General features: G+C 70.8%; 43 protein-coding genes (2 of these 43 cut by a window edge). 22 read left to right on the top strand and 21 right to left on the bottom strand.

The annotated features are described in order from the left end of the window. The 4 genes from ACILSK_RS06165 to ACILSK_RS06150 all read right to left on the bottom strand — a co-directional run. Positions 1–753 carry the 5' portion of an acetyl/propionyl/methylcrotonyl-CoA carboxylase subunit alpha gene (locus ACILSK_RS06165; protein WP_395726259.1) on the bottom strand. The gene continues 1,038 nt to the left of window position 1, outside the view, so 753 of the gene's 1,791 nt are visible here — the first part of the coding sequence; its start codon is at positions 751–753; the stop codon falls past the left edge of the window. 72 nt (positions 754–825) lie between these two features. Next, positions 826–1,473, bottom strand: a complete 648-nt coding sequence (locus ACILSK_RS06160) for a Maf family protein (protein WP_395726258.1) — start codon at positions 1,471–1,473, stop codon at positions 826–828. After that, positions 1,470–1,697, bottom strand: a complete 228-nt coding sequence (locus tag ACILSK_RS06155) for an acyl-CoA carboxylase epsilon subunit (RefSeq protein ID WP_395726257.1) — start codon at positions 1,695–1,697, stop codon at positions 1,470–1,472. The genes ACILSK_RS06160 and ACILSK_RS06155 overlap by 4 nt, the downstream gene beginning before the upstream one ends. Positions 1,698–1,803: 106 nt before the next feature. Next, positions 1,804–3,372 carry an acyl-CoA carboxylase subunit beta gene (locus ACILSK_RS06150; RefSeq protein ID WP_395726448.1) on the bottom strand — a complete coding sequence of 523 codons (1,569 nt, stop codon included), beginning with the start codon at positions 3,370–3,372 and terminating at the stop codon, positions 1,804–1,806. A gap of 293 nt (positions 3,373–3,665) precedes the next feature. Between ACILSK_RS06150 and ACILSK_RS06145 the strand changes: the two genes are divergently transcribed. From ACILSK_RS06145 to ACILSK_RS06120, 6 genes are all read left to right on the top strand, one after another. Next, positions 3,666–4,874, top strand: a complete 1,209-nt coding sequence (locus ACILSK_RS06145) for an NAD(P)/FAD-dependent oxidoreductase (protein WP_395726256.1) — start codon at positions 3,666–3,668, stop codon at positions 4,872–4,874. 109 nt (positions 4,875–4,983) lie between these two features. Further along, positions 4,984–5,808 (top strand): biotin--[acetyl-CoA-carboxylase] ligase, encoded by an 825-nt coding sequence (locus ACILSK_RS06140; protein WP_395726255.1) that lies wholly within the window; start codon positions 4,984–4,986, stop codon positions 5,806–5,808. A 301-nt stretch (positions 5,809–6,109) separates the two neighbouring features. Beyond that, a complete protein-coding gene (locus ACILSK_RS06135) occupies positions 6,110–6,862 on the top strand; it encodes a YggS family pyridoxal phosphate-dependent enzyme (protein ID WP_395726254.1) in 753 nt (250 codons plus the stop codon). Positions 6,863–7,159: 297 nt separating this feature from the next. Continuing rightward, entirely contained in the window at positions 7,160–8,560 is a 1,401-nt protein-coding gene (locus ACILSK_RS06130; protein WP_395726253.1) for a PH domain-containing protein, read from the top strand. A 189-nt stretch (positions 8,561–8,749) separates the two neighbouring features. Further along, entirely contained in the window at positions 8,750–9,439 is a 690-nt protein-coding gene (locus ACILSK_RS06125; RefSeq protein ID WP_395726252.1) for a response regulator transcription factor, read from the top strand. Positions 9,440–9,497: 58 nt separating this feature from the next. Next, a complete protein-coding gene (locus ACILSK_RS06120; RefSeq protein ID WP_395726251.1) occupies positions 9,498–10,799 on the top strand; it encodes an ATP-binding protein in 1,302 nt (433 codons plus the stop codon). 16 nt (positions 10,800–10,815) lie between these two features. Here the strand turns inward: ACILSK_RS06120 and ACILSK_RS06115 are convergent, their stop codons facing one another. Together ACILSK_RS06115 and ACILSK_RS06110 are read right to left on the bottom strand one after the other, a co-directional pair. Further along, positions 10,816–11,406, bottom strand: coding sequence for a GtrA family protein (locus ACILSK_RS06115; protein WP_395726250.1), 591 nt, complete (start codon positions 11,404–11,406; stop codon positions 10,816–10,818). Positions 11,407–11,633: 227 nt separating this feature from the next. Further along, positions 11,634–19,358 carry a sigma-70 family RNA polymerase sigma factor gene (locus ACILSK_RS06110; protein ID WP_395726249.1) on the bottom strand — a complete coding sequence of 2,575 codons (7,725 nt, stop codon included), beginning with the start codon at positions 19,356–19,358 and terminating at the stop codon, positions 11,634–11,636. Positions 19,359–19,678: 320 nt separating this feature from the next. On the opposite strand from ACILSK_RS06110, the gene ACILSK_RS06105 reads away from it, so the two are divergent. The 3 genes from ACILSK_RS06105 (at position 19,679) to purE (ending at position 22,648) form a co-directional block, all read left to right on the top strand. Further along, positions 19,679–20,434: a hypothetical protein gene (locus ACILSK_RS06105; RefSeq protein WP_395726248.1), complete on the top strand. Its 756-nt coding sequence runs from the start codon at positions 19,679–19,681 to the stop codon at positions 20,432–20,434. Positions 20,435–20,784: 350 nt separating this feature from the next. Then, on the top strand, positions 20,785–22,047 hold the full coding sequence (locus tag ACILSK_RS06100; protein WP_395726247.1) for a 5-(carboxyamino)imidazole ribonucleotide synthase: 1,263 nt from the start codon (positions 20,785–20,787) through the stop codon (positions 22,045–22,047). 61 nt (positions 22,048–22,108) lie between these two features. Further along, a complete protein-coding gene (purE, locus tag ACILSK_RS06095; RefSeq protein ID WP_395726246.1) occupies positions 22,109–22,648 on the top strand; it encodes a 5-(carboxyamino)imidazole ribonucleotide mutase in 540 nt (179 codons plus the stop codon). Positions 22,649–22,724: 76 nt separating this feature from the next. On the opposite strand, the gene ACILSK_RS06090 is transcribed toward purE, so the two are convergent. Further along, positions 22,725–23,015 carry a hypothetical protein gene (locus ACILSK_RS06090; protein WP_395726245.1) on the bottom strand — a complete coding sequence of 97 codons (291 nt, stop codon included), beginning with the start codon at positions 23,013–23,015 and terminating at the stop codon, positions 22,725–22,727. Positions 23,016–23,272: 257 nt separating this feature from the next. On the opposite strand from ACILSK_RS06090, the gene ACILSK_RS06085 reads away from it, so the two are divergent. Beyond that, positions 23,273–24,421, top strand: a complete 1,149-nt coding sequence (locus ACILSK_RS06085) for an acyl-CoA dehydrogenase family protein (protein WP_395726244.1) — start codon at positions 23,273–23,275, stop codon at positions 24,419–24,421. A gap of 28 nt (positions 24,422–24,449) precedes the next feature. Here the strand turns inward: ACILSK_RS06085 and ACILSK_RS06080 are convergent, their stop codons facing one another. Next, positions 24,450–25,214 (bottom strand): TIGR03089 family protein, encoded by a 765-nt coding sequence (locus ACILSK_RS06080; protein WP_395726243.1) that lies wholly within the window; start codon positions 25,212–25,214, stop codon positions 24,450–24,452. Further along, on the bottom strand, positions 25,202–26,722 hold the full coding sequence (locus ACILSK_RS06075; RefSeq protein WP_395726242.1) for an LCP family protein: 1,521 nt from the start codon (positions 26,720–26,722) through the stop codon (positions 25,202–25,204). The genes ACILSK_RS06080 and ACILSK_RS06075 overlap by 13 nt, the downstream gene beginning before the upstream one ends. 734 nt (positions 26,723–27,456) lie before the next feature. Here ACILSK_RS06075 and rfbB point away from each other — a divergent pair. Both rfbB and rfbD read left to right on the top strand, forming a co-directional pair. Next, positions 27,457–28,452 carry a dTDP-glucose 4,6-dehydratase gene (gene rfbB / locus ACILSK_RS06070; RefSeq protein WP_395726241.1) on the top strand — a complete coding sequence of 332 codons (996 nt, stop codon included), beginning with the start codon at positions 27,457–27,459 and terminating at the stop codon, positions 28,450–28,452. A 13-nt stretch (positions 28,453–28,465) separates the two neighbouring features. Continuing rightward, positions 28,466–29,356: a dTDP-4-dehydrorhamnose reductase gene (gene rfbD, locus ACILSK_RS06065; RefSeq protein ID WP_395726240.1), complete on the top strand. Its 891-nt coding sequence runs from the start codon at positions 28,466–28,468 to the stop codon at positions 29,354–29,356. On the opposite strand, the gene ACILSK_RS06060 is transcribed toward rfbD, so the two are convergent. Continuing rightward, on the bottom strand, positions 29,322–30,920 hold the full coding sequence (locus ACILSK_RS06060; protein WP_395726239.1) for a DUF2142 domain-containing protein: 1,599 nt from the start codon (positions 30,918–30,920) through the stop codon (positions 29,322–29,324). The two genes, rfbD and ACILSK_RS06060, sit on opposite strands and share 35 nt — an antisense overlap. Before the next feature lie 206 nt (positions 30,921–31,126). Here ACILSK_RS06060 and ACILSK_RS06055 point away from each other — a divergent pair, with 206 nt between their 5' ends. From ACILSK_RS06055 to ACILSK_RS06045, 3 genes are all read left to right on the top strand, one after another. Next, on the top strand, positions 31,127–32,605 hold the full coding sequence (locus ACILSK_RS06055) for a hypothetical protein (RefSeq protein WP_395726238.1): 1,479 nt from the start codon (positions 31,127–31,129) through the stop codon (positions 32,603–32,605). Between the two features lie 70 nt (positions 32,606–32,675). Beyond that, positions 32,676–33,368 (top strand): glycosyltransferase family 2 protein, encoded by a 693-nt coding sequence (locus ACILSK_RS06050; protein WP_395726237.1) that lies wholly within the window; start codon positions 32,676–32,678, stop codon positions 33,366–33,368. A gap of 61 nt (positions 33,369–33,429) precedes the next feature. Continuing rightward, positions 33,430–33,948 carry a DUF2304 domain-containing protein gene (locus ACILSK_RS06045; protein ID WP_395726236.1) on the top strand — a complete coding sequence of 173 codons (519 nt, stop codon included), beginning with the start codon at positions 33,430–33,432 and terminating at the stop codon, positions 33,946–33,948. Here the strand turns inward: ACILSK_RS06045 and ACILSK_RS06040 are convergent. Continuing rightward, positions 33,850–34,788 carry an NAD-dependent epimerase/dehydratase family protein gene (locus ACILSK_RS06040; RefSeq protein WP_395726235.1) on the bottom strand — a complete coding sequence of 313 codons (939 nt, stop codon included), beginning with the start codon at positions 34,786–34,788 and terminating at the stop codon, positions 33,850–33,852. The genes ACILSK_RS06045 and ACILSK_RS06040 overlap by 99 nt on opposite strands. 124 nt (positions 34,789–34,912) lie before the next feature. Between ACILSK_RS06040 and ACILSK_RS06035 the strand changes: the two genes are divergently transcribed. Then, positions 34,913–36,313 (top strand): glycosyltransferase family 4 protein, encoded by a 1,401-nt coding sequence (locus ACILSK_RS06035; RefSeq protein ID WP_395726234.1) that lies wholly within the window; start codon positions 34,913–34,915, stop codon positions 36,311–36,313. Between the two features lie 9 nt (positions 36,314–36,322). Here ACILSK_RS06035 and ACILSK_RS06030 read toward each other — a convergent pair whose 3' ends face one another. The 8 genes from ACILSK_RS06030 to glf all read right to left on the bottom strand — a co-directional run bounded on the left by ACILSK_RS06030 (position 36,323) and on the right by glf (position 47,272). After that, on the bottom strand, positions 36,323–37,273 hold the full coding sequence (locus ACILSK_RS06030) for a glycosyltransferase family 2 protein (protein ID WP_395726233.1): 951 nt from the start codon (positions 37,271–37,273) through the stop codon (positions 36,323–36,325). A 7-nt stretch (positions 37,274–37,280) separates the two neighbouring features. Next, positions 37,281–39,902 carry a glycosyltransferase gene (locus ACILSK_RS06025; RefSeq protein ID WP_395726232.1) on the bottom strand — a complete coding sequence of 874 codons (2,622 nt, stop codon included), beginning with the start codon at positions 39,900–39,902 and terminating at the stop codon, positions 37,281–37,283. Beyond that, positions 39,899–41,332, bottom strand: coding sequence for a glycosyltransferase (locus ACILSK_RS06020; protein WP_395726231.1), 1,434 nt, complete (start codon positions 41,330–41,332; stop codon positions 39,899–39,901). The genes ACILSK_RS06025 and ACILSK_RS06020 overlap by 4 nt, the downstream gene beginning before the upstream one ends. Continuing rightward, positions 41,329–42,744, bottom strand: coding sequence for an ABC transporter ATP-binding protein (locus ACILSK_RS06015; protein ID WP_395726230.1), 1,416 nt, complete (start codon positions 42,742–42,744; stop codon positions 41,329–41,331). The genes ACILSK_RS06020 and ACILSK_RS06015 overlap by 4 nt, the downstream gene beginning before the upstream one ends. After that, positions 42,741–43,613, bottom strand: a complete 873-nt coding sequence (locus tag ACILSK_RS06010) for an ABC transporter permease (protein ID WP_395726229.1) — start codon at positions 43,611–43,613, stop codon at positions 42,741–42,743. Before ACILSK_RS06010 ends, ACILSK_RS06015 begins: the two co-directional genes overlap by 4 nt. A 131-nt stretch (positions 43,614–43,744) precedes the next feature. Beyond that, positions 43,745–45,091, bottom strand: coding sequence for a hypothetical protein (locus ACILSK_RS06005; protein WP_395726228.1), 1,347 nt, complete (start codon positions 45,089–45,091; stop codon positions 43,745–43,747). 38 nt (positions 45,092–45,129) lie between these two features. Then, on the bottom strand, positions 45,130–46,044 hold the full coding sequence (locus ACILSK_RS06000; RefSeq protein ID WP_395726227.1) for a glycosyltransferase family 2 protein: 915 nt from the start codon (positions 46,042–46,044) through the stop codon (positions 45,130–45,132). 46 nt (positions 46,045–46,090) lie between these two features. Continuing rightward, positions 46,091–47,272, bottom strand: coding sequence for a UDP-galactopyranose mutase (gene glf, locus ACILSK_RS05995; protein WP_395726226.1), 1,182 nt, complete (start codon positions 47,270–47,272; stop codon positions 46,091–46,093). Between the two features lie 24 nt (positions 47,273–47,296). Between glf and ACILSK_RS05990 the strand changes: the two genes are divergently transcribed. The 6 genes from ACILSK_RS05990 (at position 47,297) to ACILSK_RS05965 (ending at position 54,142) form a co-directional block, all read left to right on the top strand. Beyond that, positions 47,297–48,394, top strand: coding sequence for a glycosyltransferase family 4 protein (locus ACILSK_RS05990; RefSeq protein WP_395726225.1), 1,098 nt, complete (start codon positions 47,297–47,299; stop codon positions 48,392–48,394). A 191-nt stretch (positions 48,395–48,585) separates the two neighbouring features. After that, positions 48,586–50,544: a glycosyltransferase gene (locus tag ACILSK_RS05985; protein WP_395726224.1), complete on the top strand. Its 1,959-nt coding sequence runs from the start codon at positions 48,586–48,588 to the stop codon at positions 50,542–50,544. A 59-nt stretch (positions 50,545–50,603) separates the two neighbouring features. Beyond that, positions 50,604–50,930 carry a hypothetical protein gene (locus tag ACILSK_RS05980; RefSeq protein ID WP_395726223.1) on the top strand — a complete coding sequence of 109 codons (327 nt, stop codon included), beginning with the start codon at positions 50,604–50,606 and terminating at the stop codon, positions 50,928–50,930. Further along, positions 50,927–52,072 (top strand): glycosyltransferase family 2 protein, encoded by a 1,146-nt coding sequence (locus ACILSK_RS05975; protein WP_395726222.1) that lies wholly within the window; start codon positions 50,927–50,929, stop codon positions 52,070–52,072. Before ACILSK_RS05980 ends, ACILSK_RS05975 begins: the two co-directional genes overlap by 4 nt. A 60-nt stretch (positions 52,073–52,132) precedes the next feature. Then, on the top strand, positions 52,133–52,972 hold the full coding sequence (locus tag ACILSK_RS05970) for an FkbM family methyltransferase (protein WP_395726221.1): 840 nt from the start codon (positions 52,133–52,135) through the stop codon (positions 52,970–52,972). A 66-nt stretch (positions 52,973–53,038) separates the two neighbouring features. Continuing rightward, positions 53,039–54,142 carry an NAD-dependent epimerase/dehydratase family protein gene (locus ACILSK_RS05965; protein WP_395726220.1) on the top strand — a complete coding sequence of 368 codons (1,104 nt, stop codon included), beginning with the start codon at positions 53,039–53,041 and terminating at the stop codon, positions 54,140–54,142. Positions 54,143–54,155: 13 nt separating this feature from the next. Here ACILSK_RS05965 and ACILSK_RS05960 read toward each other — a convergent pair whose 3' ends face one another. Continuing rightward, positions 54,156–55,766: a M15 family metallopeptidase gene (locus ACILSK_RS05960; protein ID WP_395726219.1), complete on the bottom strand. Its 1,611-nt coding sequence runs from the start codon at positions 55,764–55,766 to the stop codon at positions 54,156–54,158. 142 nt (positions 55,767–55,908) lie between these two features. Then, on the bottom strand, positions 55,909–57,671 hold the 3' portion of the coding sequence (locus tag ACILSK_RS05955; protein WP_395726218.1) for a PQQ-dependent sugar dehydrogenase. The gene runs 310 nt beyond the window's last position; the window shows 1,763 of its 2,073 coding nt (coding positions 311–2,073); its start codon lies beyond the right edge, outside the window; the stop codon is at positions 55,909–55,911.

Raw genomic sequence — 57,671 nt, 5'->3', positions numbered from 1 at the left:
CCGCTGCTCGTCGGACAGGAACGGCGCCGGAGCCTCCTCGACCAGCTTCTGGTAGCGCCGCTGCAGCGAGCAGTCCCGGGTCCCGACGACGATCACGGTGCCGTGGGTATCGGCGAGCACCTGCGCCTCGACGTGCCGCGGCCGATCCAGGTACCGCTCGACGAAACACTCGCCGCGGCCGAACGCGGTCACCGCCTCGCGGACCGCCGATTCGTACAGGTGCGGGATCTCCTCCAGGGTGCGGGCCACCTTCAGGCCGCGGCCGCCGCCGCCGAAGGCCGCCTTGATCGCGACCGGCAGGCCGTGCTCCTGCGCGAATGCGACCACCTCGTCGGCGCCGCCGACCGGCTCCTTGGTGCCCGGCACCTGCGGCGCGCCGACCTTGGCCGCGATGTGCCGGGCCGTCACCTTGTCGCCCAGGTCGCGGATCGCCTGCGGCGTCGGCCCGATCCAGGTCAGCCCCGCGTCGATCACCGCCTGCGCGAAATCGGCGTTCTCCGACAGGAACCCGTAGCCGGGATGCACCGCGTCCGCTCCGGCGCGGGCCGCCACGTCCAGCAGCTTGGCCATGTCCAGGTACGAATCCTTCGGCGTCGCCCCACCGAGGGCGAACGCCTCGTCGGCCACCCGGACGTGCAGCGCGTCCCGGTCGGGGTCGGCGTAGACGGCGACCGATCGCAGGCCGGCGTCCCGGCAGGCGCGGGCGACCCGAACGGCGATCTCGCCGCGGTTGGCGATCAGCACGGTGTGCACAAGCGTTCCTCTTCTGTCTCTGCCGGTCCGGGAAGCTGGATCGGTCCGGGTGGTGCCATCGGTCCGGGAAAGTCAGGGGTCGACCCACAGGTCGGTGACGGAGATCCCGACGTCCGCCAGCAACCGCCGGATCAGCGGCAGCGAGATGCCCAGCACGTTGCCGGCGTCGCCGTCGATGCCGTCGACGAACCAGCCGCCGAAGCCGTCGATGGTCAGGGCACCCGCCACCCGCAGCGGTTCGCCGGTGGCCAGGTAGGCGTCGAGCTCGGCCTCGCTGGGCCGGCCCATCCGGACGATGGTCGAACCGGCATCGGTCACTGCGGCGGCGATCCGGCCGTCCCGGACCAGCCGGACCGCGTGCCCGGTCAGCAGCAGGCCGTCCCGGCCGGCCATCTGCTGCCAGCGCAGCCGGGCCTGGGTCGCGTCCGCCGGCTTGCCCTGCAGTTCCCCGTCGATCAGCAGCATCGAGTCGCAGCCGATCACGACCGTGCCGGCCTCGCCGGCATTCTCGGCAATCAGCGCGGCCGCCACCGCGTCGGCCTTCGCGTCGGCCAGTGCCTGCACCCGCTCCTCTGCGGGCGCCAGCTCGAGCCGGGCCAGGATCGCGTCCTCGTCGACGTCCGACACCCGCACGATCGGGTCGAGCCCGGCGGTCCGCAGCACGCCGAGGCGGGCGGGCGACGCCGAGGCCAGGACCACCGTCAGCCGCTGGCGGGTCATCGGGCCAGCCCCGAGGCCCACCAGCCGACGGGTGACGCCGGGTCCAGGCCGAGCCGGTGCGCCGGATCGCCCCACACCGACCGGGCCGCCGGGTCCGGCGCCGGCTCATTCGAGGCGGCGGCGATGGCGGTCAGGATGGCGATGACGGTAGCCGCGTCCTCGTCGTCGCGGCGGCGGGTGGCCGGTCGGGCGGACGCTGCGCCGCCATCGGGCCGTCCGCTCACAGCACTGCTCCCGACGGCGCGCTCGCACGCTCCGCGCCCCTGCCGGGCGCACTGCTGCGGCGTGAATGGTTCGCTCTGATCTCGAGCCCTCCCGCCCGCCCTGCGCTCACAGGGGGATGTTCCCGTGCTTGCGGGGCGGCAGCGTCTGGCGCTTGTCGGCCAGCACCCGCAGGGCCCGGGTGATCGCGCCGCGGGTCGCGGACGGCTTGATGATCTGGTCGACGTAGCCGCGTTCGGCGGCGACGAACGGGTTGGCCAGGGTGTCCTCGTACTCGGTCTGCAGGCGCAGCCGCTCCGCGGCAACCTCGGCCGAGTCCGGCCCGAACTGCTCGGCCAGCGCACCGAGTTCCTTGCGGTACAACACGTTCACCGCCCCGGACGCGCCCATGACGGCGATCTGCGCGGTCGGCCAGGCCAGATTGACGTCGGCGCCCAGATGCTTGGAGCCCATGACGTCGTACGCGCCGCCGTAGGCCTTGCGGGTGATCACGGTGATCAGCGGGACCGTCGCCTCCGCGTAGGCGTAGATCAGCTTGGCGCCCCGCCGGATGATGCCGTTCCACTCCTGGTCGGTGCCGGGCAGGAAGCCGGGCACGTCGACGAAGGTCAGTACCGGAATGTTGAACGCGTCGCAGGTGCGGACGAACCGGGCCGCCTTCTCCGAGGCGTTGATGTCCAGGGTTCCGGCCAGGTGCATCGGCTGGTTGGCCACGATGCCGACCGGCTTGCCCTCCACCCGGCCGAAGCCGACCAGCACGTTCGGCGCGTACAGCTCGTGCACCGGCAGGAACTCGCCGTCATCCAGGACCGCCCGGACGGCGGTGGCCATGTCGTACGGCTGGTTCGGCGAGTCCGGGATCAGCGTGTCCAGGGCCAGGTCGTCCGGCGTCAGCTCCTCGGCGTCCACCCGGTACCCGGGGGTCACCGGCGGCCCGGTCAGGTTGTTGGACGGCAGATAGGACAACAGGTCGCGGACGTACTCGATGGCCTCGGACTCGTCCTTGGCCAGATAGTGCGCGTTGCCCGAGCGGGTGTTGTGGGTGCGGGCGCCGCCCAACTCCTCCAGCGTCACCTTCTCGCCGGTGACCGAGCGGACCACATCGGGCCCGGTGATGAACATCTGCGAGGTCTTGTCGACCATCACGATGAAGTCGGTCAGTGCGGGGGAGTAGACGTGCCCGCCGGCGTTGGCCCCCATGATCAGCGAGATCTGCGGGATCACGCCGGACAGGTGCACGTTGCGCTTGAAGATCTCGGCGTACAGGCCGAGGGAGACCACGCCCTCCTGGATGCGGGCGCCGCCGCCCTCGTTGATCCCGACGACCGGCCGGCCGGTGTTCAAGGCGAAATCGAGGATCTTGACGATCTTCTCGCCGTACACCTCGCCCAGCGAGCCGCCGAACACGGCGACGTCCTGGGAGAACACGCAGATCTCCCGGCCGTCGACGGTGCCGTACCCGGTCACCACCCCGTCGCCGTAGGGCCGGTTGCGGTCCAGGCCGAAGTTGGTCGACCGGTGCCGGGCGAACGAGTCGAACTCGACGAACGAACCGGGATCCAGCAGCAGGTCGATGCGCTCGCGGGCGGTCAGCTTCCCCTTCGCGTGCTGCCGCTGCACGGCCGCATCCGACCCGGCGTGGATGTGCTCGTCCAGGCGGCGATCCAGGTCGGCCAGCTTGCCCGCGGTGGTGTGCGGCGGACCGGCCGGTGCCGAACCGGCATCGTTCGGCGGGGCTCCGCCGGCCGCGGCTGCGGGGGCGGCGACATCGGGGGCATCAGTGGTCCGACTCACGGGCGTGAGGGTACCCAGCCGGTCCCGCCCGTCGGACCACCGTGAGACGCAGTTCACGCGGGGTGAGTCTGAGTTTCACACCCGAGTCGAGTCCAACGACCCTGGTGGCCCGCCCGCGGGCGGGCGCAGCCTGATTCCAGTCGTGGCCCACCGCAGTGCCACGCAGAGGAGGAGCGATGACCCGCAAGAAGGTTCTGGTGCTCGGCGGCAACTTCGGCGGGCTGACCGCCGCGTTGACGGTCAAACAGGAACTGCACGGGGACGTCGACGTCACCGTGGTGTCGGCCGCCGACCGGTTCCTGTTCAATCCCTCGTTGATCTGGGTGCCGTTCGGCAAGCGGCGGCCCCAGGACATCACCTTCCCGCTGGCTCCCACGTTCGCCGAACACGGTGTCGACTTCGTGCACGGCGAGGCGACGGAACTGGACCTGGCGGCCCGGCGGGTGAGCACGACGGCCGGCCCCTACGACTACGACTACCTGGTGATCGCCACCGGATACCGCAACAACTTCCAGGCCGTGCCGGGTCTGGGACCGGATGGAAACGCGTCCACGATCACCACCCTGGAGGACGCGGTGCACGCCGGCGAGGCGTGGCGCCGGTTGCTGCGGGAGCCGGGTGACGTGGTCGTCGGGGCGACGCAGGGGGCCGGATGCTTCGGTGCGGCCTACGAGTTCCTGTTCAACACCAGCTACCAGCTTCGTCGGGCCGGCCTGAAGAACAAGGTCAAGCTGACGTACATCACCTCCGAGCCGTTCCTGGGGCACTTCGGCATCGGTGGCCTGCCGCACGGCGAATCGCTGCTCGGCATGTTCCTGAAGAAGGAGGGGATCGAGCCGGTGGTCGGCGTCGCCATGGACCATGTCGACGACGGTCGGGTGGTGCTGGCCGACGGCCGAACCGTCGACTTCTCCTTCGCGATGATCGTGCCGCCCTTCGTCGGGCAGGAGGTGATCGCCAAGGCCACCGACATCGCCGACGACAAGGGCTATGTCAAGGTCCGGGACACCTACCAGACCCCGACGCACGACGATGTCTACGCGGTCGGCATCGCCGCCGCGGTGGCAGTGCCGTGGCAGACGCCGACGCCGGTCGGCATTCCCAAGACCGGTTTCCCGACCGAGCAGCAGGCCCATGTGGCCGGCATGAACATCGCCGCGCAGATCCGCGGCGAGCAACCTGGGCTGCACAAGGAGTTCGGCGACATCCCGGCGGTCTGCGTGATGGACGCCGGCAACAACGGCGTGCTGATCCTGGCCGACAAGATGTTGCCGCCCCGCAAGCACGGCGTGCTGATCCCGGGCCCGCAGAATCACGCCATGAAGCTGGGCTTCGAGAAGTACTTCATGTGGAAGATGCGCGGCGGGCACGTCGGTCTGCCGTAGCGGGTCGGAGCACGCAGCCGCTGCGTGATCGAACGACCCGAGGGTGCCTGTCCGGTGCTCGTCGGACGTCTCGCGGTCTCGGTGATCCGCGGTCGCCTACGGTGACCGGGTGTCGACTGCCACTCCGGACGATCCCCGGGCCCCGATCGATCCCGCCGATGTGGTCGCCCGGCTGGCCCCACCCGGTCGGTGGACGATCGACTGGACGGCGCAGACCGGCTCGACCAACGCCGATCTCGCCGCCCGCGCCGAGTCGGGTCGAGTGGGTCAGGGCCAGGTGCTGGTCACCGAGGAACAGACCGCCGGACGAGGCCGGGCCGGCCGGGACTGGCACTGCCCACCAGGAGCCGGGCTGATGTTCTCCGTCGCGCTGGACCTGCCGGCCGTGCCGATGGACCGGCGCGGCTGGGTCGGGGCCGTTCTCGGCCTGTCGATCGTCGCCGGCCTTCGACGGTCCGCCGCGGTCGACGCGACGCTCAAGTGGCCCAACGACGTGCTGATCGGCGGCGCGAAGTGCGCCGGCATTCTCGGCGAGGTCGCGGGCGGCCTGCTCATCGTGGGGTCGGGCATCAACGTCTCCCTCACCCGGCAGGAGCTGCCCCGGGCGGACGCGACGTCGCTGACCCTGTCCGGTGGGGTCGCCGACCGCGCCACCCTGCTGGCGGCGATCCTGGACGAACTGGCCCAATGGTGCGACCGCTGGACGGCCGCGGCCGGCGACGTGGATGTGGCCGGGATCCGCCCGGCCTACCTCTCGGTGTGCTCGACGGTCGGCGCGCAGGTCAGGGTGCTGCTGCCGACCGAGCACTGGGTATTCGGGGAAGCCGTCGACGTGGACGCCGGAGGCGCGCTCACTGTTCGCGAGGCCTCCGGGGCTCGCCGATCTTTCACTGTCGGTGACGTCGTGCATGTCCGGACGTCGCCGACCGGCTGACCGTCAGTCAGGAGCGCATCTGATGATCCGCCTTGCTGCGCCAACCCGCCACGAACGGGCGCGTGCCGACCGCCCTCCCGACGCGGCGCAGCAGGGCGTGCACAACGGCACCAGCGGCCACTGCATCCGGTACGGCGGGTTGCCGTTGATCGGTGGGCGGTTGGCCTTCCACGGCGGGCGTCGGCGCGGCCGGTCCGGCCGACTCGGCGGCGCCTCGGGTCGATGATGACCGGTGGGTCGCGCCCGGCCGTACTCGGGCGCGGCCGCCGATCGCCCGGTACCGGCGATTAGGGTCGACGCTGTGTCTGATCCGTCGCGTGTCGCGTCCACCGTCGCGCAGCGGCTGACCGCGGCCCGGCAAGGGGTCCGCGACGCCGCGCTGCTCGCCGGACGGGATCCGGACGAGGTGCGGATACTGCTGGCGACCAAGACGATGCCGCCCGCCGTGATCAGGGAGGCGTTCGCCGCCGGCGGCACCCTGATCGGCGAGAACCGGGTCCAGGAGGTGCTGGCCAAGGCCGACGCACTGGCCGACGTCCCGCACGAGACCCATTTCATCGGCCACCTGCAGTCGAACAAGGTGAACCAGGTGCTGCCGTACATCCGGTGCCTGCAGACGCTCGACTCGGCCGCCCTGGCCGCTCGGCTGCAGGCCCGGCTCGCGGTGCTCGACCGCGGATTGGACGTGCTGATTCAGGTGAACGTGTCGGGGGAGGCGAGCAAGTCCGGCGCGCCGCCGGCGGCCGTGCGTGAGCTGGTGGCGGCCGTCGCGGACGCGCCCCTCCTGACGGTGCGTGGCTTCATGACGATCGGCCTCAATTCGCCGGATCGGGCGGCGGTGCGACGCGGGTACGCGCAGCTGGCCGGCATCCGGGACCGGGCGGTCGGCGAGGGATGGCCGGGAGCGGACGCGGCGACCGAGCTGTCGATGGGGATGAGCGGCGACTACCTCGACGCCGTCGCCGAAGGCGCCACGATCGTCCGGCTGGGCTCCGTGGTCTTCGGTCCCCGCACCCCCGTTCCGCGGCCGGCCGAGCCCGCCGCGCGGGGCTGATCAACTCGGCCGCACACCCGCATATCGGGCGCGTTCGCCGACTCGCCAGCTATGCGGGTTCAGCTCGTCGGGAACCTGTATGTCTGGCGAGTCGGCGCACCTTCGGTGACCGCTGACCAGCCCGCGGGGTCCCGGCGTCACCCGGTCGGGGCGATTCGGGTGTCGCGATCACGGTGATCAGAGCGTCCTGATGTCGGGCCGACGGTCCGGCGGTAGCGTGATCCCAGCGCCCGTCGGTCACGCGCACGACGGTCGGCGCGGACCGCCCGGTCCAGGGGATTCGTCGAGGAGAGTGACATGCCCTACCCGGACAATCTATTGGTCACCGGCGAGAAGATCTACGTGCGCAAGCGCCCGCACTGGAAGGTCCTGGTCCTCCCGTTCATCTTCTTCGTGCTGATCATCGGTGGCTGCGCCGCACTGCTGGCCTTCCTGAACGGCCGCGACTGGCCGAGCTGGGCGACCTGGGCGATCGTTGCCGTCGCGGTCATCGCGCTGTTCGTCCTGGTGCTCGTTCCGTTCATCCGGTGGCGGACCGAGCATTTCGTGATCAGCAGCCACCACATCTTCTTCCGCACCGGCCTGCTGTCCCGTCGGGAGCACCAGATTCCGCTGGGGCAGATCGCCAACATCGAAACCGAGGTCACCTTCTGGGGTCGCTTGATGGGATTCGGATCGCTGATCGTGGAGTCGTCGGCGGACCAGCCGCTGAAGTTCCGGAATGTCGCGAACCTGTCCAAGGTCCAGTCGATGCTCAACCAGCTGATCCGCGACGAGAAGGAACTGCTGCACCGCGGGCACATGGAGGTCGACGACTGGGCGGCCGGCGACAGCCCCGACGACCGGGACCGGCAGGCGCGCCCCGGTCCGGATCCCGCCGGCGCCCACCACGCCGGGCAGTCCGGCACGGGGCAGTGGCCCGCCCAGCAGGGGGCGCCGCCGGGCGGTCAGCCGGCGTACGGTCAGCCCTACGGTCAGTCGGCCTACGGCCAGGGTTATCCGCCCCCCGCCCAGGGGTACCCCCCGCCGGGCCAGACCCAGGGGTATCCCCCGCCGGGTGGTCCGGGGTACCCGCCGCCGGGCTACCAGCAGACGCCCGGCTACCCGCCGAACTACCCGCCGCAGGCGGGGTATTCGCAGGGGTATCCGCCGCCGGCGGGCGGGTATCCGCCGCCGGCCGGCTATCCCGCTGAGGGAGCGCCGGGCTACCCGGCGTCCGGTCACCCGCAGGGGTATCAGCAGCCGAGCTATCCGCCGCCGGCCGCCGCGTGGGGCGCGGCCCCGTCGAGCAGTACGTCGCCGGGTGCGGGCGAGCCGCCGGCGTCGGCCGAGCCGACCGTCTACACGCGGAGCCCGGCCGCCGGTGCCGCGGACATGTCCGGCGACGACCTGAATGAGCCGGCGCCGACGGTACTGACCCGGTCGCCGATCGCGTCCGGTTCGGCGCCGTCGGGGTCGGGGTCGGCAACCGACGCGGCGAGCGCGACGCCCGCGGGTGGCCCGCCGTCGAGAGCGGATACGACGGCGCCGGGAGAGGCCGGCGCGACCCGCGGCCGGCACGCCCAGCCCACCGGGTCGACCCCGCTGCCGAACTTCGACGAACCGGATCCGACGGTGATGCTGCGCTCGCCCACCGTCGACGCCGCCCCGCCCGGTGAGGACGGCGCCGGTCCGGCCGGTCCGGCCGCGCGGCCCTGATCGGGACCGCCCGACAGCGAACAATCCGATCGCCGGGGCCGGGGCCGGTCCGGCCGCGCGGGCCGGATCGGGCCCGTCCGAACCGATCCGGGTCCATCGGCCGATCGTCGCGCCGGTTCCCGGGGTCGCCCACCCGCCGCCCGGCGACGAGCGGCGGTCCGGTCCGGCCGGCACCGTATGGTGGTCGTCGTGACGACGGTGCTGTTGGTCGAGGACGATCCGGCCATCGCGCAGCCGCTGACCCGCGCGCTGCAGCGGGAGGGCTATGAGGTCCGGCCCGCGCCTACCGGCGGCGCGGCGGTCGCCGCATTCGGTGAGAACGGCGCCGAGATCACTCTGGTCATTCTCGACCTCGGCCTGCCCGACCTGGACGGGCTCGAGGTGTGCCGGCGGATCCGGGCGGCCGGCAAGGATCTGCCCGTGCTGATGCTCACCGCCCGCACCGACGAGGCGGACTTCGTGGTCGGCCTGGATGCGGGCGCCGACGATTACGTCGCCAAGCCGTTCCGGATGGCCGAGCTGCTGGCCCGGGTGCGCGCGCTGCTGCGTCGCCGGGTGCCCGCATTGATGGAGATCGGTGGGGTTCGGGTGGAGACCGGGTCCCGGCGGGTCGAGGTGGACGGGGTCGAGGTCACCCTGTCGAACAAGGAGTTCGAGCTGCTGCGGGTGATGATGAGCCGGGCCGGTCAGGTCGTCACGCGCGAGGAGATCCTGTCCGAGGTGTGGAACGACCCGACGATGAAGACCTCGAAGACCCTGGACATGCACATGTCCTGGTTGCGGCGCAAGATCGCGCGGTCGGCGGCCAACGGCCGGGACCGGGCGGACCAGCGGATCTCGACCGTGCGTGGGGTCGGCTTCCGCTTCGAAACGGACTGAGTGCGGTGGCTCGGGCTCGCCGCACGAGTCGACGGAATCCGTCTCACTCGGGCTTCTGATGCGTCGACGGGTACTGGTCTCCATCCTGCTCGTCATCGCGGCGACGGTGCTCACCTTGGGTGTGCCGCTGTCCATCGTGTCCTGGCGGGTCGTCGACGACCTGATGCGCAGCGACCTGAACAGCCGCCTGGAGTCCATTGCCGCATCGATCGCCAATCAGAGCAGCTCGTCGGCCATCGACCTGGGACAGTTGGCGGCGGCGGTGCCGCCGGGCGGCCGTTTGGACATCACCATGGCCGGCCGGATCGACCAGTCCATCGGCACGTCACCGTCCAACCAGGTCTACTCCGAGCAGCTGGCCATGGCCGGCGGCGGGAACCTGCGGCTGTCGGTGCCGGAGAGCTATCTGCGGGCCGAGCAGTGGAAGGCTCTCGCGCTCGTGGCGCTGGCCGTGCTGCTGTCGGTGGTGGTGGGAGCCGGGGTAGCGGTGCTCACCGCCCGGCGGCTGACCACTCCGTTGACCGACGTCGCCCGGCGGGCGGCCCGGCTCGGCTCGGGCGATTTCCGCACCTTCCGCCGGCGCTACGACATTCCCGAACTCGACCGGGTGGCCGATGTCCTCGATTCGTCCGCGCAGGACATCTCCGAGCTGATCGCCCGGGAGCGCGACCTGGCCGGCGACATCTCTCACCAGTTGCGGACCCGGTTGACGGGCCTGCGGTTGCGGCTGGAGGAGCTGGCCGAGTACCCCGACCCGGACGTGCAGGCCGAGGTGCAGGAGGCTCTCGAGCAGACCGACCGCCTGGTCACGGTCGTCGACGACTTGCTGGCGAACGCTCGATCGCAGCGGGCGGCCGGGGCCAGCGAGCTGGAGCTGTTCGACGAGCTGGCCGAGATCCAGGCGGACTGGGGTCCGCAGCTGACTGCGGTCGGCCGTTCGCTGACCGTGCGGTGCAGCCGGGACGTGCGTGTCCACGCAACTCCGGGCCGGCTCCGCGAGGCCATGGGGGTGTTGGTGGAAAACTCGCTGCGGCACGGGGCCGGGTCGGTGACCATCCTGGTCCGCCCGGCCGGCCGCAGTTCCGGCGGGATGGTCGCGCTGGAGGTGAGCGACGAGGGCCCCGGCATCCCGGAGGGGCTCGTGGCGCACGTTTTCGACCGTGGGGTATCCACCGCGTCGTCGACCGGCATCGGGTTGGGTCTGGCCAGAGCCTTCGTCGAGGCCGACGGCGGTCGGCTGGAGCTTCGTCGGGCGGTGCCACCGACGTTCGCGATATTCCTGACCGTCAGTACGCCGCCCGTCGATGGCGACCCGGAGCCGTCGCCGGAATCCGCGAGCGTACCGGCCCCGTCAGGATGACGGGTCCGTCTGACGCCTAGGCGTGGCGGGTGTAGCCGGCGGAGTCCGGACGAATCGGCTGGCCGGGGATCCGCTCGGTGGCGGGCGCCTCGGCCGCGGCCTGGGCAGCGGTCTCCACGGCGACGATCTCCGGATGCGAGGGGGTCAGCTCCTCCGGGAACACGAACTTGCGGTACGCCCAGAAGCGGAACGCCATGCCCAGCGCGGTGCCGATGACGTTGGCCGCGATGAAGTTGGCCACCGTGACCGTGAGCGCAGAGTAGTTGCCGGCGTTGATCCCGAGGACGTACTGGGAGACCGCCAGGGGAACCAGGTTCAGGCCGAGCGCGATTCCGTTCACGACGAAGAACAGCATCGCCTCGTGGTGCTTCTCGCGGCCACCCCGGGTGTTGAACGACCATTCCCGATTAAGGATGTAACTGAAAATCGTGGCAATGACGACCGAGATCGCCTTCGCGGTGACGACCTTCTCGGCCAGGACCGTGTGCGACAGCAGGCTGAACAGGCCGACGTCGACGACGTAGCTGGTGCCCCCGACGACCAGGAACTTTGCCAGTTCCCGGTATTTGACAGGCAGGTGCTGTCGCACGGTTTCGATGAGGGCCACGATGCGAGTCTACGGGGCAAACGTTGGTAGTCCAGGAGCCGACCCGCGAAAGAGAAAAACGTCTCAGGCGCGCAACCCCGGAGAAATATTCAAATTTCGGTAAAGGTTTCGTCAAAGGCCGGTAAATTGACCCGAGCCTCTGCCGGCCGCCTTTTCCGAACCGCACCGGACGACACCGAATCTACCCTCGGTCGCGGCTTGTCGGCGTCGGATCCACCGGAGGGTGTTCACGATGCCGGAGGTGCGGAACTCACGGTGACCGGATCACCGACCGGGATCGGGGCACCCTCCGGGCGGTCGGCCGGCTGGTCGGAGCTCGACGTTGCCGCCGGGGTGGGCGACGGGGCGGGCCGGTCGATCGTCAGGTCCACCTGCACCGAGCCCCCGGGGACGTCGAACCGGGCGGTGCCATCCTGCGCATCGGAGCCGACTGCCAGGTCGACCGTGACGGTGACCGATTCCCCGGGTGCGATGGCCGGCAGGGTACAACTCGTGCCGGTCCCGGCGTCGGCGCCGTCGACGGTGATCGAGGCCGCGCTGATGCCGGCCGGCAGGGTCAGCTTCACCGCCGTGCCGGCTGAGGTCTCACCGCCGTCGTTGCGGACGGTCAGGGTGATGGTCCCCGAGCCTGCTGCTGCGGGGGGCTGCCGGACGACCGGCGAGCCCAGGGCCAGGTGCGCCGGGTCGGGCGGGGGCGTGCTGCTCGCGGGCTCGGTGGCCTCATCCGTCGGCGCCGGGGATTCACTGGCCGTCGCGCCGGTGCTCGGCACCGACGTCGTCTCCGACATCGATGACCGGGTGAGCTCGGTTTCCGGGGTCGTGCTCTCGGGTGCCGATGAACCGGTGGGCGGCGGCAGTTCGGTCGTGGCGTCGGTTGACCCGCTGATGCTCGGAGCAGCGTCCACGGTGCCCGGCAGCGGCACGGTGGTCGACTCCTTGACTGATCCGTTCGGCGCCTCGGTGAGGTTCGGGGCCGTCGTGACGGTCGGTCCACCGGGCTCGGCCGGGATCGTCGTCGCGGTGCCAGGTGTGGGCGATGTGCTGACGCCCGGTGGTTGCACCGCGTTGACCTGCGCGAACTGGGACGAGCCGTCGGCCGTCACGCTCACGCTGCCGGTCGTTTCCCCGGAGCGGAGGCCGACCCACACATCCACCGTGGCGGTCTGGCCGCTGCCGAGTCGAGGCAGATAGCAGGGAATGTTCAGCGGCGCGCCGCAGTACTGCAGCAGTCCGGTCTGGACCAACGGCCCGACCAGGTTCGTCACACCGACCTGGATCGGGGTGGGGCCGACGGCGGAACTGCCGGGGTTCGTCGCGGTCAGTCGCAGGTGCGCCACGGTGAGGTCGACCGTCGGGACTCCCGGTATGCGAATGGGCCAGTTGCGGGTGCTGCCCCAGTACCGCTCGACCACCGTCAATTGAGACAGCACCAGCTTGGGCGCGCTCACCTGGAGTTCCCTGGAGCCGTCGGTCAGCGGCACCTTGTTCCCGGCAACGTCGGTGATGGTGACCGGGAGCCGTCCGGCGACCAACTTGGCGTCGATGGCGACGGTGATGGTGAACGTGTCACCTTGGCAGGTCAGCGTCGACACCTGACCGCCGCAGCCGGACAGGCTGACCAATGGGCTGTCCGAGGTGACGGTGAGCGGGCCGGGCTCGGCCGATTCATCCGTATGCCGGACGGTCAGCGCCAGGGTGGGGGAGGTGCCGGCCGGGAACGGTCCTGGGGGGCTCGCGACGACCTGGCTGAACGCCGGGGCAACCGCGAACTGGATGTGCTGCTGGCGCACCAGGCTGACGCTCAGGTCGTAGAAGCCGGCCTTCGTCGTGGCCGGCACATCGATCTTGAGCACGGCGGTGACCGACTTCCCGGCCGGGATGGGCGGCAACGCGCAACTGGTGGTGCACTGCGTGCCGTCGCCGGGGTCGATGCCGGCAATCGTGTAGCCGGGCACGGAGACGTCCACCACCTTGATCGGATCGCCGCCGAGGTAGGGCGACGCCCCGCCGTTGCGGACGGTCACCGAGAACTGACCCTGCCCACCGGCGACCGGCCGGATGTTGAGCATCAGATCACCGGCGACCAGCCGCGGGGCGCTGAGCACGGTGATCGGCTTGACCTGGATCGTCCGTTCGCCGCTGGCATCGGACGCGGTGAGGGTGAGTTGCTTCGCCGCGAACGTGTCGGGCACGGTGATCTGGAGCGCGACGGTGTGATCGTCCCGCACCGGGCACGAGGTGAGCTTGTCCGCGCAGACCACCCGGACGGCGGGGTCGTCGGAGGTGACCGTGATCGACCCCGGCCGAACACCGTCGGCGACTGTGGCCGTGAGCGTCACCGGCTGGGGTGCACCGTTGGCCGGCAGCGTGGTTTCCGGGTCGGCCTCGAGGCCGGTGATCCCGGCCTGCACGGCCAGCGTGACCGGGACCGCCGGCTGATCGGGGAGCTCGACCTGGGCCGTGGCCTCGGAGGGGGCGCCGGGCTCGACGGAGACGTCGACGGTCACCCAGATGTCGTCACCACTGCCGATGCTCGGCAGGGCGCACCCGTCGCCGGTTGCCGCGAACGTCGCGGCGGCGCCACAGCGCACGCCGTCGATCGTCATCCCGGTCACCGTGAAGCCCTCGGGCACGGTGACGCCGACACGCTCATCGCCGAGCGACGGGGAGCCGCCGGTATTGCGGACGAGCACATCGAACGAACCCTGGCCGCCGGCGGTCAGCGGCGCGTTCTTGATGGCGGCCACCTGCAGGCTCGCCGGCTTCGCGATGGCCAGCGGGGTGACGGGAACAGATCGCCCCCCGGCGTCGGACGCGGACAGTGCCAGCGGGCCGGCGGGGGTGCCGATCGGCACCGTGATCGTGATGTCGAAGGCCGTGCCGTCGCAGGTGAGCAGACCCGGGCCGGCACCCGCCTGGCAGGTCGTTCCGGTGACGGTGACGGCGTCGCCAAAGCTCAGCGTGAGCGCTCCGGGGCCGGACAGCTCGCCGTCCACCTCGACCTTTCGGGTGGTAGCCCGGCCGTCGGGAGACAGATCCGTGGCCGGGTCGATGGTGACCCCGGTGATCGGCGACGAGACCTCGGTCTCGACGGGGTCGGCGGCGATCTGGCCGACCTGGATGGTCACCCGGATCTTGTCGCCGGGCAGCGTGGCTGCGGCACCGAGTTGGAACGTGAGGCCGACCGGCTTGTTCGCGGCGACCGGGTTGAGCGTGCAGTCCTCACCGGTGCAGTTCACCGCGTTCTCGGGGGTGGCGCCGATGATCCGAAGCGGGTTCGGGTCCAGTTCGCGGCCATTCAGATCCTGCGCGATGACCCGGATGTCCAGACCGGCGGCGGTCGGCACGTCCCCGGTGTTGGTGGCGGTCACCGTCAGGGTGCCGCCGGCCCCGGCGATCAGCGGTGACACGGTGAGGTCGGACAGCGTCAGCGAGCTCGGCGCGAGCACCGGGAGCTGCCCGAAGGTGTTCTCGATCGTCCGGTCACGCTGGTCCTTGGTGACGAAGCCCGTCAGCTCCGTCACTCCCGGTGCGAGGGTGAGTCCGATCTGCCGGCTCTCGCCGTCGAACGGGCAGGTGACCCGCCGCCCGGTCGATTCACCGCAGGTGACGTCGACCTGATCCGATCCGCTGTCGAAGGTGATGTCGCCGAACTCGGTGACCGATTCGTCCACGGGGATCGCGGTGACGGTCACCTCATGGGGTTGACCATCGGCGACCAGTGCGCCGGTCATCGACGCAGTGAGCAGGTTCAGGCCCGGGCCGACCTTGAGGGCCACGCCGGCGGAGTCGGCGGGCAACCTGAGGACGGCGATTCCGCCAGTAGCGGCCGGCGATGCGTGCATCGCGACCTCCACGGTGACCTTCTCGCCCGGGTTCAGCGGCGGCAGCGTGCACCCGTCCGGGGCGGCGGCGGCGAGGTCGGCGACCTCGTCCGACTGACCGCAGGTGATGGCCGAGAGCGTCAACCCGCCCGGCAGCTCCACCCCGACAGCTGCACCGTCGGCGGAGGCGACGCCGCCGGAGTTGGTCACGGTGACCTGGATGGCGCCGGTCCCACCGGCCACCGGCTCCTTGCCGATCTCTGGGGTTCCGTCGAAGGTCAGCCGGGCCGGGGCGGCCACGACCAGCGCACCGAAGTTGTTGTCCAGGATCGAGCGGCCGCGCTCGTCGGTCGCGGTCAACGCCAGCGGCCCGATCGGTGCGTCGGCCGACGCCGTGATCGTCAGCTCGACGGAGTTGCCGGGGCCGAGATCGCAGGTCGCCGGGTCGCCTCCGGCGCACCTGACGGTGACGCCGGTCGGCGCGCCGAAGGTGATCTGACCGGGGTCGGTGACCCCGTCGGCCAGACCGGCCGTGACGGTGACGGTCTGCGGAAGGTCGTCGGCGACCAGGGTGCGGGGGTCCACCCGGAGTGTGGTGATCCCGGGGCCGACCGTGAGGGCGAAGGGTCCGGTCGTCCGCTGGTTGCCGAGCTTGATCTCGGCCGTGCCGCCGGTGGCGGCGGGGGTGGCGTTGAGGGTCAGGGTGACGGTCAGCGACGCCGACGGAGCGACGGGCGGCAGGGTGCACGTGGTATCCGCGCAGGTGACGCCGGTCGTCGTGGTGGTGCCGGCGGTGATGCCCTTCGGCAGGGTCAGCACCAGGGACTGGTCGGTGCCGGACGCGACCCCGCCGGAGTTGGTGACGGTGACCGTGACGCTGCCCCGGCCGCCGGCGACCGGTTGAATCACGGTGCCCAAGGCGACGTCGAGGTCGGCAGGGGCGACGATCTGCACGGCTCCCTCGGGCCCCAGTTCCAGGTCGCGGCCGGCCTCGTCCTGGGCCGTGATCGGCAGTGGCCCGGCCTCCTGGCCCGGGTCGATGGTGACGGCGAGGTCGAATCCGCCGCCCGCACCGGGGGTGCAGGTCGCCCGGCCGTTTTCGCCGACGGTGCAGGAGTCGGTTCCGACGAACGTCACCTCGGTGCTGGTGGAGCTGACGATGACCGTTCCCTTGACCCCCGGCTGAGCCAGGGCCGCGATGACCTGGACGGTCTGGGTCGTGCCGTCGGCGACGAGTTGGGTGGGTTGTGCGTTGAGGCCGGTGATGCCGGGGTCGACGGGCAGCTCGAACGACCGGGCCTCGAGTGGGTCACCATTGGCGCCCTCGACCGTCGCGATCGCGAGCTGCACCGGCTGGGAGGGCATCGTCGGATCCGCTTCGACGGTGAACACGGCAGTGACCGACCCGCCACCGGCCAGCACCGGGAGCGGGCAGGCGGTGGTCGTGCACTCGCCGTCGGGGATCCGGGCGCCGGTGACCCGGACACCCGCCGGTGCCTTCAGCGTGACCTGCTCGCGGCCGGTCGAGGCCAGCAGCCCGGCGTTGGTGACGTCGACGGTGATCTGGCCGATGCCGCCCGACACGGGCACCTGGGTGACGGTCGGCCCGGGCACCAGGTCGGCGGGGGCCTGGCCGACCGGGATGGCCCGCCCCTGGGCGTCGACGAGTTGCAGCGGGCGTCCGGCCGAATCGGTGGCGCTCACCGGGAGGGTGGTCGGGGCCGTGAGTGTCCGCTGGATGATCACCGACAACGCGAAACTGCCGTCGGACTGCGGAGTGCAGCGCACGCTGTCGGACGGCCCGTCCGACGGCCGGTCGGAAGCCGGGACACACCCAGTCGTTGCCGTGAACCGGACGCTCTGATCGTTCGACGCGAAGACGATCGGTTCGGGGGATCCACTGATCCCCATCGACGCACGGACGTCGATCGTTCCGCCCGAGCCGTCGTTGGTCAGCGGGGCTCGGGGGATGCCGACGAGCGAGGTCACCGGCGACTCGACCGTGAGTGGGAGGTCGAAGGTGCTGCCCAGCAGGCTGACGGAGGCCCGCCCGCCGGTGGACTCCCGGCTGGCGTTGATCGTCATCGTCACCCTGACGCTCGATTCCCCGGCGACCGTGACATCGGCGGAGCATTGCTCGGCCGTCGGGTTGCACGACAGGGGGACCGCGGCGCGGGCGGCGGCCCGCAAGCCGCTTCCCTGCGGCCCGACATCGACCCGGGTGACCGTGACGCCCCCTGATGTCTGCACCGACATCGGTGCGGCGGCGGACTGCTGCTGACCCGTGTTGGTGATGGTCGCGGTGACGGACGCGGAACCGCCGGCCAACAAGGTGCCGGTGAGTTGCGGAGCGGCGGAAACGGTGAGGTTGGCCGGGGTGGGCTGGGGTTCCGTGGTGCCGCCGTTGCCCGTATCGCCGCCGTTGCCGCCGTTGCCGCCGTTGCCGCCGTTGCCGCCGTTGCCGCCGTTGCTTCCGCCCGTCCCGCCGGTGCCCGTTCCGCCGGTGCCCGTTCCGCCGGTGCCCGTTCCGGTTCCGCCCGTGCTTGTGCCTGAGCCGGTCCCGGCACCGCCGCTTCCGGCCCCGGCCCCGGTGCCATCGGTCCCCGTTCCGTCGGTGCCGGTGCCGGTGCCGGTACCGGTGCCGGCCCCGGCCGCGGTCGGCGCCGCCGACCCGGCGCCGCCAGAATTCGACCCGGACGGGTCGGTAGCGCTCCCACCGCCGGTGCCGTCCGGCCCGCCCGTGCCGTCGCTCCCGTCGGCCCCGCTCGTCGTCGCCGGAGCAGCGACCGCCGGAGGCTGGTCGGCGGTGTTCGTCGTCGCCGGCGAGTTGTTGGAAACGATGAGCACGATCGCGGCAATCACCGCGGCCGCGACGACCGCGCCGGCGGCCACCAGGCCGCCAACGCCCAGGCTCGCCGCTATTCCGGACAGGCCGGCCGCGGACCCGGCCCCGGCGGCCGTCCCGCCGGCCGCAGCCGCCGCAGCTGGGGCCGCCGCACCTCCCGCCGTCGAGCCACCCGCCGCGCCGGCCGAACCGGTGGCGCCGCCACCGGCCGAAGTGGTCGCCGCGGTGCTGTCGGACGCGGCGGCCAGCGCGCCCAGGCCGAGAGCGGCAGCCCCCGCCGCAGCGGCAGCGGCGGCCGCCGCGACGCCCGCGGCACCGACACCCCCGGCGGCGCCCGCACCGCCGGCCCCCGCCGCGCCCGAACCGGCCCCCGCGGCCCCGCCCGAGCCGGCCCCGCCGGATCCCGAGCCGGCGGATCCGCCCGCCCCGGCGGACAGTGCGCCGGGCACCGCGAGGGGGGTGACCGGCCCAAGGGTGGCCAGGTAGCCGGCCGCCGCGCCACCCAGCAGCAGCGGAGCCAGCAGGCCACGCAGATTGTGGTTGACCTCCTGCAGTTCGGCGGCCAGTGCCCGGCAGCGGTCACATGTCTTGAGGTGGGCGTCGACCTGTTGGGTCTCCCGCTTGGACAACCCGCCGCGGGTCCAGGCGCCGAGTCGCTCGACCGTCGAGCGGCACTGTTCGGCCGCGGTCTCGGCCAGATGGGCCTGCAGGTAGGCCTCGCGCAAGCCCTCCCGCGCCCGGAATGCCAGCGAGGACACGGCGCCGGGCGCCATCCCGAGCAGGGCGCCGACCTGGGCGGGTGACTCGCCTTCCACCTGGGTGTGCCAGAGCACCGCCTGCCAGCGTTCCGGGAGCTGTGCGAACGCGGACGCGACGAGCCCGCTCTCCATCTTCATGAGCACCGGGTCGTCACCCGGGACCGGTGCGTCATGGCTGGTCATGTCGTCGGTGAACTGCAGCCGCTTGTCCTTGCGGGTGCGGTCGTAGGCGGTGTTGCGGATCGTGGTGAACAAGTAGGCACGGAACGCCGAGTCCGGGCCCTTGCCGTCGAGCAGATTGTCCAGCACCCGGGCAAACGACTCGGAGACCAGATCGTCCGCCTCGGCCGCATTGCGCGCGAACTGCCGGGCCAACGTGGTGGCCGGCCCCGAATGCCGCCGGTATAACTCGCCGAACGCCTGACGGTCACCGTTGCGGACCTGAGTGATCAACTCAGGGTCGCTCACGACGTACCCGTCGGCTTCCTCGTCCGGCACGCCGGGATCCTCCTCGATCGCCTCCATGGGGGGAAGGACCGGCTGCCCGACCACACCACCGTGAGTGTCCAACCATTGTCACCCACGAAGCGGCGAACCGTCACCGCCAACCGGATCCGGGGCTCCCGAACGGGCTAACTCGGCCACCGGGCGCCAGCCGGGCTGCCGTCCCGCCACCCCGGCCGGGGCACGGCTCACCCGGGCGAGGAAAAAAATCTGGAAAGTCGCGTGATGACTCCGCGGCCGGCCCGTCTCTCCCATGACACGAAGCGTCCCCGGGCCGTCCGGGGACCGATCCGGCACGCACGACGTGCCGGTTGCGAGCTCAGAAGAAGGGTGCCGAACGAATGGATCAATTCCATCGTGTGATCACCCTGACCAGTGCTGAACTGCGGGAACGCTGGTTCGAGCAGTCCAGTGCGGCCGGTTGGGCGTTCGTCTCGGATTGGCACCACGCCGCCGTTGACGCGTTGTGCGAGGCCTGCCTGCTGGGTCAGAACATCTGGGCGCCGGCGGAACGGCTCGGTTCCGTCCGCGCCGACAAGGGCGTGTCCCTCGGTGAGACGCTGGCCGACCTCGATGGCCTGGCTTGTGTGCTGCCCGACATCGCGGACGGGATCATTCACCGGGCGGCATCGCTTGGTTGGGCCGAACGGATGACAACCCCGCGGCATGCCGTCTTCGATCCGTTGACCGGCCTGGTGTCCGTGGACTACCTGCGGACCCGGTTGGGCGAGGTCTACCGCGCCGCCGAGGTTGCCGGCACGAAGGTCTCGTCGACCCACGGGTTGGTGACCGTTCGGCTGAATCTCGCTGGTCGAATCGGCTGGGATCGGCTCACCCCGCTGATCCTGGCCGGCGACGCGATGCGCACCGTCTTCGACGGCGGGCAAACCCTCGCCCGCCTGGCCGATCACATGGCCATCGTGCTCACCGAGCGCACTCCGATGCTGGCCCGCAGAACCCATCTGCTCACCGGGATGGTCGCCGAGCGATTGGGTCGCGACCAGCAGGCGGACGAGTCACCCGCCCGCATCTGGATCGAACGGCTCCCCGACAACGCGCCGGCCGCCGTCGACCTCATCGGCGAACTGGCCAGGTAGCGGCACACAGATTCCACGGCGGCAGAGGGGACGCCGTGGGCAAGACCCGGGGAGGGTGATCGGGCGTCGGGGATGGACGCTCGAGGCGGCGCGGTGATCGTCCTGCGCCCGGCCGAGAGATCGGCCGGTGGACGGCAGGACGATCATCGCTCCGCGGATCCTCGATCGCGGCCGCTCGGCCAGGCCCGCCTGGTGTGACGCCTCCTCCGGTGCTTGATGGTGGCCTCGCCCGCTCGGCCAACGCGGAGTGCGCCGGGCGATCCGGCTCCTGGCGTCGCCGGATCGCCGCCGGCGCCCTCCTCCGGTGCTTGATGGTGGCCTCGCCCGCTCGGCCAACTACGCTGCCACCCGTGGATACGCGCACCGGCATGCCCCGGGTCGGGATGGTCGGTGGTGGCCAGCTGGCCAGAATGACGCACCAGGCGGCGATCCCGCTCGGCCAGACCCTGCGCGTGCTGTCCGTCGCCCCCGACGACAGCGCCGCCCTGGTCACCCCGGACGTGATGATCGGGCACCACACCGACCTCGACGCACTGCGCGCCTTCGCGCAGGACTGCGACGTCGTCACCTTCGACCACGAGCACGTGCCCGGCGAACACATCCGCACCCTGGTGGCCGAGGGGCACGCCGTGTATCCGGGTGCGGACGCCCTGCAGTTCGCCCAGGACAAGGCCCTCATGCGGGCCCGGCTGGCCGACCTCGGCGTGCCCGTACCCGCCTTCGAGGTGCTGCCGGCCGGCGGGCCCGGGCTGCAGGACAGAGTCGATGGGTTCGGCGAGTCCCACGGCTGGCCGGTCGTCCTCAAGACTGCCCGCGGTGGCTACGACGGCCGCGGCGTCTGGGTGCTCGATCGGCCGGGTTCCGCCGCCGCCCTGGAGCTGCCGGAGACCGGGCAGCTGGTGCTGGAGGCGTTCGTGCCGATGCGCCGCGAACTGGCCGCGGTGGTCGCCCGGTCCCCGTTCGGGCAGGCGGCGGCCTGGCCGGTGGTGGAAACCGTGCAGCGGGACGGCATCTGCGTCGAGGTGATCGCCCCGGCCCCGGGACTGGACGACGACCGGTCCGCCGCCGCGGGCCGGCTGGCCCTGCGCATCGCCGGGGAACTGGGTGTCGTCGGCGTGCTCGCCGTCGAGCTGTTCGAGGTCGATCCGGGACCGGGTGCGCCGGACGGGCTGCTGGTCAACGAGCTGGCGATGCGGCCGCACAACTCCGGGCACTGGAGCATGGACGGGTCGATCACCGGGCAGTTCGAGCAGCACGTGCGGGCCGTCCTGGACTACCCCCTGGGCCGCACCGATCTTCTCGCCCCCTTCACGGTGATGGGCAACGTGCTCGGCGGACCCGCCGACGGGCCGGGTGCCGGCATCGGAATGGACGAGCGGGTGCACCACCTGGCGGCCCGGTTCCCGCAGGTCAAGGTGCATCTGTACGGGAAGGCGTTCCGGCCCGGCCGCAAACTTGGGCACGTCAACGTGCTCGGATCGGATCTCGGGGGGCTGCGGCGGATCGCCGCGCTGTCCGCGGCCTGGCTCAGTGAGGGTGTCTGGGGCGATGGATGGGACGCCCACACGGCCGACCCCCGTCCGGCCCGGCAGGAGGAGGCGATGCTCGGATGAGCCAGGGTGCGGCGAACCGGCCGGGCGCGGTCAGCGGGTCCGACCTGACCGGGGGTCCGAGGTGACGGCCGGCTCGGGGGTGCACGCCGGGCTTGAGGTCAAGGTCGGCCTGATCATGGGGTCGGACTCGGACTGGCGGGTGATGTCCGCCGCCGGTGAACTCCTCGACGAGTTCGACGTGCCCTACGAGGTGGGGGTGGTCTCGGCGCACCGCACCCCGCAGCGGATGCTCGACTACGCCGGGGCGGCGGCCGGCCGCGGCCTGCGGGTGATCATCGCGGGCGCCGGCGGCGCCGCGCACCTGCCCGGCATGGTGGCCTCCGCGACGATCCTCCCGGTCGTCGGGGTGCCCGTCCCCCTGGCGACGCTGGACGGGATGGACTCGCTGCTGTCGATCGTGCAGATGCCGGCCGGGATTCCGGTGGCCACCGTCTCCATCGGCGGCGCCCGGAACGCCGGGTTGCTGGCCGTGCGGATCCTGGCCAGCGGCGAGGGCGAACTCGCCGATCGGCTGCGCATCGACCTGGCCGGGTTCGCCGAGAACCTGGAGCAGATGGTGCTGGCCAAGCACGACGCCCTGCGGGAGAAGACCGGGCGGTAGCTCCCAGCCTGGGGATGCGCCGAGAGTGCAGATACCGTCCTCACCACGTGGATGAGGACGGCTTCCGCACACTCGATCAGGCGGTCACCGGCCGGCATTGCAGCAGCCAGACCCGTCGCTGAGCCCACGCCCATTCGATGTCCAGCGCGTCCGACAGGACAGGGCGCGGCCGGCGGCGGCCGGCCGGGTCAGCCGGCGCGGCGCGCCGGCCTCCAGACCCGGTCCGGCGCGTTCGGATCCGGCCGCCGAGCATGGCCCGGCGGCCGGCCGTGGCGTGGGGCGAGGTCACCGAGCCGGCCACCGGCGCGATCGCGGCCCGCACTCGGCGTTCGGCCGCGCGGCCGATGATCTCCCTGATGGATCGCATCTCCCCGTCACCGTCCTGACTCGTGGGCAGGTGACGGGACGATCAGGACAATCCTGCCCCTTCGGGCCCGGCTCCGGCCGGACAGCCGGCCTGCGCGGCTGACCTTGTGCACTTCCGTCCCAGCGGTCACAGGTCCGATGGGTCGGCCCCGCGAGGCCTAGTTGATCCGCGCGGGGGCGCGGGATGGAAGGGTTAGGATCAAAAGTTACCGACGGGTAACTAGTTGATGTGGCACTCACCGAAGGCGGACCGGGCTCATGAGCACAGATCTGTTCACCCTGACCGAGGACCACCGGGCGATCCGGGCGGCTATCCGGGACCTCGCCGAACACGAGATCGCACCGTACGCGGCTGATGTCGACGAGCGCGAGCGGTTCCCGATCGAGGCGCAGAAGGCCCTCACCGCCGCCGGGTTCCAGGCCGTGCACATCCCGGAGGAGTACGACGGAGCCGGCGCCGACGCCGTCGCCACCGTCATCGTGATCGAGGAGGTGGCGCGGGCCTGCGGCTCGTCGTCGCTGATCCCGGCGGTCAACAAGCTCGGCTCGATGCCGATCATGCTGTCGGCGTCGCAGGAGCTCAAGCAGCTGGTGCTCCCCTCGATCGCCGGGGGCGAGGCAATGATCTCCTACGCGCTGTCCGAGCGGGAGGCCGGCAGCGACGCCGCCGCAATGCGGACCCGGGCGGTCCGGGCGGGCGACGACTGGGTCCTCAACGGCACGAAGTGTTGGATCACCAACGCGGGCGTATCGAGCTGGTACACCGTGATGGCGGCCACGGATCCGGACCAGCGGGCCAAGGGCATCAGCGCGTTCGTGGTGCATGCCGACGACCCGGGCTTCGTCGTCGGCACCAAGGAACGCAAGCTCGGCATCAAGGGCTCGCCCACCCGGGAGATCCACTTCGAGAACTGCCGGATCCCGGGCGACCGGATCATCGGCGAGCCGGGCACCGGCTTCGCCACCGCGATGGCCACCCTCGACCACACCCGTCCGACGATCGGCGCGCAGGCGATCGGCCTGGCCCAGGGCGCGCTCGACATCGCCATCGGGTACGTCAAGGAGCGCAAACAGTTCGGCAAGCACCTGGCCGAGTTTCAGGGCCTGCAGTTCATGATCGCCGAGATGGCGATGCAGGTCGACGCGGCCCGCACCCTGGTGTACCAGGCGGCCGCCGCCGCCGAACGCGGGGACGCGAACAAGACCTACCTGTCCGCGGCCGCCAAGTGCCTGGCCTCCGACGTAGCGATGAAGGTGACCGTTGACGCGGTGCAGCTGCTCGGCGGCGCCGGTTACACCCGCGACTTCCCGGTCGAGCGGATGATGCGCGACGCCAAGATCACCCAGATCTACGAGGGCACCAACCAGGTGCTGCGTCTGGTGATGGCCCGATCGCTGCTGCGGTAGCCGGGAGGCGCAGCGCGGCGGTGGACCGTCATCCGCGTCCGCCGAGCCGGGGCACGCCGGGCAGGTCGATGCCGATGGTCGCGGTGGCGCGCTCGTCGACCGCCACCCGCTCCGCCGGCAGATCGGTGTAGACGTAGGTGCCGCCGGTCGCCCAGGCGGCGAGCGGGCCGGTGATGACGCCGGTGGGCAGCGCGGGAATCTGCGTCGAGAGGAGCACCGCCTCGTCCCCCAGCTCGGCGGCGGCGCGCGTCGCGCCGGCCAGCACCTCGCCGACGGTCAGTGGGCCGGTCCCGGTCGCGACGGCCGGCACACCGGGCCCGGGGCCGGGGGACCGGGGAGTGAACCGATCGGCCTGCGGCAGGATCGCGTCGGCGACGTTGCGCTGGAGGGCGGGCAGGTCCGGCACGGCCAGCCCGAACGGGTGCGGCGAGGCGACGACCACCTCGTCGGCGTCGGCATCGTCACCGACGTCCACGAAGGCGGCCACCACGTCGCCGGCCATCGCCTCGTCGTCGACCACGGTCAACCCGGCCCACCAGCAGCCGAGCAGCAGCGGAAGACCCTGCCAGGACCGGCGCACCCGCCAGAGCACCGGGCTCCCGGGCATCGCGCCGAGTTCGTCGACCAGGTAGCCGGCGGTCTTGGCCGACCAGTTCATCAACGACGCGGTCGACAGTTCGGTGCGCCCCGTCCCGTACCAGACCAGCCGGGGACGATGCGGGTCGGCGTCCGCCCAGGCAGCGAACAGCGCGGCGGTGATGCCCCCTGCGCGGGGGACGGTCAGTTCACGCACGGGACCGACGATGCGGCGAGCAGGGCGACGGGCGCGATGGCCGCAGCGGATCCGGCCGCCGCTGCCGGGCCGGCCGCCGAGGCCGGCGCGAACGCGGCGCCCGCACCGCGCAGCCCCGACGGCACCGGAAGATCGGTGCCTACCAGCACCAGCACGTGCCCGGATTTCACCGACGAGTCGTTGACGAGCTTGCCGATGCCGCCGAACGCCGACTGCACCTGCTGGGCGGCGGCCTCGTCACCGGCGTAGTGGAACTCGGTGGTCTGCTGCTCGTTGCCCTTCTTGGTGCCGGCGACCACGCCGAGCGAACCGAGCGTGAACCCGCCGTCGTTCACCAGTTCGGAGGCCTGGGCGGTGACCCCGTCGGCGATCGTCCCGTCCTTGAGGTCGACGGTGACGCTCGACGGTGTCACCGCGGGATCGCTCGAGGCCGATGACCCCGGGGCGTCGCCCGAACCCGTCGCGCCGACCACGGCGTCGAAGAACGCCCTCACCTGGGCCGGGTCCGTCGCCAGGGCGTCCTTGTCGGTCGACGATTCCGGGCCGGTGGTCGGCACCGTCTCGAAGTTGATGTTGCCCGACGACAGGTTGGTGATCTGTTCGGCGAAGGTCAGCACGTCGAAGCCCTGGTCGAACACCACCGACCGGTCGACGGCGCCGATCAGGTCGCTGAGCTTGGTCGGATTGGTCAGGGTGCCCACCGACAGAATCTTGTCGGCGGCGCCTCGCAGGAACGCCTGCTGCCGCTTGACCCGGTCCAGGTCGCCCGCCGGGAGCCCGTGCCGTTGCCGGACGAACGCCAGCGCCGCGGTGCCCTGCACCTCCTGCTGGCCGGCCGGGAAGTTCGCGCCGGACCACGGGTCGTTGACGGCTTCGTTCAGGCACACCGGCACGCCGCCGATGGCGTTGGACAGCAGGTAGAAGCCGAGCAGGTTGACCTCGGCGTAGTGGTCGATCTTGAGCCCGGAGAACGCCTGCATGACCCGGATCAACATCGTTCGGCCCGCCTCGTTCGACTCCCGTTCGATCTGTGCGCGGTCCGACACCCCCTGGCTGACCAGATGTTCGGCGGTGTAGGCCTTGGCCGTCGCGTAGTACGAGTTGACCTTGTTCGGCTGGTACGGGCCCTGCGAACCGTTCGCGTACGGCCCGACGATCTGGTTCGTCACCCGCGGGCCGATCCAGGTGTCACGGGGAATGGACACCGCGGTGGCCCGGCCGCCACCCTGGGGGACGTGCACCAGCATGATCGTGTCGGTGTTGATACCGCCGCCGTCGTCCTCGGTCCCGACCTGGTCGAGTTCGTCGGCGGACAGCGGGTTGCCGTCCGCGTCCGTCCGGGCGTCCGAACCGACCAGCAGGAAGGTCAGGCCCTCGGCCGAGTTCACGCCGGCGTCACCGGCGTTGCCCGTCGCGTTCGACGTGCCGCTGACGCTCTGCAGGACGTCGGTGAAGGCGTAGGCGACGCCCGCCCCGAGCAGCACGACGACCGACAGTGTGACCGCCACGATGCGGGAGACGAGAAGACCGCGATGCCGCGAGCGGTCGCCCCCGGCGGGGCCACCCCCGGAGCCGGTGGGTGGCGGCGGCAGCGGTGGGCCGGGGGGATTGGGCCCGCGGAACGCGGGCGGCACGTCGGCGGACATCGGCCGGTAGGGGCCGGCGGGCGGGATCTGGCCGCCCTGGTTGCGCCTGGGGGGCGGCATCTGGCTGCCGGCTCGGCCCTCCGGTCGCCCATCGGGAGGGTAGGCGGGCAGCCGACGGGTGGGCGGCGGGGTGGACTGCGACCACGCCTGCGCCGGCGGCTGGTACGGCCGGGCGGTCGGCCCGTCGGGAACGCCGTCCGGCGAGGCGCGGTTCTCCGGCGCCCGATGGTCCGGCGATGGCCCGGGGAAGCGTGGTGCCGAAGTCGGGCCGTATCGCCGCGGGCCGCCGGGGCGGTCAGGTCGATCCGAATTCGACATGCAACTTGCCCTTCGAAATGCCTTGTGTCTGCTGCCAGCTTGCTCCGGGCCACGCAGCCGGCGGCCCGCGGGCCGCCAGTGGTGGCCTTCCGATGGACAGGACGCCCTCGCGCCGGCTCGGTTGCCCGGGTCGGCCTCCCGGCCGGTCCCGCGCCGGTCTTCAGCCAGAGTAGACGCGGTCCCCATGGGATTCCGGTGACGTCGCGGCCCCCGCCGCGCCGGTGAGCCCATGGCGGTCCGGCCGAACCGCGGCGCCAGGTGCGGCACAATGCTGAACCATGCGCATTCTTGTGACCGGCGGGGCCGGCTTCATCGGGTCGACGTTCACCCGGAACCTGATCGCGGACCGTTACCAAGGTCTCGAAGGCTCGCAGGTGATGGTCCTGGACAAGCTCACCTACGCCGGCAACCTGGCCAACCTGGCCGAGGTCGAGGACTCCGATCGCTACGAGTTCGTCCAAGGGGACATCTGCGACGCGGATCTGGCGGCCAAGCTCATCGGGTCCGTGGATGCCGTCGTGCATTTTGCCGCCGAATCCCACGTCGACCGCTCCATCATGGGCGGCGCCGATTTCGTCATGACCAATGTGATGGGCACGCAGACGCTCTTGCAGGCGGCGCTCGACACCAAGTTGACCAAGTTCGTACACGTCTCGACCGACGAGGTCTACGGCTCCATCGAAACCGGCTCCTGGGACGAGAACGAGCCCCTGCTCCCGAACTCCCCGTACTCGGCGTCCAAGGCAGGCTCCGATCTGCTTGCTCGCGCCTACGCCAAGACGCACCGCCTGCCGGTCGCCATCACCCGGTGCTCGAACAACTACGGGCCGTACCAGTTCCCGGAGAAGGTCATCCCGCTGTTCGTCACCAACCTGATGGACGGTCTGACGGTCCCCCTGTACGGCGAAGGCCGCAACGTGCGGGACTGGCTCCACGTGGACGACCACTGTCGGGGTATCGCGCTGGTGCTGGCGGGGGGCCGGGCCGGCGAGGTCTACAACATCGGCGGTGGCACCGAACTGACGAACGCCGAGCTGACCGCCAAGCTCGTCGCGGCGACCGGTCGGGACGAATCGGCCATCGAGCGGATCGTCGACCCCCGCGGTGGCGGGCACGATCTGCGGTACTCGGTCGACCACGGCAAGATCACCCGCGAACTCGGCTACGAACCGCTGGTGCCGTTCGACCAGGGACTGGCCGACACCATCGCCTGGTACCGGGACAACCGCGATTGGTGGGAACCCCTCAAGGCCCGCTCGGTGATCGACCGCTGACATGGAGGACAGGATGCGGCTGCTCGTCGTCGGAGCCCACGGACAGGTGGGCACCGACCTGGTCGCCGCCGCCGGAGCCGCCGGTCTCCCGGTGCGCGGCCTCGGTTCGCGCGAGCTCGACATCACCGACGCCGCGGCCGTGCAGGCGGCCCTGGGGTATCTCGCGGCCGGGTCGGCCGAGACGGGGGCGCGAGGGGTAGTGATCAACGCGGCGGCCTACACCGCCGTCGACGCCGCCGAGACCGACCGCGAGGCCGCCTACGCCGTCAACGAACAGGGGCCGGCCAATCTGGCGATCGCCGCCCAACGGCTGGGGCTGGGCCTGGTTCATGTGTCCACCGACTACGTGTTTCCCGGCGATGGCGCCCAGCCGTACCGGCCGACCGATCCGACCGGGCCGCGCAGCGTCTACGGGGCGTCCAAACTGGCGGGGGAGCTGCGGGTGCTCGAGTCGCACCCGGATGCGCACGTGGTGCGGACCGCCTGGGTCTGGGGCACCACCGGCAACAACTTCGTCAAGACCATGGCCAAGCTGGCGGCCACCCGCCCGACGGTCGACGTGGTCGACGACCAGCGCGGAACCCCGACCCTCGCCGCCGACCTGGCCGCGGGGTTGATCGAGTTGGCCGGCGGTGCGGTCCCCGGCGGTGTCCTGCACGCCACCAACGGCGGCGAGACGACCTGGTTCGAGTTCGCCCGGGCGATCTTCGCGGACCTCGGGCACGATCCCAACCGAGTGCACCCGACGACCACGGACAAGTTTCCCCGGCCGGCGCCGCGGCCGGCCTATTCGGTCCTGTCCGGGGAGGCCTGGGTCAACGCCGGCCTGACCCCGCTGCGGGGCTGGCGGGCGGCTCTGGATGCGACCCTCACGGCGCATCCCGAGGCGTTTGTGCCTGCCTGAGGGGTTCCGCCGGGCTGGCGGTGCCGGTGGCGGTGGCGGTGGCGGTGGACGCCGGACTCGTCACCGACCGATCGGCGTTCGGCGCCGGGCGACCCAGCCGGGCGAGCGCCACCGACACAGCGCCGTAGCCGGCCACGACGACGGCCATGGCCACCGCCGATCCACCCGGCGGCGCCCAGGGCGTCGGTTGCCAGAGAATCTTGTACCAGCCCGGGCCGGCGCTGCCCGTCGCATAGCGCTGGAGATTGTAGAACGCCATCACGACGCCGGCCCCGGCCCAGATGACCAGGCAGGCGGTCAGCAATCGCGCGGCGAAGGCCGACTCGAAAGCCCTTGCTTCGTCCAGTGCGAATCCCGCGAGCACCACGACGCCGACGGTCAGCGGCAGCCCGTACCGCCCCTGCCAGATGAGTCCGGTCTGCGGGTACAGCACGGCCTGCGCAGCCATCGGCACGAGAATTGCCGCGGCCACGGCCGCCAGGAGGGCCAACCGCATCCTGGGCCCGGCCCCCACCAGGGCCGGCACGACCAGCACGCCGACGAGCATGACCGTCGCCCACAGCACCCCGGTGGGCGGCTGGGTGTCCAACCAGCCCAGGACCCCGACCTCTTGCGGCCACCAGTCTCCCGAGTTGAGGTACGTCTGCAGGACGCCGTCGGCGAGTCCGCCGAACGGACCGGCGCCGGTGCCGACGTCCGACGTGCGAGCGACCGAATTCCAGACCAGGCACCCGGCGGTCACCACCACGACACTTCCGGCGGCGACCAGGACCGCGCGGCGTCGGACCTGGACCAGGATCGTCGACCACGGCGCCGCGATCATGAAGACCGCGGCCGGGACCAGCAGCCAGAGGAAGGAAGCCGGGCGGGCGACGACCATGCCGGACAGGCCAACTGCCGTGACGACCGCGAACCACGAGGTCGCCGGATGGTTCGGATGACGCGCCAGGCAGAGCAGGCCGGCCCAGCCGGCGATCGCGCCGGCGATCTCCATGCCGCTCGGGTTGACCGATCCGCCCAGGAACAATGCCATCGGTGTCAGGGCGGCCACCAGTCCCGCTCGGGCCATGACCGATCCGCCGCGCAGGATGACCGCGCTCGCCGCGCCGGTCAGCAGCGCGGCCATGATCAGTGCGGACAGCAGCCGGGCCAGATACAGGGCGGTCGTCGGCGGAAAGAACTGGAAGGGGAGGCCGACGAGCAGGTAGTAGACCGGGTTGTACCGGCCGGCACTGTTGCCGGCGCTCACCGGTGGGCCGGGGTCGTCCGGCCAGTGGGCGCAACTCGCCGGCACCTGCGCCTGGCCGGTGAAACACCGGATCTCGGATTCGATCTGGGTCCATGACCGGGGGATCACGATCTCCGCTCCGCCGGTCGGCAGCGGTGCGTTCAGAAGTTGGCCGCTCCACACCCCACTCGCGCGAAACGAGTGCTGGACCTCGTCGGGCGCACCGCCCGGCGCCGTGGTCAGTGACCAGCCGGCGCCCAGCGTGAAGAACGCGATGAACAGCAGCCCGAGAATCCGCCAACCCGGCCACGCCGCCGGGGTTGGTGCGCCGTTCATGCCGGTCCATTTCGTCGTAGGGCCTCGACGCCCGTCGCTCCGCCGGATTTTACCAACCGGAGCGGCCGGCCCCGGCGGTCGTCAAGTGGTTCCGGGCGGATCGGGCGCCCCGGCCGGACGCGGCGATGCGGGCCCTCCTACGCTGCAAGCCGCGGTCGAGCAGCGCTGCCCACGTCGGCCGCGGTCACGACGCAGGAGGCTGGCCGATGACCGTCACATCCGACGACGTCGAGTCGTTGCCGCCGAGCACCCCGCGATGGCGACCGGGGCCCTGGCTCAGGCGGTTGATGATCGCGGCGCCGGTCCTGCTGCTGGCGGGATTCGCGCTGGTGGCGACGGCGGTGCCGGCCATCCAGGTCCGTCAGTTGTCGATCCTCGACGAGGCCGCACATATCGACTCCGTCTTCAAGGTCCCGTCGATCGATCGCAGCGGCGAGAAGTTCCTTCCGCAGACGTTGGCGGAGATCTCCTGCCGGGGCGGCATCCAGCAGTGGCCGGACTGGGTCCCGCCGCCGTGCGGCATCCCCCAGGGCGTCCCGTCGGACAACTACCAGGTGGGAAGCGGCGGGTACAACACCGCCGATATCCATCCGCCGGTGTACTACTTCGTGACGGCCGCGCTCGCCGGCGTGGCCGGCTGGTTCATCGACTCCGACCCGGTCACCCTGATGCGGCTGACCGGCGGGCTCTATCTCGCGATCGGTGTCTGCCTGACCTGGTGGCTGGCCCGCCGGCTGGGTGCCAATCGCTGGTCCGCGTTCGGCGTCGCCGGCCTGGTGGCGACCGCACCCGACGTCCGGTACATGTCATCGATCGTCAACGTCGACGCCTCGGTGATCATGGCCTCGGCGGCATTCGGGCTGGCCGCGTTGACGGTCTGGCGACGCAGGTCGGCGTGGTGGATATTGCCGTTGCTCGCGATCGGGCTGATGTTGGTCAAGATGACCAATCTGGGCGCGCTGATCGTGACCGCCCTGTTCCTGATCTTCACGGAACTGACCGCCCCGATCCCGCCGGGTGATCCGGTCCCCGAGACCGCCCGGAGCCTGGCCCGGCGCGCCCCGGGCCCCGACGGCCCGGCGGCCACCATCGCCCGTTGGCGGGTCGACCTGCGACACTGGGCGTCGCACAACGGACAGCGGACGGCCCGTGCGGTTGGGCTGTCCGGTCTGATGGCCTGCGGTGCCGTGCTGGTGACGGTGGGGTGGACGCGGATCCAGAGCTTCCGGGCGCTCGTCCCGGCCGACCAGCTGTGGTTCACCCAGCAGTTCAAGGTCGACCGGCTGCTGATCGGGAACATCGGCGATTCGCTGCTGCGGTTCTGGGAACCGCGCGGACTGTGGGCCGAGTGGTTGTCGGGACGGCCCTACCTGGGGTCGGTCCTGCTGATGCTCACCGCTGCGGTACCGCTCGGCCTCGTGGTGCGAGCATGGTGTCGCCTGCGCCCGGCCTACCCGATCCTGCTTGCCGCGCTGGTCACGATGGCGATCGCGGCGCCGGTCTATGTGGTGATGAACTACGTGGTCAACGGCATCTACTTCAACCCCGACTTCCGTTACGGGCTGTCCGTGTTGCCGTTCTTCGCGGCGGCGGTGGGCGCCGGGATCCGGACCAGGGTGGCCGGCGGCGTCGTCGCCGGCCTGGCAGTTGTCGGCATGGCAACTACGCTGGTGTCGCTGACCTGACGACGGTGCCGACTCACCGGCGGCCACCGGACGGCGGGCCGGGCACGGCAAGGATCCGCGACAGGGATGGGTGACGGTGCAGGAACCGCAGTCCGACGTGTGGCTGGTGGTCCCCGTGTACAACGAGGCGCCGGTCATCGCGTCCGTCCTGAACGCCGCGCTACCCGTCTTTCCGAACATCGTCTGCGTCGACGACGGAAGCCGCGACGGCTCCGTCGCGCAGATCGCCGGCACCGGTGCACGCCTGGTGCGGCATCCGGTGAATCTCGGACAGGGCGCCGCGGTCCAGACGGGCGTCGAGTACGCGCGGCAGATGCCCGATGCGAAGTACTTCGTGACGTTCGACGCCGATGGCCAGCACCGGGTGGAGGACGTGTTGCGGATGGTTCAGCGACTGCGGACCGAACCGGTGGACATCGTCGTCGGCACCCGGTTCGCCGGCGACGTGAGCCACATCCCGAGGCTCAAGCGGGTGGTGCTCAGGACGGCCGTGGCGCTGAGCCCTCGAGGCCGCCGGCTCCGGCTCACCGATTCGCACAACGGCCTGCGGGCCTTCAACCGCACCGTGGCCGACGGACTGGACATCACCTCGAACGGAATGGGTCACGCGCCCGAAATCGTCGAGATGATCGACGTCCACGGCTGGCGGGTCGCTGAGGAGCCGGTGACGATCCTGTACTCGGACTACTCCATGGCCAAGGGTCAGTCTTTGCTGAACGGCGTCAACATCGTGTTCGATTCGGCCGTCCGGCGCCGGCGTTGATCGCCGGCCCCGCGGCCGGCGACGGCCGGCTCCGAGTCGCCGGCAGGCACCGGAGGGTTCCGTGACCGTCATCAAGATCCTGCTGATCGTTGCGGTGATCGGCCTGGTGCTGCTGTTGTTGCGAAGCCACGGGACCAACCGGGGGGGCGCCTACGTCAAGATCGGCATGGCGATCTTCCTGGTGTTCGCCGCGTACGCCGTGGTGCGGCCCGACGACGTCACCTGGGTGGCCACCCGGCTCGGCGTCGGCCGCGGGGCCGACCTGGTGCTCTACATCCTCGTCGTCGGTTTCGGCTTCTTCGCGATCAGCACTTACCTGCGTTTCAAGGAACTCGAACTGAAGTACGCCCGCCTGGCCAGGGCGGTGGCCCTGAACGAGGCCGCCCGCCGGGACGACCAGGAACGAGCGGGCAGGGCGGACGGCGTCGCGGCGGCGACGCCGGGCCCGCACCGGCCGGCCGGCTCGGGCCGCCCGCCCGAGTCAGCTCCCGCCCGGCCCACGGAAGGACTCGACGGTCGCAGCGATCCCGGTGACCAGGTCGAACGCCGGCGTCCAGCCGATCTCCCGGGCGGCGCGTGATCCGTCGATCGCCGAATCGCGCAGGTCGCCGAGGCGGGCCGGCGCGAAGTCGGGTTCGTCGGCGGACCCGGCGGCCCGCGCGACCAGCGTGTGCAACTCGCGGTCGCTGGTGCGGATTCCGGTGCCGATGTTGTAGCGCCGGCGGTCCCCGGTGACCCCGGCCGCGAGCAGCAGGGCGGTGGCCACGTCCTGGACGTAGACGTAGTCCCTGGTATTGCCGCCGTCGCCGAAGAGTGTGGTGGGGAGGCCGGCCAACAGGCGCTGGGCGAAGATCGCCACGACACCCGCCTCGCCGTGCGGGTTCTGCCGGGGCCCGTAGACGTTGGCCAACGCCAGGTGGGTGCACTGCAGGCCGTGGAGCTGGGCGAACGCATTCAGATAGAGCTCACCCGATACCTTCGAGACCGCATACGGCGAGAGCGGCGCGATCGGCTCGTCCTCGGTCACCGGCAGCCTGTCCGGGACCCCGTAGATGGAGCCGCCCGACGAGGTGAAAACGATCTTGCGAGCCCCCGCGGCGCGGGCGGCCTGCGCCACGTTGATGGTGCCCAGGACGTTGATCCGGGCGTCGTTGGCGGGGTCGGCGACGCTGGCCCGGACATCGATCTGCGCGGCCAGGTGGAAGATCACCTCGGGCCGGGCCGCGACGACCGACTCGGTCAACCCGGGGTCGGCGACGTCGGCCCGAATGAGGCGCGCGCGCTCGCCGGCTGCGGCCAGATTCGCCTCCCGGCCACGGCTGAGGTCGTCGACCACCGTCACGTCGGCCCCGTCCGCCAGCAGCCGGTCGACCAGGGTCGAGCCGATGAAACCGGCGCCTCCGGTCACCAGGACCCGCACCGCGCCTCCGCTCCATGTCCGTGTCGCACCCGTCGCCCGGCCGATCAGGCGCAGACTCTACGGTGTCCCTATCGCCCGTGGCGACACGCGATGGCCACCGTACCGCCGAAGGGACCCCAGCGCCGTGCCCCTGCAGCCCGACCGGATCGTGGTCATCACCGATGACGTCCTCGCCCCGCGGATGGCCGGCCCGGCGATTCGGGCCGTCCATATCGCCGAAGCGCTCGCTGCTGAACAGCTCTCGGTCGAGTTGATCTCCACGGCGCGCTGCGAGTACACGCATCCCGTGGTGCCGTGCCGATATGTGCCGTGGGCCGGGCTGCGGACCGCGGTCGGCGACGCCGCGGTCGTCATCTTCCAGGGCTTCGTGTCCTACCACGCGCCCTGGCTGATGTCGGGCGAGAAGATCCTCGTCATCGATCTGTACGACCCGGTTCATCTCGAGCAACTGGAACAGCTGGCCGGGCGCCCCGAGCTGGAGCAGCGCGCCACCATCGACCACACCGTGCGCGTGTTCAACGAGCAGATGGCGCGTGGCGACTTCTTTCTTTGCGCCAGTGAGCTGCAGCGGGCGCTGTGGCTGGGCCAGTTGGCCGCTCTCGGCCGGCTCAACCTCTCGACCTACCGCCAGGACAACACGCTGAACGACCTGATCGCGGTCTGCCCGTTCGGCATCTCCGATCAGCCACCGGTGCGCACCCGGCCGGCGATCAAGGGCGTCGTCCCCGGTATCGCCGCCGATGATCGCGTGATCATCTGGGCCGGCGGCATCTACAACTGGTTCGACCCGCTCACCTTGATCCGGGCGGTCGGGCAGGTCAGCGCCACCCATCCGGACATCAAGTTGTTCTTCCTGGGCACGAAGCACCCCAATCCCGAGGTCACCGGCGACGAGATGGCGCTGGCCGCGCGGACGGTGTCGGCCGAGTTGGGGCTGACCGGCCGGCACGTGTTCTTCAACGACGGATGGGTCGACTACGCCGATCGCCAGAACTACCTGCTGGACGCCGATGTCGGCGTCAGCACGCACTTCACCAACGTCGAGACGATCTTCTCCTTCCGCACCCGGATGCTCGACTATCTCTGGGCGGGCCTGCCGATGGTCAGTACCGAGGGCGACGTCTTCGGGACGCTGATCGCGCAGGAGGGGTTGGGGGTGACCGTCGGCGAGGGTGACGTCGACGGGCTCGCGGCGGGCTTGATCCGCACGCTGTACGACGACGCCTTCGCGCAGGCGAGCCGGGCGCGGGTGCGCGTGGTCGCCGAGCACTTCACCTGGCGGCAGGCATTGGCGCCACTGGTCGAGTTCTGCGCGGCACCACGTCGAGCGGCGGACCTCGGGGAGGACCGGCGCCGGATGGTCCGGCGGCCGGTGCCCCCGTCGACCGCCATCGGCCGGCGCTGGTCCCGGGGAGCAGATCTGCTCCGTCAGGGTGGACCGCGCCTGGTGCTCGAACGGGCCCGCGCGTTGCGTCGGCGACTGCGCCGGGAACGGGCGGCAGTGGCGGCGCCCGAGTCCGGTTGAGGCGGGCGGTCAGCCGACCCAGCGGCGTCGGAACGCCCGACGCGGGACGACCGCCAGCCGACCGGCTCGACGGCGAGCGGCCAGCGCACCGGGCAGCATCCGGCCGACCGCGACCAGGACCCGCCAGCGGTGGGTGGCGCGCTGGCTGTGGCCGTCTCCGGGCCGGATCATCCGGAGGACGGTGATGGCCAGGAACCGAGCCGTCGCCACCAGGACCAGCCCGGGCGGCGCATTGCGGACCAACGTCAGCAGTTGGTTGCGCTGGTTGTGGAACGCGAACAGCACGGACGACTGATCGGACGAGGCGGAGTGCAGGTGGTGCACCACGGCGCCGGGGGTATATCGGATTCGGTGTCCGGCCAGGCCCAGCCGCCAGGACAGGTCGGTGTCCTCGTAATAGAGGAAGAACTCGACCGGGAAGCCACCAACCGTCCGGGCCGTGCCCGTGCGGACCAAGCACCCGCCGCCGCACAGGAAGCCGACGTCGGTCGGCTCGTCGAAGGGCGGCCCGTCGGGCTCCCCGTAGCCCCGGTCGTAACCGGCGCCCCAGCGGGTCATCGCCCCGCCGGCGTTGTTGATCCGGCCATCGGCCGTCAACAGGATCCGGCTCGTCGATCCGGCCACCGTCGGGTCCTGGAGCAGCGGCTGCACCAGTGCGGCCAGCCAACCCGGCTCCGCGGTCGCGTCGTTGTTCAGGAACGCGACGAACTCGGTGGTGGCGCACTCCAACCCCGTCTGGGCGCCGCCGGCGAATCCGGTGTTGCGCTCGAGCCACACCACCTGCACGTCCGGGAAGTCCGCCAGGACTTGTGGCGTGTGGTCCTGCGAGGCGTTGTCGACGACCACGACCTCGTGCGGCACCGTCTGCGCGGCCAGTGATTCCAGGCAGGGACGGAGCAGGTGCGCTCCGTTGAAGGTGACGACGACCACCGTGACCGCGACACCGGGCCGGCCGGTCATCGCGAGCTCATCCGCCGCGCCGGGTCACCCGGGCGACCTGGGAGCGGGTGACCCGCAGACCGCGCGACCCGGCCGCGCGGACGGCCCCGACCGGGCCGTGCGTCCGGAGGAGATCCACCCCGGCGCGGCGATAGCCCGCCGCGAGGCGGTACAGCGCAGCGGTGGCGCCGTTCCGGTCGGCCCATTGCCGCAGCACGGACCGGACCCCGCCGCCGACCACCAAGGACTGCGGCGGCGGTCCATACCCGTCGATGCGCTGGGGGATGAACGGCTCGGACAGCATCTCCGGCGTCCAGTCCGCGAACAGCGGAGGGTGGCCGTCGCGCGCGATCCCGTCCCGGGCCGACTCGAGCACCCGCAGGTAGCGATGGCCCTGCCGGGCCGGTGAGAGGGTCCGCAACACCTGCTCCCGGGCCGCGTGACCGATCGATTCGCGCAACGCCGGGTCGTCGATCAATCGAAGCACCGCGGTGGTCCACTCCTCGAGGCTGCCCGCCAGAAGGCCGGTCCGGCCGTCGTCGATCGCCTCCCGAAACGGTTCGGACGGACTGGCGACCGTCGGGGTGCGGGTGAGCGCGGCCTCCAGCCACTTGATCGCGCTCTTGGCGTCGTTGAAGACCTTGCCCGGTTCGAGGGGCGCGAGGTTGACGTCCAGATCGCGCAGCGCCGTCGGCAACCGGTACCACGGCTTGAGTGGCAACCGGGTGATCCGATCCGCGAAGGGGGCGAGGGCGTCGGAGACCTCGAGCAGCCCGCCGATCCACAGCTGCACCTGCGGTCGGGCGGTGAGCACTGCGACGATCGCCGGCTCGACGAATGCCCAGTCGTCGTTGTGGGTGTTCGTGCCGGAGAAGTACCCGATCCTGACCGGACCCGGTTTGCGCGCGCGGTACAGCTCGAAATCCGAGATCCGGGCGAGCTCGCGGCCGACCCCGTTCGCGAAGCGATACGACGGGATGCCCGTCAGCTCGGTCACTCTCGCGCACAGCACGGCGGTCGAGCCGATATAGGCGTCCGCCGCCTGCAACGTCGTGCGGTAGCGACGGATGCCCTGCCAGTACAGGTCCAGATCGAGGCCGGGGACCTTCGTCAGTACCGGATCGAGTTCGTGGCGCAGCTCGGGGTCGAAGATCAGGTCGTCCACGTCGAACAGGACGGGCACGGGCTCGGGCCGGCCGCGAACCATGCGGACGACGTCGAGGATCTGCTCGGTGGCCGGCACCCGGTAGAGGACCACTGCGTCGGCCGTCCGCGCCTTGGCCAGCACATCCGGATCCCGGTACATGAGCAGATCCGCGTGCACCCCGACGGATTCGAGCGCCTCCTGGGGGAAGTAGCCGCGGTAGCGCAGGGGCGCCCCGGTGATCCCGCTGACGATCAGGACGGTGCGGATCGGCCGGTGGGTCCGGGCGGACCGGGAGCGCGCCGCCAGTAGCGTCCGGTAGTGCCCGAGCAGGCCGTCCAGTTGATCGTCCAGGCTGCGCAGGCGCAGGGCGCCGGGTTCGGGTCTGAGCCGGTCGAGCAGGCCCGGTTCGACGACGAGCCGGGCCATCGCGCGGCCCAGCGCCGCGGCGTCCCCCCGCGGCACGATCAGTCCGTTCCGACCGTCCTGCACCACCTCGGTCGGTCCGGGGTTGTCTCCGGTGATCACCACGCAGCCGGCGGCGAGCGCTTCCCGGGTCAGCAGCGAGTAGGACTCCAGCATGATCGAGGACATCACCAGCACGTCGTACCGGGACAGCACCTCGGCGACCGTGTCCGGGTCGTACGGGGGCTGCCGCCGAACCGGCGGCGGCAGGTCGTCCGGTTCGGTCACGCCGTACAGATCCAGGGACCACCCGGGCAGGTCGGCCAGCTCGGCCGCCGCGGCGACGGCCAGTCGACCGCCCTTGACGGCGTGGTTGCCGCCGGCGAAGACGAACCGGACGGTGCCGTCCGACCCGGTGCGCCGGGGCGGCGCGGCCGCCGCCGTGACGATCGACTCGGGAGCGGGGTTCTCGTCGAGGGCCAGCCGGTCGGGGGACACCCCGTTCGCGGACAGCAACTCGATCATGGACGCTGACGGGGCCAGGACCAGGTCGGCCGTCCGCAGGTGGCCGGCGAGTTCGCGGTTGCGCGCGGCGAGCCAGGCGTTGTCCCGTTCGCAGGGGCAGACCCCGCAGTCGACGACGATCGAGCACGGTCGCATGTCCCGGTCCACCAGGAATTGCCGGGCGCACCACCACCACATGTCGTGCGTCGTGACGACGGTCACCGCGCCGGACGCCGCGGCGATCGACACCAGAGAGCCCCCGAAGCCCTGCAGGTTGTGGAAGTGCACGACGTCCGGCCGCACCCGCTCGAGCCAACCGGTGAACTCGGCGGCCATCCGGTCGTTGTGGTAGTTGACCTCGTCGGCCCAGCCGAGCATCCCGGTGACGGTGGTCCACTGGATCCGGACACCGGTGTCGGTCACCTCGTGGCGGATCGTCAGGTCGGGCGACCCGTCCTGGTACGACCCGGCGAACACGTCCATCTCGTGGCCGCGCGCGCGGAGTCCCTCCGTGATGCGCTGCGGCACCAACGTCCCGCCGGAGACGAAGTTCGGCGGGTAGTGGGCGGTCACGGTGCCGATGCGCAGGTGACTCATCCGAAGAACCGATGCAATCGCGCCCGGTTGCCGGCGGGCAGCTCACGCAGGTGCTGCTTGACCCCGGCGGGCAGGACCCGCAGCACGAGAAGGACCGTCCGGCGGACCGGAGCCCGCACGATCCGCACGGCCAACACCCGTGGGGACATCGATCGCACCCGCGACCATCGGTCGTCCAGCCGGCCGCCCCACCGGGTCAGCCGGCCGACCGGACGCCGGGCGGGATCGTGGTCGGGCGCGCGACGCGGGTCCCGGCAGTACTCGACCAGGGGGGCCAACGCCTGCCGCCAGTAGAACGGGCGGGCGGCCTCCCGGGCGGCCTGCCCGCAGCGGGCCCTGACCTGCGGCGCATCGAGCAACTCGCGCAGCGCCTGGACCCAGCCGTCGCGGTCGCCCGCGGCGACCACCCGGCCGACGCCGGCCCGGGCCACGATGCCGGCAAACTCGTCGCCCTCGGTACAGACGATCGGCAGCCCGGCCCACAGGTAGTCCAGCATGCGGGTGCGGAACGAGAAGGCGGTCTCCACGTGCAGCAGATGTGCCGACACGCCGATGTCGGCGTCCGTGAGGTAGGCGCCCCGCTGCGCGTACGGCACCCAGCCGGGCAGAAAGAACACATGCGTGTCGAGCAGGCCGAGTTCGGCCGCCCGGTCGATCGCCAGTTGCAGCACCGTGGTGGACAAGTCCTGCAGCGAGGGGTGCTTGGTCCCCAGGAAGACCAGGCGCAGTCGCGGCCGGCCGGCGCTCAGCTCGTGCACCGCCTCGATGAGGGTGATCGGATCGAACCAGTTGTAGACGCCCCCGGCCCACAGCAGGACCTGGTCGTCGGGACCGATCCCGTCGATGACCCCCCGGATGGCGGGGGATCCGACCTGCGGCGGACGGGCATCGATGCCGAACGGAGCGACATCGATGAGCGCGCGCACCGTGGGGTCCTGCGCGTAGGTCGCGAAATTGACCCGGCCGAACGCGGACAGATGACCCAGCCACAGGTCCCGCTGCCGCTCCGATGCGCAGAGGAAGAAGTCGCCGTGCTCCATCACGATGCGCAGCGCGTCCAGACTCATGGACAACTCACGTTGTCTCGTCGGCGCGGGCCCCGCGGCACCCTCCAGGACCTCCAGGTGGATCGGGTCGTACAGGTCGATCACGAGGTGCGCGCCGAGTTCGGCCAGCCAGGGATGGGCGTACAGGGTGAAGCCCTGCAGGAGGATGACGTCCATGCCATCGGCGAGGTCGCGGAGCCGGCCCTCGGCGCCGTCGCACACCGCGAACGACGGCGAGGACCCATCCGCCGCCGTGGTCGACGCCAGCCTGACGTCGTGCTCGGCGGAGAGCACCTCGGCGATGTGCCAGGCGCGGATGGCGGGCCCGGCCATCCGGCTACCCAGCGCATCGTCGGTGACGACCAGGATGGTGCGCCGCGTCACGAGCCGACCCGGTCGCCCTGGTCATCCGTCGTTGTCAGCTCGGCCGGCCCGAGCTCGTCCCAGGAATGCTCGGCGGTGACCTCGTCCTGGGTCTTGCCCGATGCCTCGACCTTCGCCAACCAGTCCTTGATCAGGACGGCGGACCGGTCCCACGGCAGCGGCTCGCCGGGACCGCTCGCATCGACGAACCACTTCATCCGGGTCGGCGGGGTCAGGTTCTCCCAGCGGCTGTTCATCGAGACCAGGCCGCCGGACTCGCGGGGGACTCCGACCGCGACATCGAACCGGATCGCGCGCATGTATTGGTCGTAGCTGTGGGACAGGCTCTCGTCGACGACCGAGCTGTGCAGGTCGAAGGAGCCCGGCTGCAACGGCATTGCCGGGATGTGCACGTCGACCGAGCCGGATCCGCTCAGCTCGTCCGGGACGAACCTGGCGTCCGACGCGTGGTGGGTCCAGGCCAGCACTCCGTCGGTGTTGGTGATCGATGCCGAGAAGACCGGCCGGCGGACCGGCTGGGTCGCCTTGTAGTACAGGCGCAGCGTCAGCTCGTCACCGGTGCGGAAGTGCCGGGCGTCCTGACCGTCGGCGTCGAGCATCTCGATCCGTTCGACGATGATCTCGCCGCTACCGTGCCGGGCACCACCGGTCGCCACCGGGCGGGCCAGGTGACCGTCTTCGATGTACTTGTCGATGGTCGCCGCCGCCGGCCCGACCTCAACGACCCGGCCGTGGTCGAGCCAGGCGATCTGATCGCAGAAACTACGCATGTCGCCGAGGGCGTGGCTGACCACGATGATGGTGCGGCCCTGCTCCTTGAACTCGGCGAACTTCTCCTTGCACTTCTCCTGGAATTGCATGTCACCGACGGCCAAGATCTCGTCCACCAGCAGGATGTCCGGATCGACGTGGATGGCGACGGAGAAGCCGAGTCGGACGTACATGCCCGATGAGTAGTTCTTCACCGGCTGATCGATGAAGTTGCCGACCCCGGCGAAGTCCACGATCGCATCCAGGTTCGCGTCGATCTGTTGCTTGCTCATCCCCAGGATCGAGCCGTTGAGGTAGATGTTCTCCAGGCCGGACAGCTCCGGATGGAATCCGGATCCGACCTCGAGCATGGCGGCCATCCGGCCCCGCGAGGTGATCGTCCCCTTGTTCGGCTGGAGGATCTTGGCGATGCACTTGAGCAAGGTGGACTTGCCGGAGCCGTTGTGGCCCATCAGCCCGAAGGTGCCGCCTTCCGGGATCTGCAGCGTCACGTCGTCGAGGGCCCAGAACTCCTCGTAGGTCGCCCGCTTGCGGCGCAGGATGGCGGCCTTCAACGACTGGTTCCGGTCGTGGTAGACGCGGAACGACTTGGAGACGCCCTGGACCGAGACGACGGGATCCGCGCTCTGCCTGCCGGTCACAGCTCTTCCACCATTCGGGCGGAGAATCGACGGAACACCAATGATCCGATTCCGAGCATCGCCAGTGCCCATACCGATGCGCCCAGCCATACCGGCCAGGCGGGCCATGCGAAGTCGTACAGCATCGTGCGGAAGGCCCCGGTGAACAGCGTGGCCGGATTGAGGTTGTAGAGGAACAGCAACGGGAAGGGCTCGCCGAACAGGTTCCATCCGCTGGCCTGGAGCTTCTGCTCCTGGGACTGGACGAGTGCCTGGGAGTAGATGATCGGCGTCGCGTAGAACCACAGCTGGATGAACAGCGCCATGAAGTGCTGGGTGTCGCGGAAGTAGACCATCGCGACCGACAGCATGAGCGCGACGCCGATGCAGAAGACGATCATGATGACGGCCATGGCGATCAGGCCGGGCAGGAACAGGAACACTTCGATCCCGCCCGCGATCGCCATGACGATGGTGAGCAGGCTCAGCTCGATGCCGAAGGTGACCGCGATCGCCAGAATCGAGGACACCGGCAGGATGAACCGGGGGAAGTAGACCTTCGACAGCAAACCCTCGTTGTTCACGATCGAGCCCATGCCGGTCAGGATCGCGGCCGCGAAGAAGCTCCAGGGGATCAGTGCGGTGGCCAGGAACAGCGCGAAGACGTGGATCCCGCTGTTGGTCCCCGGGGTGATCGGCGAGACCAGGATGAATCCGAAGACCAGCGAGTAGATCGCGATGATCGCGAGGGGGTTGATGATCGACCAGAGCCGCCCCAGCGCAGTGCGCTTGAACTGGGAGCGAACCTCTCGCATGGTCAGGTTCTGCACGAGTTCCCGGGTCCCGGGACCGCGCCCGGGAGCGGGGCGCGTCGGTACGACGGCTGCCATCGGCGGTCGACTCCTCCCAACCGGCTGCGTGAGCCGGACGCCAATCGTGACCCCGGTGGTCCCGGTCAATGGTGACCGGGTCGGCTCGCCGGTGGATGACTCGCGGGACCAGCGGTCATCGTAAGCCAGAGTCAGCGATCGAACGTGGACGTCCCGTGGTGGTGCGGGGTTGCGCCGGTCCGCGCACCGGCCAGGGTGGTGCGCAGCGTGCCGAGTTCGATGAGCAGCGTGACCGTCGGTCCGAGAATCGTGGCCAGCACCCCTCGGTCGATCGGCTCCAACGGCACGAGGAACGCCAGGCCGAAGGCCAGCCCGCCGCAGATCCACGCGACGACGAGCAGCCGGTGTCGGCGGACCGCGACCAGGGCCGGCTGCAGGAACTGGACCGCCATCTGCAGCATCGCCGACACCGTGAGCAGGACGAGCAGGCCGGCGCCTATCCGGTCGTCGTCGATCCCCACGAGGATCGTCAGGATCCAGCGGCCGGCGATGGCGGCGACGGCCGCTGCCAGGACGGCCAGCCCGCCGATGGCCGCCAACCCGAGCAGGGTGTCCCGCCGGAAGTCGGCGAGCCGCCCGGACCCCGCGGCCAGGGTCAGCCGGGGCAGGATCAGCGCCTGGATCGGTCCCATCAGCAGCAATGGGATCCTGGAGAGCACGACGGCGGCGGCGAAGCCGGTCGCCGCCGCGGGATTCGTGCCGGACATGCCGGTGACGATGACCGGAGCCAGGTTGGCCATGGCCAGGCTGACGAACGACGCGACCAGCAGGTAGCTCACCGCGCGCGCCAGGTCGGCGGCGGAGGGTGCGGGCGGCGATGGGGTCGGCGCCGGCGGCCGCGCGCCGGGGCCGGTCAGCACGGCCGCCGCCAGCGGGCCGGCGCACAGCGCCAGCGCGTAGGCGACGGGATTGGTGCTCCCGAGCGCGGCCAGCGTGACGCAGCCGACGATGCGGGCGCCTCCGTCGATCGCGGTGGTCGCCGCGTACCGGCGAAAGCGCTGCTGGCCGCCGGACAAGCCGCGGACGTAGTAGACGGCGGCCGAGCCGATCACGCACAGGACCAGCGCCAGCACCAGCCCGACGTCGCCGTCCAGGACATTGGTCAGCAGCACGGGCGCGCACAGCCCGAGGACGACCAGGGTCAGGATGCCCAGCGCGACGCAGATCAACGCCAATCGCCGCGTCGTCGAGCGGCCCACTCCGGAGCCGACCGGCGCGACCCCGCCGGGGCCGGGCGGATCCAGGTCGCCCGGGTGGGCGCGGGCGGCGCTGATCACCCGGGATGATTCCTGCTCGGCGGCGATGAAGACGCCGGGGCCCAGGATGTTGGACAGCAGGTAGGTGGCGGACAGTGCGGCTGCCGTCGCGGCGTCGAATCGGCCGTGTCCGATGACCGCGAAGTACACGTAGCCGGAGACCCCGACGAGGAAGGTGCCGGTCAGCATCCAGACCACCGACCCGCTGGATCTGAGCGCCACCGTTGCAGGCTAACGGTCCGGCCGGCGGCCGATCCGCGCTAGCCGACGATGTGCTTGCCCAGTTTGGGCAGCGCGGCGGCGTTCCCCGACCGGGCGGCCGTCGGCAGCAGGGACAGCGCGTTGATCCGGGAGGTGGTGTGCCGTCGGGCCGCCCGGGCGGCCTTGGGCCAGCCGCGTCGGGCGAAGTCGTCGGCCTCGGCGGCGAACAGGGCTCGCTCCTCGTCGAACCGTCGACCGTCCAGCGCCTTGACGGACGAGTCGGACTGCGAGTGCCGCCGGTACAGGAACGCCAACGTGGGGTCCAGGACCAGGCCGCCGCCGTCCCGGGCGGTGTCCAGGATCAGGGCCAGGTCCTGGGTCACGTGCAGGCCCTCGCGGAAGCCGATCCGACGCATGCGCTCCGTCCGCCAGACCAAGGAGGGGAAATACGTCCAGTTCGCCCGCAGCACGCTGGCGGCCAGCTCCTCACCGGCCAGCATGGTGGGCCCGTCGACCGTCGGCGTGAAGTACTCCTTCACCCGATCGGCCAGCGGCCGGACGAGGCGTCCGTGCTCGTCGACGACGGCGACGCCACACTGCACGATCGCGGCCTGTTCGAACCTGGCGAAGGACGCGAGGGCGAGCTGCAGAAAGTTCGGCAGCATGACGTCGTCGGCACCCATCACCACCACCAGGGGGGCGGTGACCAGCTCCAGGCACTTGCGATAGTTGCCGTTCGCCCCCAGGTTGGTCGTGTTGCGCTCGTACCGCACGCGCGGGTCGGTGATGTCCTCCGCGAACCACCGGGCGGGCTCCGGATCGGGGTAGCCGTCGTCCACCACCAGGAGCCGCCAATCGGTGAACTGTTGCCCCAGCACACTGAGGACCGCCTGCTTCATCAGGTCGATGTCGCCGTAATAGGGCAGTGCCACGTCGATCGCGGCCGTTGCTCTGGCCTGCGGGTCGCCACTCACGGCCGGCTCCTTCTGTTCGGGTGATCGCGGTTCCCGGCATGCTCGCTCAGTCGTCCGGGCCACCGGTCAATGGGGTCCCCCGGGTGAAGTGGGGGCGCAGTCTGCCGTCGAACATCGTCAGCGCGGACCCGATGGCCATGTGCATGTCCAGGTATTTGTACGTCCCGAGCCGGCCGCCGAACAGCACCCCCGGTTCCCGGGCGGCCGCGTCGCGGTATCGCCGCAGGCGGCTGCGATCGGCTGGTCTGTTCACCGGGTAGTACGGCTCGTCGTGTCGTTCCGCGAACCGGGAGAACTCGCGGACGATGACGGTCGCGTCGGTGGGGTAGGCGCGCTCGGGATGGAAGTGCTTGAACTCCAGGATTCTGGTGAAAGGGACGTCCAGGTCGGCGTAGTTCATCACCGACGTGCCCTGGAAATCCCCGATCGGCAGCACCTCGGTCTGGAAATCCAGGGTGCGCCAGGAGAGCTCGCCGTCGGCGTGATCGAAGTACCGGTCGATCGGGCCGGTGTACACGACGGGCACCCGGCCCCGGACCGACGACCGGCCCCATGGCCCGTCGTCGAAGAAGTCGACGCCGGTGTGCACCTCGATGGTGGGGTGGTCGACCATCCGCTCGAGCCAGGCCGTGTAGCCATCGACCGGCAGACCCTGGAAGGTGTCGTTGAAGTACCGGTTGTCGTAGGTGTACCGGACCGGAAGCCGGGCAATGATGTCCGGGGGCAGCGCGTGCGGGTCGGTCTGCCACTGCTTGGCGGTGTAGTCCCGGATGAACGCCTCGTACAGCGGTCGCCCGATCAGCGAGATGGCCTTGTCCTCGAGATTCACCGCCGCACCGGCCGCGACCTCGGCCGACTGCTCCGCGATCAGCGCGCGCGCCTGCCCGGGGGTGAGCGAGGCGCGGAAGAACTGGTTGATGGTCCCGAGGTTGATCGGCAACGGGAAGACCTCATCGCGATGCACCGTGTAGACCCGGTGCTCATAGCCGGTGAACGCGGTGAACCGGTTCACGTACTCCCAGACCCGGTCGTTGGAGGTGTGGAACAGGTGCGCGCCGTACCGGTGGATCTCGATCCCGGTCTGTGGCTCGGGCGCGCTGTAGGCATTTCCGCCGATGTGGGAGCGGCGGTCGATGACGGCCACCCGAAGTCCGAGTTCGTCGGCGCAGCGCTCGGCGACGGTGAGCCCGAAGAACCCGGCGCCCACTACCACGAGATCGGCATTCACAGGTCGCACCCTACGGTGAGCGGTGTGCCCGACAAGAACCTGACCGTCATCGTCGAGCAGTGTCTTGCGCCGGTCCCGGGGGGAACCGGTCGCTACGCGGACCAGATCACCGCGGCCCTGGTCGCCACCTGTCCGCCGGGGTGGCGGGTTCGCACGGTCACCGCGTGGCACCGTGACCTGAGCCCGGCCAGGATCGCCGGGGCCGACGGCCCGCATCGACTGCCGGTGGGGCACCGGGTCCTGAACCAGTTGTGGCGGCGGTCGCTGCCGCCGTGGATCCGCGGTGCGGCCGTGCAGGCGACGACCCCGCTGGCGCCGGCCCGGCTGGCCAACGCCGTGGTGACGGTCCACGACGCCGTCCCCTGGACCCACCCGGAGACGCTCAGTCCGCAGGGTGTGTCCTGGCACCGGGCGATGGTCGAACGCGCCATGGGCACCGCGAAGGCCGTCGTCGTTCCGTCCCGCGCGGTCGCCGACGACCTGGCCGGGATCTTCCCCGCCGCCATCGCACGGGTGCAGGTCGTGCCGCACGGGGTCACGCCGATGGTGCCTCCGGATGACGCCGCCGACCGCCGCCGGCGACTGGGTCTGACCGGCCGTTATCTGTTGAGCGTGGCCACCCTCGAGCCACGCAAGGGCTTGGACGTGCTGATCGCGGCGATGGCCGGGCCGGTCGCCGCCGACGTGCGGTTGGCCGTCGCCGGCCAACCCGGGTGGGGCGGGGTCGACCTGGCGGCCGGCGCGGCGAGCGTGGGCGTCTCGCCGTCCCGGGTCCAGGCATTGGGCAGACTGGACGACGACGATCTCGCCGCGGCGATGCAGGGCGCGGTCGCCCTGGTGGCGCCGTCCCGGTCCGAGGGATTCGGATTGCCCGTGCTGGAGGCCTTCGCGGCCGGCGTGCCGGTCATCAGCTCGGACGCGCCGGCGCTGGCCGAGTTGTCGGCCGGAGCCGCCGTGATCGTGCCCCGGGAGGACCCGTCCGCGCTGGCCGCGGCCATCGGCGCCGTCCTCGCCGACCCGGACCTCGTCGCAAGCCTGCGCGAACGCGGCCTGGCCCGATCCCGGGAATTCACCTGGACCCGGGCGGCCGGCGCCCTGTGGGAGATCCACCGGCGCCCGTGAGCCGGGCACCGTACCGCCGGCGGCTCGTCCGGCGCAGGCGGGTGTCCTCGCTGGTAGCATTCGGCGCCGACGTCGGAGCACCTCAACGGGGGTGCCTGAGCGGCCGCCTGGCGGCGGAATGGAGCCCGGCGTGACCGGCCGGATGCTTCGGGTCGACGACCTGGCGGCCCAGATCGAGATCGGGGAGCTCAGTGACCGGTGGTGACGGGGACGGGGCCTCGGCGCGCCCCGGCGCGCGAGCGGCCGTCGCCGCGATCGTGCTGGTGGGCGACGACCTGACCGCGTGGTGGGCCAGCCTGTTCTCGTTGATCCGGTCCGGGGTCGCGGTGCTCGCGCTGTCCCCGATCAGTCGAGACGTGCTGCTCGATGGCCGGGACATGGAGGTCGCGGTCCGCGACTGGACCTTGCCGCAGGCTCTGGACATCCTCAGTCAGGGCGAGCACACGGCGATCGCGGTGGTGACGGCCCCGGTGGTGGTGCCGCCCGCCGCCTTCGACCGGGCGCGGGGCTTCGCCGAGCAGGACGGTCGGGTCTGCACGATCTCCTTCCTGTCGAACAATGCGGGCTATCTGAGCTTCCCGGATCGCAACGCGCCCAGCGGGCTGATGCCGCCCGGTCACGACGAAGCCACGGTGACCACGCAGCTGCGCGGGTCCGCCCGGTTCCGAGAGCCCGTGCCGATCCCGGTGCCCGCCGGGTCCTGTGTGGTCGTGCCGAGCGTCATGGTGCGGTCGCTCGGCGGGTTGCGCTCGTCCATCGCCGACCCGGATGTCGCCGTCGTCGACCTGGCGTTGCGCGGGGTCGAGCGCGGGTTCCTCAACGTGCTCGATTCCGCAACCTTCCTGACGACACCGACGGTCGCCGATCAGAAGGCCGATGTCCGCGAGGACCCGGGCGCTCGGGACCGGCTGCACCGTGCCCACCCGTTCTTTCCCTCGCTCTACGACGTCGAGAAGAACGCCCCCGGCGGCCCGCTGGCCGATGTGCTGTACCTGCGGAAGGCGGAGCTGGTCGGCGTCGACCTGCTGATCGACGGCAGCTGTTTCGGACCGCACGAGACCGGGACCCAGGTCGCCGTGCTGGCCAACATCCGCGCGTTGACCGGGCATCCCCTGGTTCGTCGGGTGGTGGTGCCAATCCCGAGCCCGCAGCCCCCGGGCTACGCCATCGAGGTGCTGCGGCATCCCAAGGTGCTCCTCACCAGGAACGAGGCGTGCACCTTTCCCGACGCGCCGACGGTGGATATCATCCATCGGCCGTTCCAGCCGCACGGCCCGCTGCCGTTGGACCGCTGGGCGCAGATCGGCCGCCGGCTGGTCATCACCATTCAGGACCTGATCGCCTACAACAACGGCTACTACCACCGCACGGGCCTGGACTGGCTCACCTACCGCTCCGCTCTCGCGCAGACCCTGGTCGGGGTCGACTCGGTGGTGGCGATCTCGGCGGACACCGCGGACTCGATTCGGGGTGCCGGCCTGCTGCCCTTCGCCGGCAAGGTGTCGGTCATCCCCAACGGCACCGATCATTTGAGCGGGATGCAGGGGCGTCTGTCGGTTCCGAAGGGACTGTTGGATCGAGGCTCGGCCGCGGCCCGGTTCGCCCTCGTGCTCGGCACGTCCTACGCGCACAAGAACAGAGACCTGGCCATCAGGGCGTGGCACGAGCTGCGTCGCCGTGGCCATCAGCTCGAACTGGTAATGGCGGGCGTCACGGTCCCGGAGGGCTCCACCCGCAACGAGGAGGTGCTGGCCGCCTCGGGTGGTCCGGACCCTATCGTGCTGGCGGACGTGTCCGACGCCGAGCGGAACTGGTTGCTGCGCCACGCCAGCGTCGTGGTGTACCCGACGTCGGCCGAAGGGTTCGGGCTGGTTCCGTTCGAAGCGGCCGAATTCGACACGCCCACGGTCTTCGTCAGTTTCGGACCCCTGGCGGAGTTCCTGGACCGGATGCCGGTGGTCGCCCGGGAATGGACACCGACCGCGCTGGCCGATGCGATCGCGTCGGTGGCCTCGGACCCCGGCGTCGCGTCGGCGCAGGTCGCCGCGGTCAAGAAGGTGGCCGGCGAACTCACCTGGGATTCCGCGGCCGACCAGTTGATCGAGGCCTACCTCGACGCCCTGTCCCGGCCGAGCGGCCGACCCGGCTAGGACCGCCGGGGCCAGACCAGTCCGCCAATGAGCACAACGACCCGAAGAGAGCATCGAACATGACCACAGCGGCAGACGGGCCGGACCGATCACCGAACGGCACGGCCGCGGCCATGGACGCGGTGAATCTTGAGCGGGCGCTGGTCGACTTCGAGATTGCCAACGCCCGGGTCATCGATCTGACGACGAGACTGACCCAACTCGGTCAGGATCTGCTCGCCACCCGTTCCGAACTCGGACTGGCCAAGCTGCGGATCGCCGAGCTCGAACTGCTGGCCGCCGAGTTGGCCACCATGAAGACCTCGATGGCCTACCGGGTGGTGCGCAAACTCGGCGACACGCGGGCCGGCGTGCGCAGCGACGTCGGGAAGCTGCTGCGCCGATGACGCCCCGGGTTCTGATGTGTATCACCGTCTACAACGGCCGCGACTTCGTGCCGAGGGCGCTGCGATCGGCCCAGGAGATCTCGCGCGACGGGTTCGAGCTCGACGTCCTCATCCTGGATGACCACAGTCCGGAGCCGGGTTGGAGCCAGGAGCTTGAGCAGCTCTGTGCCGGCAGCGGGATCCAGTACTACAACACGCCACGCAACCTGGGCATCCCGCGCAATGTGAACCTGGGCCTGCACCGGGCGGTGACCGGCGGCTACGACTACGTCATCATCTGCAACTCCGACATCATCGTGCCCAGCACGGTCGTCGGTGACCTGATCGCGTGCATCCGGTCGGACGAGACGCTGGGCTCGGTGACCGCCTTGTCGAACAACGTCTCGATGTACTCGTTGCCGAACTCCGATCCGGACCAGTACCTCGCCGATCAAGGTGTCGTCAACTGGATCTCCGCGGGTCTGCGCGGGGTGTTCGGGCACAACGTGATGGATATCCCGGCGGGCATCTCCTTCTGCATCATCGTCCCGACCACGGTCGTCCGGGATATCGGCCTCATGGATCCGGTGTTCGGCCGAGGCTACTGCGAGGAAACGGACTTCACGCTGCGCAGCCGCCGGGCGGGGTACCGGATCGGGCTGGCGCCCGGGGTTTTCGTGTACCACCAGGGTGGTGGCTCCAACGTCGAGGCCGGCCTGCTCTCGCACGGGATGACAACGGTCCCGGCCAACGAGGCAATCATCGATATGCGCTACCCCCAGTTCCGCAGCCAGGTGGCGGCCTTCGGGTCCTCCGGCCTGCTGGAGAAGATGCACCGGGACGGCATCGAGAAGATCGTTCGAGAGGCCGGCCGGCAGTTCGGCTACCGGGTGGACATCGGTTGGGTGTCCAGGGGGGCGGCGGATCCGCGGCAGGTCACCTGCCAGGTGATTCCGGATTCCCGTCCGGAAATCCGGGTCTCCGTGCTCGGTTTCGAGTACCGCATCGAGGTACCGGACGGCGCCGACGTCGAGGCCCTGATCAAGGAATTCTTCGACCGCGAACCCGACACCGTCTCGATCGACAACCTTGGCGGCCGCACCCTGGGCTGGAGCGATCAGGGTGTCGTGGACGATCGGTTGGCGTATCCGACCCGGGTCTGAGCGCATGCGCGTTCGACCGTGCCCCATTCGACCAGCGTGTGAACCTTCGCAGGAAGCGGGATGAGGATGTTCTTTCGACGTCTGGGCCGGTCCGGGACCCCGGCCCCGCCCGGCGCGGCGACGGTCCGGGTGCCGAGGCCGTACTCGGGACCGGGCCTGACGCAGGCAGATTCGGATGCCGGACCGGTCTGGCTCGAATCCACCGACGGTGTCATGCTCCCGTACCTGCAGGCCAACCGGACCTGGGAGCCGGAGGAGGGTGAGTTGCTCCGCCGGCTGGTCAAACCCGGCGATGTGTTCGTCGACGTCGGGGCGAACGTGGGGTATTTCGTCCGTCTCATCGCTCGGCATTGTCGTCCATCGCAGATCCACGCGTTCGAGCCGCAGCCGGTGTCGGCCCAGGTGCTGGCGCTCAATACCTGGGACCTGCCGGTACCGGTGGAGGTCTGGCCGCTGGCCCTCGGCGACGGGCGGGGGACCGTCGTGGTGTCGACCGCCGAGCACAACGTCGGTGACACGAGGGTGAGCGCCCCGACGCCCGGCGCGGCGACGGTGTCGACCGCGGTGTCGGCCGTGACCCGGATGGACGACCTGGTGCAGGGGCGCGTCGACACGGTCAAGATCGACGTCCAGGGTTACGAACCCGAGGTCATCAGGGGCATGACGAGAATTCTCACGGGCAATCCCCAGATCAAGCTGGTGGTGGAGTTCTGGCCGTCCGCCCTGCGCGCACGGCAGGTCTCGCCGGAAGGAGTGCTGGCCGAGTACCGGGCGGGCGGATTCCACACCGCCCTGCTGCGCGGTGCGGTGCCCGTCGAGGCGGATACCAGCGAGATCATGCAGTTCTGTGACACGGCGGGACCGGACGGGCAGGCGAACCTGATGCTCAGCCGCGGCTGAGCATCGGTGCCGGAACCCGCCGGCGGGCTCGGCCCGCCGCACTCTCTCTGATTGAAAGGACGACACATGACCAAGGCTGCAGCCGGATCCGCGCCTCGAGTCGCGGTGGTGACCGGCGGAGCCGGGTTCATCGGCAGCGCCCTGTCCCACCGGCTGATCGCCCAGGGGTTCACGGTGATGGCGCTGGACAACCTGCACCCGCAGATCCACCCCACCGGTGCGCGGCCGGCCGAGCTGCATCCGGACGCGGAGCTGGTGATCGGCGACGTCACCGACGCGCAGGTCTGGGACGAACTGTTGGCCGGGGTCCACCCCGAGCTGATCGTGCACCTCGCCGCCGAGACCGGGACCGGACAATCGCTCGATCAGGCGACCCGGCACGGACAGGTCAACGTGGTCGGCACCACCGTGATGACCGATGCGCTGCTGCGGCACTCCCGCATCCCGGCGCAGATCATCCTGGCCTCGAGTCGGGCGGTGTACGGCGAGGGACAGTGGGAGACCGATTCGGGCGCGGCGTTCTACCCGGCGCCTCGCGGGCACGCCCAGCTCGCCCGCGCCCAGTGGGATTGTGTCCCCGCGTCGGGGGAGCCGAGCCACGGCGTGCCGAGCCGGGCGGCCGCGACCGCCCCCGCCCCCACCAGCATCTACGGCGCGACGAAACTTGCTCAGGAGCACATCCTGCGCAGCTGGTGTCTGGCGACCGGAGCGGACCTGTCGATCCTGCGGCTGCAGAATGTGTACGGCCCCGGCCAGTCACTGACGAACTCCTACACGGGCATCGTCGTGTTGTTCACCCGGATGGCGGGGGCGGGCAAGCGCATCCCGCTCTACGAGGACGGCGCCGTGGTCCGTGACTTCGTCTACATCGACGACGTGGCCGACGCGCTGGCCGCGGCCGCCGCGCAGCCGCCGGCGGGCGGTTTCCGGATCCTGGATGTCGGGCTGGGCAAGACGGCCACCATCGCCGACCTGGCCGAGACGATCGCTGCGGCGGCCGGGGCGCCGGCGCCCGAGGTGACCGGGGCGTTCCGGGACGGCGACGTCCGGTTCGCCACCTGTGACGTCACGGACACGACGGCCGACCTCGGCTGGCGTCCGGAATGGGACCTGCCGCGAGGGCTGGCCGTGCTGCGTGACTGGGTGCAAGGGCAGGAGACCTCCGGGTAACGACGGCTGCCGATCAGCCGAACGCGCCGCCCATCGGAACCCAGTCGCTCCAGCTGTTGCCATCGGTCGACTGAACCCAGCATTGGGTGTCCAGGCCGATCGCGGCGACGTCCAGGGAGCCCGAATTCCACAGGAGCGCCGGCGTCCCCTTGGCCTGACCCCCGTTGCTGATGTTCGTCGTCGACCAGGTCGAGCCGGTCGACGAGCTCAACTGCTGAAGTCGGGACGAGGAGTCGACGCCGACCACTCGGTAGGCGCCGTTGGCGTCGCGCACCGCCTCCACGCCGCCGACGATGCCGGTTCCGCCGATCTGGCGCCAGGGAGTCCACCAGGCCGATCCTTCGACGTAGCTCATCTGCCAGATCGACCTGTCCATGCCGATCCCGAAGACGTCGTAGCGGCCGTCGCGGTAGACGGCGGCGGGCGTGCCGGCGAGAATGCCGCTGTTGGTCACATTCTGCAGGCCCCAACCAGTGCCGTAAGAGCCCTCGTACTGCCAGATTTCGCCGTACTTCGTCACGCAGAAGACGTGATGCCGCCCGGCCGAATCGACGAGCGCGGTCAGCCCGGCCGCGAGTCCGGCGCCCCCCATGAACTGCCATGGCGACCAGCCACCGCCGTCGACCCGGTACTGGGTCCAGGCGGCGGCATCGCCGCCGATGGCGAACACATCGCATCGCCCGTTGCGGTACGTCACCGCCGGTGTGCCCAGGACGTACCCACCGTTCGAAGCGTTCGCGACCTGCCAGAAGCGGGAGCCGGCCGGGCTGGTGAGTTCCTGCAGGCGGCCGGCGGGAGAAATGCCGAAGACGTGGCGCACCCCGGCGCCGTCCCGGTAGGAGTCGACGCCGGGAACGTAGGGCAAACCGGCCCCGCGGATCCGCGTGATGGCCTGAGCCAATCGCGGGTCTCCCGGTGGGACGTTGATCTCGAAGTGCATCCCGTCGACGACGCCTCGGTAGTCCTGTCCCCAATACACCGTGTCGCCGGTCACCGACAGGATCCGGCGGACCGCCGCGATCTGGGGGGAGCTGAAGGTGTTCGCCCCGCCATTGGGATGCTTGACCGCGTTCAGGTCGATCGCGGTCCCCGACGCATGGTTCGACCAGACGGATGGGTTGTTGACGTTCGGGCGATAGGAGTAGCCCCAGCACTGCCCGGCCAGGATCGGCTCGACCTCCGCGTTGAACCGCTGCGCCACGTACAGCAGGATCGTCGCGACATCGCCGGATCGGATGGGCAACACGACGGACGTGCCGGGCACGGTGAAGTTCTGGATGCCGATCGTCGAACCGGGCGGCGACGCGACCGTCCAACCGTTGTACGAGGTCGCGCCGAGACTGCCGGCCGCAGCCATCGCCCGCTGGCCCGGGCCGGCCTGACCGGGTGGCGGCGGAGCGCCGTCCTCGCCGGCGCCGGTCGCCGGGTCGGGCCCGGGGTCCGTAGGAGGCGGATCGAGGACCGCTCGGCCGGCCGAGCTCGACGGCGTCGGCGCGGCGGTCGCCGGGGCCCCTTGGATTCCCAGCATCGCGGTTCCGATGGTCAGCGCACCAGCCTGCAGAACGGTCCGCCGGGCGGTTCCGAGCGAGCGTGGGTCGGTCGTGGTCCGGTCGTCCTGGGTCACGTCGGCGTCTCCTCCAGCCACAGGTATCCATCTGGTCGGGGTGTCATTTGGGGTGGCGGGCCGGCCCGCTCGGCCGTGCCCACCCGGTGACCTGCGATGCGATGCCGGCGACGTCCGGCGCGCATCGTGTCCGTCGGGGTCGCTATCGGATCTGGCCGCCCAGGCTGCGCCAGACACCCGAGCCCACGCGGGCGTCGAAGACCCACAGGCTGCCGTCCAATCCGCGTCCGGTCACGGCGTAGCCGCCGCCGCTCGTGGCGGTCGTGGCCGGTGCGCCACGGATGGACCCGCCCAGCTGGCCGGCCGAATCGCCGACCACCCGCACCGGCCCGCCGTCCCGGTCGGCGAAGACCCAGTCGAACGACTCCCCGTCACCGGCCCTGGCGCTGTACGAGGGTGACGAGCAGATCGGCACCCCGGTCTTGGTGAATCCGGAGAACGAACCGCCGGCCGTCAGCGTCAGTTCGTACAGTTCGCCGTCCACACCGCGAACGCCGACCGTGCCGCGCATCGAGTCGGGGTCGACGGCCGCGCCGGGGGCTCCGATGAGTTGCCCACCGACGTACGCCCAATCGGTCCAGGCGGACCCGGTCCACCGCTTGCTCCACAACGAATTGTCACTGCCGCGACCCATCACGTCGAGGGTGCCGTTGGCGAAGGAGACCGCCACGGGAGAGCTGGTCAGCGCGCCGCCCAGGGATTCCCACCCCGACCAGGGTCCGCCGGCGGTGAACCGGTGGTACAGCTCGGAATTCGTCCCGACGACGAAGACGTCGGTGCGGCGCCCGTCCCAGGTGACCGCGCCCGGGCCGTACTGGGCGCTGCCACCGAGGTTCACGAAAGGCGCACCTGGCTCGATCGAACGTCCGAACAGCGCGCCACCGGCGCCGATGACGTAGGCAGTGGTGGCCGATCCGGTGGTGACCAGGCTTGTCGGTGCCGAGGCGTCGGAATTGGCCGCGAAACAGCGACCGTCCCCGGGGCTCTGGCGGGTCGGGGTCACCCGCAGGATCTTCCCGTCCGTGCTGTTGTCGGTGGTGATGTACAGCGCGCCGTCGGGGCCCTGGAGCGGGCTCCGCAGCCGGCCGTACGTGCCGTTCAGCTCGCCGGGATTGTCGATGTTCACCACTGTCTGCTGGCCGGCAATGCTCAGCACGCGGATCGAGCTGTTCTTCAGCGCGGCCGCCACGAAGGCGCCGTTCCACCGGCCCCACTGCGTGCCGGACAACCAGGCGCCGCCGGACAGCGCCAGCGTGGGGTAGCCGGTGGTGAAAACGGCCGCTATGGCCGACGGCACGTTCGGATTGGTCATCGGCGTGCTCTGGTCGTACGTCTCGGACGGCGGCTTTCGAGGATTCCACCCGTAGTTGCCGCCCGGCACCAACCGGTTGATCTCGTCGTCCCGGTCGGTCCCTTGCTCGACCGACCACATCTCGTTGGTCCCGGGACGCAGCGCCAACCCCTGTGGGTTCCGATGCCCGCGGGTGAAGACGAGTCGGGTGTTCGCGTCGGAGCTGCTGGCATACGGGTTGCCGGACGGAACCGCACCGTTGCGGCTGACGCGAAGGACCTTGCCGTTCAGGCTCTGCAGGTTCTGCGGTGCGGTGCCCGAGCCGGTGTCACCGGTGCTGATGTAGAGCAGTTTGTCGTTGTCGAACCGCAGGCGGCAGCCGGCATGGTAGTTCGCGGTCTGCGGGATGCCCTTCACCAGCGGTTCGCCTGATCTGGTCGCTGCGGTCAGCGCGGGATTGAACTGCCACCTGACCACCCGGACATCGGCCGGATTGCTGCCGCCGTTGACGTGACCCTGGCACGTGTAGAACGTGCGATTGGTGGCGAAGTCCGGGTCGGCCACCATGCCCATCAGCCCGACCTCACCGGTGACGGCCAGGTCGGACAGGTCTG

This window comes from Nakamurella sp., from assembly GCF_044224575.1.
Lineage (GTDB): Bacteria > Actinomycetota > Actinomycetes > Mycobacteriales > Nakamurellaceae > Nakamurella.
Note: the sequence above shows the minus strand (reverse complement) of the source record. Positions and strands in the feature narration are given on the sequence as shown.

Coding starts and splice junctions, on each gene's coding strand:
- ACILSK_RS05970 (WP_395726221.1), top strand. CDS start 52,133: ATGAGGATGTTCTTTCGACGTCTGGGCCGGTCCGGGACCCCGGCCCCG.
- rfbD (WP_395726240.1), top strand. CDS start 28,466: ATGCGGCTGCTCGTCGTCGGAGCCCACGGACAGGTGGGCACCGACCTG.
- ACILSK_RS06060 (WP_395726239.1), bottom strand. CDS start 30,920: ATGAACGGCGCACCAACCCCGGCGGCGTGGCCGGGTTGGCGGATTCTC.
- ACILSK_RS06090 (WP_395726245.1), bottom strand. CDS start 23,015: ATGCGATCCATCAGGGAGATCATCGGCCGCGCGGCCGAACGCCGAGTG.
- ACILSK_RS06110 (WP_395726249.1), bottom strand. CDS start 19,358: ATGGAGGCGATCGAGGAGGATCCCGGCGTGCCGGACGAGGAAGCCGAC.
- ACILSK_RS06160 (WP_395726258.1), bottom strand. CDS start 1,473: ATGACCCGCCAGCGGCTGACGGTGGTCCTGGCCTCGGCGTCGCCCGCC.
- ACILSK_RS05980 (WP_395726223.1), top strand. CDS start 50,604: ATGACCACAGCGGCAGACGGGCCGGACCGATCACCGAACGGCACGGCC.
- ACILSK_RS06130 (WP_395726253.1), top strand. CDS start 7,160: ATGCCCTACCCGGACAATCTATTGGTCACCGGCGAGAAGATCTACGTG.
- ACILSK_RS05965 (WP_395726220.1), top strand. CDS start 53,039: ATGACCAAGGCTGCAGCCGGATCCGCGCCTCGAGTCGCGGTGGTGACC.
- rfbB (WP_395726241.1), top strand. CDS start 27,457: ATGCGCATTCTTGTGACCGGCGGGGCCGGCTTCATCGGGTCGACGTTC.
- ACILSK_RS06145 (WP_395726256.1), top strand. CDS start 3,666: ATGACCCGCAAGAAGGTTCTGGTGCTCGGCGGCAACTTCGGCGGGCTG.
- ACILSK_RS05975 (WP_395726222.1), top strand. CDS start 50,927: ATGACGCCCCGGGTTCTGATGTGTATCACCGTCTACAACGGCCGCGAC.
- ACILSK_RS06120 (WP_395726251.1), top strand. CDS start 9,498: ATGCGTCGACGGGTACTGGTCTCCATCCTGCTCGTCATCGCGGCGACG.
- ACILSK_RS06085 (WP_395726244.1), top strand. CDS start 23,273: ATGAGCACAGATCTGTTCACCCTGACCGAGGACCACCGGGCGATCCGG.
- ACILSK_RS06105 (WP_395726248.1), top strand. CDS start 19,679: ATGGATCAATTCCATCGTGTGATCACCCTGACCAGTGCTGAACTGCGG.
- ACILSK_RS06025 (WP_395726232.1), bottom strand. CDS start 39,902: ATGAGTCACCTGCGCATCGGCACCGTGACCGCCCACTACCCGCCGAAC.
- ACILSK_RS06030 (WP_395726233.1), bottom strand. CDS start 37,273: ATGACCGGCCGGCCCGGTGTCGCGGTCACGGTGGTCGTCGTCACCTTC.
- ACILSK_RS06055 (WP_395726238.1), top strand. CDS start 31,127: ATGACCGTCACATCCGACGACGTCGAGTCGTTGCCGCCGAGCACCCCG.
- ACILSK_RS06010 (WP_395726229.1), bottom strand. CDS start 43,613: ATGGCAGCCGTCGTACCGACGCGCCCCGCTCCCGGGCGCGGTCCCGGG.